This window comes from Bradyrhizobium sp. CFUWI (assembly GCF_056429085.1).
In genome coordinates this window covers 54,721-99,605 of sequence record NZ_JBWJZE010000023.1, presented here as the reverse complement: position 1 = coordinate 99,605, position 44,885 = coordinate 54,721, and the positions used below count along the sequence as shown (strand labels likewise).

The following is a 44,885-nucleotide window of genomic DNA, read 5'->3' as shown; positions in this document are numbered from 1 at the left end:
CCCCTTCCCCGCTCCGGCGCTGCTGAGGATGCGGGACTTGAACCCTTGAACGCGCAAGTCTCGTTCCAAGTCCAACATCAAGCGGTGTCCCGCATCATCGGCATCGAGCAGCAGCCAGGTGCCGTCGTCCGGCCTGACCGTGGCACGCGGGATGTCCCATGACTGCCAGGTTATGTCGAGCAGGCGCGAGTTGCAGGCGACGGCATCGGCATGCTGTTCGGCCGCGCCGCTCCCCATTGCCAATCCATCGACACTGAGCAACACGCGACCGGAGGCGTCGAGCAGATCGATGTCCACCTCGACGTGCAAGGCGTCGATCGCGACCAGGTGGGTGATGCAGTGAGCGGCGTCGGCGTCCGTGCGGTGGAGCCGGAGGCTTCGCACCGAGAGCGGCAGCAGCAAGCGCCCGTTTGTCTCCGAAACGACCCGGGCGAACGCCCCGACGGACTGAAAGCACGCGTCAAGCAGCACGGGATGCACCGTGTAGCCCCGCGCGGTCGTTCGGAACGAGGTCGGGAGCCGAAGATCCGCAAAGAGCGAAGCGCCGTCCGCGGACAACGCCAAGCCCGGGCCCAGTGCGCGAAAGGACGGGCCGTACTGGATGCCCTGCGAGTCGAACCACCGCCACACCTCGTCCGCGGCGACGGGCGTCGCGTGAGCGGCGCGCAGCGCGGCTACGTCGTGCGCGGCCGGCGGCTTTGCAGAGATAGCGCCAGAAAGCCGGGCGCTTGCATGGACCCGCGCTTCGCTCTTCGCCTGACTCTCGAGCCTGAAATTCAGCTCAGCCGGTCGGTCCGGCACTGCCGTGCAGACGATCGGCATCGATGGTTCCAACCGCAACGCGTGGTCGAACGTGATCATCTGCACTTCGACGAGCGATGTACCAGATGTACCAAGGGCCGTGCGCGCGGCGGCGAGCGCCATTTCGCAGAAGCCAGCGCCCGGAAACAGCGGCGTTCCGTTCACCCGGTGATCCGCAAGCCAGGGGTGGGCATCGAGACCAACCTCACAAGCCCAGACGTGGCGTTCCGGCTCTTCGTGCAGGACACGGTGGACGTTCAACAGCGGATGCGTCGACGGCACCTGATGCGGACCTGCGGCCGGCGTCGCCGGCGCAAGGAACAGGGGATAGTGCGTCCAGGCCGGCAACGGGAGGTCAAGCGGCTGGCCATCCGGATAAAGGACATTGAAGTCGATCGCCGCGCCGGCGACATAGATGGCGCCGACCAGGTCCAGAAGCCCGTTGTGCATGGGCTCGCCGCGAGTCATCGACGCAAGCGCGCGGACGGCGAAGTCCGTTGCGGAAGCACTCTCCAACACCGCGTGGGACACGATGGGATGTGGCGAAAGCTCGACGAATACGCGGTGTCCGTCTTCGAGCGCCGCCTGAACAGCCGGACGGAAGCGGACCGCTTGCCGAAGGTTGTCGATCCAGTAAGCGCCATCGCAAACGGGGGATTCGCGCGGATCAAGCAGCACGGTGCTATACATCGGTGTGTGCGGACTGTGCGCAGTCACTCCCACAAGGCGCTCCGACAGCTGCGCTAGGATCGGCTCCACTTGCGACGTGTGCGAGGCCACATCGACCGCGACCTCGCGGGCGGAGCGGCCTTCAGCCTGCCAGGCAGCGACAAGGCGCTGCACGGCCACGGCAGCGCCCCCCACCACCGTCGAGGCCGGAGCCGCCAGTACGGCGATCTCGACGTCGTCAATCCGTCGGCGCGCAAGATCTTCGCGAACCGCCGCCGGCGTCATCCCGACGACCGCCATTGCACCTGATCCAGCGAGCGTTCGGCACAGCATGGCGCGATGACAGATCACCCGCACGCCATCTTCGAGCGAGAGTGCGCCGGCCACGACTGCCGCCGACACTTCGCCCATGGAATGGCCGATCACTGCCGACGGCACCACACCCTTGGCCTTCAAGGACGCCGCCAACGCGACCTGGATCGTAAAAATGGCGGGTTGGATCCGTTCGATGCCGTCGAGTTGCGCCGGTCGACGCAGGGCATCGGTCACAGAGAAACCGCAGAGGGTCTGAATCAGAGGTTCAATGGCGCCAACCATCCCGGCGAAGACCGGATCGATGTCGATCAGCGCCGCGCCCATCGACTCCCACTGCGAGCCCTGTCCGGAGAATACGAAGACGGGACCGCTTCTATCCTGATCGACCCAATCTGCATCGATGGACTGATCGGCCGCGAGCCCGCGCAATTGCGCTGTCAGATCGCCGAGCGTTGTCGCAATGAGCGCGTGCCGGACGGGCCGGTGCCCGCGCCTGCAGGCGAGGGTCCGCGCGACGTCACTGGGGCGATGACGGCCGGCGCTCGCGTCCAGCCAAGCGGCAAGTCGCCCGGCCGAAACGCGAAGCGCCTCCGGCGAGGTCGAAGAAATCGGAAACAACCACGGCTGATCGTGTGTTTCGGCGGCTTGCGGCGAACAAGATGAAGCTGGCGCGTGAGGGGCTTGTTCGAGCACGACGTGGGCATTCGTGCCGGACATTCCGTAGGACGATATGGCCGCACGGCGGAGTCCGTCAGCGCCGGTCGAGGGCCAGGGCGCAGTGTCCGTCGGGACGAAGAGCCGCGTCTCGATCGGCTGGAGATGCGCAGGCAGCTGATGGAAGTGAACGGATCGCGGTACCACGCCATGTGCCAGCGCGAGCGTCGCTTTGATCAGGCCCAGGACGCCCGCCGCCGATTCCGCGTGGCCAAGGTTGCTCTTGAGCGAGCCGAGGGCGCAGGGCGAATGTCGTCCATACCGTGTTGAGAGACTTTGGAACTCCTCGGCATCGCCCACCGGTGTACCGGTGCCGTGCGCCTCGATCATGCCGACGGATGACGGATCAACCTGCGCCTCGGCAAGCGCACGATCGATCACCGCGATCTGGGCCGCGCGGGAAGGCGCCAAAATGTTGTGCGTGCGTCCGTCCTGGTTGACGGCGCTCCCGCGGATGACCGCGAGCACGCGATCGCTATCGCGCAGGGCGTCGCTCAGTAGCTTGAGCATCACCACCCCACAGCCTTCGGCGCGCACGAAGCCATCGGCGCGCTCGTCAAACGCATGACACCGCCCGGTCGGCGACAGCATGCCGAGCCCTGACGCCGAGGCGAATGTCGTGGGCGAGAACATCAACATGGCCCCGCCGGCAAACGCAACGTGGCACTCGCGCGCGAGCAGGCTTCGCCGAGCCGCATGCACGGCGACGAGACTGGACGAGCAGGCCGTGTCCAAGGTGATGGCAGGACCCGTGAGCCCCATCGCATGGGCGACCCGTCCTGACGCCATGCTGAAGGGCGTTCCCGTGAAAGCGTAGGCGAGGCCCATTGCACCTGCGTCGCGCGTGACCTGCATGTAGTCCTGATGCGAGAGGCCGAAGAACACACCGGCATCGGTCCCAAACAGGCGGCGCGGATCGCGACCGGAATGTTCGGCGGCCTCCCAAGTGACCTCGAGCAACAGCCGGTGCTGTGGGTCCATGGCGACGGCCTCGGGTTCGCCGATGCCGAAAAAGCGATGATCAAAGCCCGACGGGTCGTCCAGGAACGCGCCCCAGCGCGAAACCGAGCGGCCCGCCACGCCTGCTACGGGTTCGTAATAATCGTCGGCATTCCAGCGCTGCGGCGGAATCTCCCCAACGAGGTCGGTGCCTGCCAGGAGCGCGCCCCACAAGGCGTCCGGGGAGTCGATATGTCCTGGAAGTCTGCAGCCAATCCCGACAACAGCAATCGCAGTCACAATCAACACTTTCGTTCGGGGAGAAGACTTTTCGATCCAAATCAATACATGCCGGATCACGTTATTGATCCGTCGATCGATCGTCCAGCCCGCAGACTGCTGGCGGTTGCACTGACCGGATCCTGGGTGCGTCATCGTCACGCCGCGAATCGATCAGGCGGTCATCGCCGATGTTTGCGCCCGCGGCTTCGCGGTCGGCGTCGCTCGGCCTCGAGCAACGAGCTTCATGATGAATTCGAACAGCGTTTCGAACTCGTGCGGCTCACAATCGTGTTCAGTGGTTTCGCTCTCGCTATCATGCCCAAGCCCGCACGATCCTCGTTGGTCAGCAGCTTCCTTTTCAGTTGCGCTCCGAAAAGATGGCGCACGGCGTGAACGCCGAGAGCCCTTCCTCCGCAATGTCGGCCGTGAGGATCGGCCTGAACTCCTTGCAGAAACGATCACCCAAGGGCGAATGGCTGCCGAGAGAAAAAAGGTCCGGGAAGAGCAGCTTGTGTCCCGCGGTGACACCCCGGGGCGTTCAGCAGCGCGTAGCCCAGTATGCTTATTTGGCGAGCGCGGGAGGCGTATGCCGCCAATAGCGGACGGCTCGGCGGCGAAGGATGTGGGGAGCCATTTTCGAGCGACACTTGTGCCGCAGGGGTGCGTCGCAGCGCTGTGCAACAGCGCCCCAGTCAGGCCGGTTTCGTGAGCAATTTCAGGGGACGCGGAGCTTCTGGCTGGGGCGGGAGGGATCGAACCTCCGAATGGCGGAATCAAAATCCGCTGCCTTACCGCTTGGCTACGCCCCATCAGGCGACCGAGGAACGACGGAAGAACCGGCCCCCGCAGATTCCCTTCGGTCGCAGCCGGTCTATAGGGAGAGGCGCGGTATTTCAACCGCCTGGAGGGTCAAAATACCACACCGATCTGCCGATCCGCCACACCTCACTCCATTATGGAGAACCCGGAGGATCCGGCGGGCGCCCGCCCGGCCTTCCGGCCATTGAGACCGCCCCCGTTTCGTGAGAATACGGCGCCAATATTTGTCCACGGGAGTGAGCCATGACCTACCGCGCGCCGATCAATGACATGCTGCTGTCCCTCAACCATGGCGCCGGCCTCAAGGCTGCCGTGGAGGCCGGTCATTACGGCGAGTTCGACCTGGACATCGTCGCGGCCGTGCTTGAGGAGGCCGGCAAGTTCGCAACCGACGTGCTGGCGCCGCTCAACAAGGTGGGCGACGAGCACGGCATCAAGCTCGACGGCGGCAAGGTCACGACCGCGCCCGGTTGGCCGGACGCCTACAAGCGCTGGACCGAAGGCGGCTGGAACGCGGTGTCCGGCCCCGAAGATTTCGGCGGCCAGGGCCTGCCGATCGCGATCAACGCCGCCTGCACCGAGATCTGGAGTGCGGCCAACGTCGCCTTTGGCCTCTGCCCGCTGCTCACCGCCTCGGCGATCGAAGCTCTGGACGCGCATGGCAGCGACGAGCTGAAGAAGATCTATCTGGAGAAGCTCGTCTCCGGCGAATGGACCGGCACGATGCAGCTGACCGAGCCGCAGGCCGGCTCCGACGTCGGCGCGCTGCGCACCCGCGCCGAGAAGCAGGCCGACGGCACCTATCGGATCAAGGGGACGAAGATCTTCATCACCTATGGCGAGCACGACATGACCGACAACATCGTGCATTTCGTGCTGGCCCGTCTGCCCGATGCGCCCGCCGGCACCAAGGGCATCTCTCTGTTCCTGGTGCCCAAATTCATGGTCAATGCCGACGGCTCGCTCGGCGCACGCAACGACATCTTTGCCAGCGGCGTCGAGCACAAGCTCGGCATGCATGCCTCCCCCACCTGCACCATGACGATGGGCGATCACGGCGGCGCCATCGGCTTTCTGATCGGCGAAGAGAACCAGGGCATGCGCTGCATGTTCACGATGATGAACCAGGCTCGCCTCGGCGTCGGCCTCGAGGGCGTCGGCGTTGCCGACCGCGCCTATCAGCAGGCCTTGTCGTACGCCCAGGAGCGCAAGCAGGGTCGCGCCGTCGGCAGCAAGACCGACGGCTCGGATGCGATCTTCGTTCATCCCGACGTCAAGCGCATGCTGATGCGGATGCGGGCGCAGACGGCCGCCGCGCGCACCATCTGCTATGCGACAGCGGTCGCGATCGACGTCTCGACACGCGCCAAGGACCCGAAGGTGCGCACTGAAGCCGCCGCGCGCGCGGCGCTGCTGACGCCGATGGCCAAGGCCTATTCCACCGACATCGGCAACGAGGTCGCCTATCTCGGCGTGCAGGTCCATGGCGGCATGGGCTTCATCGAGGAGACCGGCGCGGCGCAGCACTATCGCGACGCCCGCATCACCGCGATCTACGAGGGCACCAACGGTATCCAGGCGATCGACCTCGTCACGCGCAAGCTCGCGGCCAACGGCGGTGCCTCGGTATGGGCGCTGCTCGACGAGCTCTCGGCAACCATCAAGAAGGTCGAGGCCTCCAACGACCCCACCTTCGGCACCACGGGAGCGAAGCTGCGCGAGGCGCTCGAGGCGCTGACGCGCACCAGCAAGTGGCTGCTGGAACGCGTCACGTCCGCACCGAACGAGGCGCTGGCCGGCGCGACGCCCTATCTGCAGCAGTTCGGCGCTACGCTCGGCGGCTGCCTGCTTGCTTCCGAGGCGCTCGCCGCCAAGGCCGACGGCAACACCGACGCCGCGCGCTACGTCTCGCTCGCGCGCTTCTTCGCCGAGAACATCACCGTGCAGGCCGGCGCGCTCGAGCGCACGGTGACGGAGAGCGCGGAATCGGTTGCGGCGGCGGATGCGGTGCTGCTGGGGTAGGTGCTTCATTTGTCCCGGACGCGCCGCAACGCGTAGCGTTGCTGCGCAGAGCCGGGACCCATGGCAGGAAGAGATCGCGGCGACATGGGCCCCGGCTCAAGTTACGAGGCCGCCACCGCCTCTCTTCTCGACGACGTCGAGCCTCGGGAATGGCGGCGAGAAACGTTCGTGAAATCTTCGCGCCGAACGATTAATCTGGTTCCATGCGATACAAATCCATCTTCGCCGCACTCGCCCTCACCTGCGCCCTCCCCGCCTCCGCGCAGACCGCAGCCCCCGTCGAGCTGCGCGTCCTCGCGATCAACGATTTCCACGGCAACCTGCGGCCGCCGCCGGGCGGCATCCGCATCGGAGATCCCGAGGACAAAAGCAAGAAGGTGATGGTGGCGGCCGGCGGCGCCGAATACATGGCGACGCTGGTCAAGCAGCTGCGCGAAGGACACAAGAACACGATCTTCGTCGCCGCCGGCGATCTGATCGGCGCGAGCCCGTTCCTGTCGGCGATGTTTCACGACGAGCCCTCGATCGAATCGCTCTCGATGATGGGGCTGGCGATCAGCTCCGTCGGCAATCACGAATTCGACGAGGGCACGACCGAGCTGCTCAGGATGCAGAACGGCGGCTGCCATCCGGTCGACGGCTGCCAGGGGCCGCATCCCTTCACGGGCGCCAAGTTCCGCTATCTCGCGGCATCCACCATCGAGACCGCGACCGGCAACAGCGTGCTGCCGCCCTACGAGATCAGGGAATTCGACGGCATCCCAATCGCCTTCATCGGGCTGACCTTGAAGGAGACCGCAGGCATCGTCTCGCCATCGGGCATCAAGGGGCTCGAATTCCGCGACGAGGCCGAGACGGTGAACGCGCTGGTGCCGCAGTTGAGGGCGCGCGGCGTCGAGGCGATCGTGGTGCTGATCCACCAGGGTGGCGAGCCCGCCGGCGACTACAACGAATGCCCCGCCATTACGGGGCCGATCGTCGACATCGTGAAGAAGTTCGACCGCGCCGTCGATGTCATCGTCAGCGGCCATACTCACCGCGCCTATGTCTGCAATATCGACGGGCGGCTCGTCACCAGCGGCGACAAGTACGGCACGCTGGTCACCGCGATCGACCTGAAGCTCGACCGCGCGACGCGCGACATCGTCAGCGCCAGGGGCGAGAACGTGCTCGTCGCCAATGCCTCGCTGGCGAAGGACGCGGAGCAGACCGCGCTGATCGAGGCCTACGACAGGCTCTCAGCGCCGATCGCCAACCGGCCGGCCGGATCGGTGACGCAGACGTTGTCGCGCGTGCCGAACGAGGCCGGCGAGAGCGCACTCGGCGACGTCATCGCGGATGCGCAGCTCGCCGCGACCAAAGACGCCAAGGATGGCAGCGCTGTCATTGCGCTCACCAATCCCGGCGGCATCCGCACCGACATCGTGCCGAAGGAGAACGGCGCGATTTCCTTCGGCGATGTCTTCGCCAGCCAGCCGTTCCGCAACCGCCTCGTCACGATCACGCTGACGGGCGGCCAGCTCAAGGACATGCTCGAGCAGCAATGGCTGGACCCGAAGCGGCCGCGGATCCTCCAGGTTTCGAACGGATTCAGCTATGCCTGGGATGCGTCGAAGCCATTCGGCGAGCGCGTAATCCCCGAGACAATGACGCTCAACGACAGGCCGATCGAGCCTGCTAGCGGCTACCGGATCACTCTCAATGACTACCTTGCCGTCGGCGGCGACGGTTTTACCGTCGCCAAGCAGGGCACGTCGCCGCAATATGGCGGTTACGACGCCGACGCGCTGTTCGCGTTCTTCCGGGCGCACGGGCCGATCGGTCCGCTGCCGCCTACCCGCATCCTGCGGGTGAATTGATCCGGGTCAAACGGCTGGGCCCGCTACGCCCCTTTGCCATTGCCGCCTAAGCGCATAGATTGGATTTTGCATTGCGTTTTGGCGCCGGATGCGCCAAGCGACGACGAAAGCCCGTTTCTTGTGAGGCCGACCTGATGAGCACGCTTCTCCTGTCCCACAAGGCCTGCCTCGACCATGTCACGCCTCCGGGACATCCTGAAAGGCCCGATCGCCTGCGTGCCGTGGAGGAAGCGCTGTCGCATGAGCGCTTCCAGTTCCTGGCGCGCGACCAGGCGCCGGAAGGCGATCTCGATCTCGTCACGCTCTGCCACAACGAGCACTATGTCACCGAGCTGCGCCACATCGCGCCGGCCAGCGGGCAGGTCTATATCGATGGCGACACGTCGATGTCGCCGGGCACGTGGGAAGCGGTGATGCGCGGCGTCGGCGGCGCGGTTGCGGCGACCGACGCCGTGATGGCGGGCGAGCATCGCAACGCCTTCGTCGCAGTGCGTCCGCCCGGACATCACGCCGAGATCGGCAAACCGATGGGCTTCTGTTTCTTCGACAACGTTGCGATCGCCGCGCGCCATGCGCAGCGCAAATACGGCATCAAGCGCGCCGCCATCGTCGATTTCGACGTGCATCACGGCAACGGCACGCAGGACATCTTCTGGTCGGACCCGACCGTGATGTACTGCTCGACGCACCAGATGCCGCTGTTTCCGGGCACCGGCGCCAAGAGCGAACGCGGCGACCACGACACCATCGTCAACGCGCCGCTTGCTTCCGAGGACGGCGGGCCGGAATTCCGCTCCGCGTTCGAGAACTTGATCCTGCCGCAGCTCGAGAAATTCAGCCCCGAGTTGCTCGTCATCTCCGCCGGCTTCGATGCGCATTACCGCGATCCGCTGGCCTCGCTGAATTTGCGCGCGGAGGATTATGCCTGGGTGACGCGCAAGCTGATGGATCTCGCCGACAAGACCGCCGGAGGGCGTGTTGTCTCGGTGCTCGAGGGCGGCTATGACCTGCAAGGACTGAAAGAATCTGTTACGGCGCATGTCGGCGCCCTGATGGGCGCTTGAAACACTCGCCACATTAAGCCCGCAAAACCCGCCTTCACTGTGGGCCAAGCGAATCGGGCAATCGGAAACGGATATGGCCGAAAACACCCAAGTCGACGTCTCCAGGCTCACCTTCGAACGCGCGATCGAGGAACTCGAAACGATCGTGAAGCGGCTCGAGGACGGCAAGGTGCCGCTCGAGGAATCCGTGACCATCTACGAGCGCGGCGAGGCGCTGAAGCGCCGCTGCGAGGAACTGCTGCGCCAGGCCGAGGCGCGCGTCGACAAGATCACCACCGATGCCACCGGCCAGGCCACCGGCACGGCGCCGCTCGACGTTCAATAGGCCGAGGCCCCCTATCCATTTCTGACCGCGCTCCGGTGCAACGTCTTCGCTGGGCGCAGCGCCTGCCGGGTCTTCATGATCGCACGGCGGCGTGCCCCCGACGGATCCCGGTTCCATGGCGGTGGGCCGGGATCGTCTGGCTCCGGGACGGTCCCTCGGGGGTGAAAGGGCTCCCAACTGCTCGAAAATGCTGACAAGGACCAGGCAAACCTGGAACCCGACGTCCGGCGCCACGGTTAACCACTCTGGCCCGCCGGTTGCATCTGCATACCCCTAATCGGTCCGCCGGGTTGGCTTTGGCCCCAGCTTTGGTGTAAAGCTGCGCGGAGTGTGGCTTTTTGCAAGCCTTGCGTGGGCACCGATTACCGACGACAAGAGCTTCAAACTGCTAATGAAATTGGCTTGGGACGGACGAAGCCGATCTAAGTGACAGGGATCACAGAGACTGAACCGGAGCGCACTTAAGCTTACCTAAGCTTGAAGACGGGGCTTTGCCCCATGCAGGTGGCTCCGACGGTTAGGACTCGCGCTGCGCCGATATTGTGCAAACCCATCGCGCACCGGAATGACCTTCCGGTGCTGACAAATTGGAAATCGCCGTGAACGCATACAGTAAAACGCCGCTTCTCGACACCATCCGGACGCCGGAAGACCTGCGCAAGCTCAAGGTCGAGCAGGTTCGCCAGGTCGCCGATGAGTTGCGGCAGGAGACCATCGATGCCGTCTCGGTGACCGGCGGTCACTTCGGCGCGGGCCTCGGCGTGGTCGAGCTCACCACCGCGATCCATTACGTCTTCGACACGCCGCGCGACCGGCTGATCTGGGACGTCGGCCACCAGGCCTATCCGCACAAGATTCTCACCGGCCGGCGCGACCGCATCCGCACCCTGCGCACCGGCGGCGGCCTGTCCGGCTTCACCAAGCGCAGCGAGAGCGACTACGATCCGTTCGGCGCCGCGCATTCCTCGACCTCGATCTCCGCCGGCCTCGGCATGGCGGTGGCGCGCGACCTCTCCGGCGGCAAGAACAACGTCATCGCCGTCATCGGTGACGGCGCGATGTCGGCCGGCATGGCCTATGAGGCCATGAACAATGCGGGTGCGATGAACTCGCGCCTGATCGTCATTCTCAACGACAACGACATGTCGATTGCGCCGCCGGTCGGCGCCATGAGCGCCTATCTGTCGCGCCTCTACTCCGGCAAGACCTATCGCACGCTGCGCGATGCGGCCAAGCAGATCAACAAGCGCCTGCCCAAGATCATCGCCAACCGCGCCAACCGCGTCGAGGAATATTCCCGCGGCTTCATGATGGACGGCGGCACGCTGTTCGAGGAGCTCGGCTTCTACTATGTCGGCCCGATCGACGGCCACAATCTCGACCATCTGCTGCCCGTGCTGAAGAACGTCCGCGACATGGAGACCGGCCCGATCCTGGTCCACGTCGTGACGCAGAAGGGCAAGGGCTACGGCCCGGCGGAAGCTTCCGCCGACAAGTACCACGCCGTCGTCAAGTTCGACGTCGCCACCGGCACCCAGGCGAAAGCAAAACCGAACGCGCCGGCCTATCAGAACGTGTTCGGCCAGAGCCTCGTCAAGGAAGCCCAGAAGGACGACAAGATCGTCGCCATCACCGCGGCGATGCCGTCGGGCACCGGCGTCGACATCTTCAACAAGGCCTTCCCGGACCGCACCTTCGACGTCGGCATCGCCGAGCAGCACGCGGTGACGTTTGCCGCGGGCCTCGCCACCGAAGGCTACAAGCCGTTCTGCGCGATCTACTCGACCTTCCTGCAGCGCGGCTACGACCAGATCGTGCACGACGTCGCGATCCAGAGCCTGCCCGTCCGCTTCGCGATCGACCGCGCCGGTCTCGTCGGCGCCGACGGCGCGACGCATGCCGGCTCGTTCGACAACGCCTATCTCGGCTGTTTGCCGAACATGGTGATCATGGCGGCAGCGGACGAAGCCGAGCTCGTGCACATGGTGGCGACCCAGGTGGCGATCAACGACCGTCCGAGCTCGCTGCGCTATCCGCGTGGCGAAGGCCGCGGCATCGAGATGCCCGAGGTCGGCATTCCGCTCGAGATCGGCAAGGGGCGCATGATCCGCCAGGGCAGCAAGATCGCCCTGCTCTCCTTCGGCACGCGCCTCGCCGAATGCGAGAAGGCAGCCGATGAGCTCGCCGCTCACGGCCTGTCCACCACGATCGCGGACGCGCGCTTCATGAAGCCGCTCGACACCGAGCTGGTGCTCAAGCTCGCCCGCGACCATGAGATCCTGATCACGATCGAGGAAGGCTCGGTCGGCGGCTTCGGCTCGCATGTCGCGCAATTCCTGACCGACCAGGGCGTGCTCGACAGCGGCATGGTCAAGTTCCGCTCGATGGTGCTGCCCGACGTGTTCCAGGATCACGACACGCCCGCCGCGATGTACGCCCGCGCCGGCCTCGACGCCAAGGGCATCGTCGCCAAGGTGTTCGAAGCGCTCGGCAAGGACGTCAAGGCCGAGACGGTCAAGCTGGCTTGATAGTGAGTTCACCTCTCCCGCTTGCGGGAGAGGTCGGCGCGAAGCGTCGGGAGAGGGCTCTATCCTCTGGGAGATTGTCCCGGTGCGGAGACAACCCTCTCCCCAGCCCTCCCCCGCAGGCGGGGGAGGGAGCAGACCGCCCACTGTAGCTTGCGCCCCTGCCCAAATTTTTCCGGTTCTGACTCCATGAAGATCTATCTGGCAGGTCCCGACGTGTTCCTGCCGGATGCCATCGAGATCGGCCGTCGCAAGGTCGATGTCTGCGCCGCACACGGCCTGACCGGCCTCTATCCCCTCGACAACGCCATCGACCTCACGGCGCCCGATGCCGCGCGGCAGATCTTCTGCGGCAACGAGGCGATGATGGACGAGGCCGATGCCATCATCGCCAACCTCACCCCGTTCCGCGGCGCCGGCGCCGATCCCGGCACCGTCTACGAGCTCGGCTACATGGCCGGCCGCGGCAAGTTCTGCCTCGCTTATGCCAATGACGGCGCCACCTATGCCGACCGCCTCAGCCGCTTCATGGACGTCACGTCCGAGGACGGGCGGCTGGTCGACGCGCAGGGCCTGACCGTCGAGGATTTCGGCCTCGTCGACAACCTCATGATGATCCATGCGCTGGAGCTGCATGGCTGCCCGCTGGTGACGCCGGCCGTGGCGCCCATCGACGTCTGGCACGATCTGGCCGCGTTCGAGGCTTGCGTCCGGATGGCGGCCGCGCGATTGATCGCTACATAGAGCATGATCCGGAAAAGTGTGCAGCGGTTTTCCGATAAGATCATGCTCGGCAAAACGCCCTCTTGAGAGAATCGATGTCCCCTGCCCGCAAGCGTGCGGATGTATTGCTGGTCGAGCGCGGCCTGTTCGAGAGCCGGGCGCGGGCGCGCGCGGCGATCGAGGCCGGCCTCGTCAGGGCCGACGACAAGCAGGTCGCCAAACCGTCGGAGACCATCGCCGAGGACGCGGTGATCCAGGCCGAGCCCGCGCACCCCTACGTCTCCCGCGGCGGCGTCAAGCTCGCCGGCGCGCTGGAGCGCTATCCAATCGAGATCGAGGACCATGTCTGCCTCGACGTCGGGGCGTCCACCGGCGGTTTCACCGAGGTGCTGCTGGCGAACGGCGCGAGCCTGGTGTTCGCGATCGATGTCGGCACCAGCCAGCTGCATCCCTCGCTGCGCGACCATCCCAAGATCGTCTCGATGGAGGAGACCGACATCCGCAGCTATGAGGGCAAGCGGCTGCCGGCACGGCCCGATGTCGTCGTCATCGACGTCAGCTTCATCTCGCTCAAGACGGTGCTGCCGGTGGCACTGTCCCTCGCCGCCGCGCCGATGAGCCTGCTGGCGCTGATCAAGCCGCAATTCGAGGCTGACAGGAAGCACAACAAGAAGGGCATCGTCCGCGACGCCGCCGTGCACCAGGCCATCTGCGACGACATCGCGGCCTTCGCGGCGTCGCTCGGCTGCACCGATATCGAGGTATTTCCCTCCGCGATTGCGGGCGGTGACGGCAATGCCGAATTCTTCCTGGGCGCGCGCCGTGGTTGAGCGGCTGACCATCGATCATGTCGGCCATCGCGGCGACGGCGTCTGCCTCACCGCGGGCGACGCGGTCTACGTGCCCTATACGCTCGGCGGCGAGACCGTCGAGGTCGATCACGTCGTGGGCCACCATCCCGATCGCCGCAAGCTGCTCGCGGTCGATGTCGCAAGCGCCGAGCGCATCGAACCGTTCTGCCCGCATTTCGGCGTCTGCGGCGGCTGTGCGATCCAGCATTGGGCGGCAGAGCCCTACCACGCCTGGAAGCGCGGCATCGTGGTGGAGACGCTGGCACAGGCCGGTATCGATTGCGAGGTGGCGCCGCTGGTCGACGCCCATGGCGCCGGCCGCCGGCGCATCACGCTGCACGGCCGCTTCGGCACGCATGATGTTCTCAAAGTCGGTTTCTCGGCGACGAGTTCGCACGACGTCATCCCGATCGACCGCTGCCCGATCCTCGATCCCGCGCTCGACGGCGCGCTCGATGCCGCCTGGGCGCTCGCCGAACCGCTGACGTCGAAGATGCCGGTGACCAAGCCACTCGACATCCAGGTCACCGCCACCGCCAACGGCCTCGATGTCGACGTGCGCGGCTCAGGGCCGCTGCCGACGGCGCTGGTCACGGCGCTGTCGCGCGTCGCCGAGCAGCACCGCCTGGCGCGGCTGACGCGGCACGGCGAGCTGGTACTGCAACGCCTGCCGCCGACGGTGAAGATGGGGCGCGCCGAGGTGACGCTGCCGCCGGGCTCGTTCCTGCAGGCGACGGTGGCTGGCGAAGAAACGCTCGCCGCGCTCGTCACCGAGCGCATCGGCAAGGCCAAGAACGTTCTCGACCTCTTCTGCGGCGTCGGCCCGTTCGCGCTACGGCTCGCCGAGAAGGCGCGAATCACCGCTTACGACAGTGACGCCGGCGCCGTCGCAGCACTGGCGAAAGCCGCGCGCACACCAGGCCTGAAGCCGATCAAGTGCGAGCCGCGCGACCTGTTCCGCCGTCCCCTGGTGCCGCCCGAGCTGCGCGACTGCGACGCCGTGGTGTTCGATCCGCCGCGCCAGGGCGCGCAGGCGCAGGCACTGAAGCTCGCTGCAAGCAAGGTGCCCGTCGTGGTCGCCGTGTCCTGCAACGTCGCAACCTTTGCCCGCGACGCACGGCTGCTGATCGACGGCGGTTATCGGCTGGAGTCGGTGGTGCCGGTCGATCAATTCCGCCACACGCCGCATGTGGAGCTGGTGGCGCGCTTCACGCGCTAACCTCGATGCCCGTCTTGATTCCGGTCAATCGTGGCAACGCGTTGGGTGCTAAAAGCGCGTCTGCGCCAGGAGGCGCGACATGGGATGCGGAGCGGACGTTCGTGCTTGACCGACGACAGTTCACCGGGGCCGCGCTGGGCTTTTCCACAGCGGCTGTCGGCGACTTCCCCGCTGCTGCGGCGGCGATGACCTACGATGGGGCGGTAACGACGTCACGGGCTCAGCTGCAGGCCGTGCCGCGGGATCGCGAGCTCGTGCGCTTTGCCACCCTCGCGGCCAACAGCCACAACACCCAGCCGTGGATCTTCTCCGCCCACGGCAACGAAATCGCGATTGCGCCGGATTTTTCGCGCCGCTGTCCGGCCGTGGATCCGGACGATCATCACTTGTTCGTCAGTCTCGGCTGTGCCGCCGAAAACCTCATCCTCGCTGCGTCCGCACTGGGCTGGCGCGCCGACCCGGTCATCGACGGCGAGCGGATCGTGATCGCGCTCGAGCAAGCCCCGCCGGATGCATCAACGTTGGCCGCCGCGATTCCAGTCAGGCAATGCACCCGCGCGGCGTTCGATGGCAGGCCCGCCGCGCCCGAGACCTTGCGCCGGCTCGAGAGCGCCTGTCGCGAACCTGATGTCACGGCCCTCCTGATGACCGAGCGCGCCGCGATCGCCGGGGTCACCGACTACGTGCTCGAAGGCAACTCGGCGCAAATGCGCGACAAGGCCTTCATGCGCGAGCTCGTGAGCTGGATTCGCTTCAACGAGGCGGAGGCGGTCGCGACCTTGGACGGGCTGTTCGCGCCGGCCTCGGGAAACCCCTCGCTGCCGTCGTGGCTGGCGCGGCCGCTGCTCAAGCTCTTCTTTACCGAGAGCGGGGAAAACAAGAAGTACCGTGACCAGCTCGCCAGCTCTGCGGGCGTCGTCGTGCTCGCGGCCGAGCGCAGTGACAAATCGCACTGGATTGCGGTCGGCCGCGCCTGTCAGCGCTTCGGTTTGCAGGCGACCGCGCTGGGGCTCAAATACTCCTTCGTCAATCAGCCGGTCGAGACGGCGGCGCTGAGGCAGCAATTTGCAACCTCGCTCGGACTCGGCGAACGTCGCCCCGACATCGTGATGCGTTTCGGAACCGGCCCGGACCTGCCGAAATCTCTGCGGCGTCCACCGGAGCAGGTGATGCGGCCCTAACGACGTAAACCGCTCAGCGCCGGCGACTCGCCCGGCAACATGTTCGATCTGATATCGCTGTCCATGCGGACCGAATCTCGCTGTATAAATCCAGCCCCGAACGACAGGCTGAGATTGGAGGTCGGCTTGAACTCGACGCCCGCAAATGCGCTGGTGCCGGGCGCCGCACCAGATGTCAGCGGCGCAACCGAGCTGCCGATGCCGTTGCCATATTTCAACGTATCGAAACCGGCAAAGAACGTCACGGGCATGCCGCCCATGGTCTTGGTGTTGTAGCCGAACTGCGTGCTGTCATATGAGAGCGCGCTGAAATTGCCGGCAAGGCCGGTCTGGCTGAGTCCGGTCTGACTGAGGCCGCTCCAATTCAGGTTGCCGCGCTGGCTACCGACGAAGAAGCCGTTCGCGCTGCTACGCCAATCCGGATCGCCGGCATTGAAGCTGGTGGAATTGCCATAAATATCGGAACTCTGGTCGGCGCCACCGCTGAGGCCGAAAGGCCCGCCGGGGACCCAGTATTTCAGCGGCGCGACCTGGGCGTGAACCGGTGCTACCGTCACGCAAAGCATAGCGAGCACAGCTGCAAGAACGGGTGAAGGGGCAAGGCTGGACATTGAGACTACCGTCAAGACTTTTGCAGAATATACTCCCCTGATATCGCCAATGCCAGCCGAGCGGCCGCGCCAACGTCGCAGCCAAGGGCCTCCCCACAGCCGAACCTGATGCCGCACGTTCCCCTGCTCACGCGCCTGACATCCGCTTTCCGCGAGGTTCCGGGCCTCGCCGCCATCGTGCTGGGCGGCTCGCGCGCGCGAGGCAGCGGGCATCTCACCTCCGACTATGATGTCGGGCTCTACTTCGCCGCGGCGCGCACGCTCGACACCGAGCGGCTGCTTGCGGCTGCGAAGGAAATCGCCGACGATCCTGCCGCCGCGACCGTGACGCCGGTCGGTGAATGGGGACCGTGGATCGTCGGCGGCGCCTGGCTGTCGGTGCAAGGCAGCAAGGTCGATCTGCTCTATCGCAACGCCGATGCGGTCGAAGCCGTGATGGGGGCCTGCCATGGCGGACTCGTCACGATGGATTATCAACCCGGCCATCCCCACGGTTTCTGCTCGGCAATCTGGATGGGCGAGATCGCATATTGTCAGCCACTGCACGATCCGCAGGGCATAATCGCGCGGCTGAAATCGATCGCCCTGCCCTATCCTCGCCCCTTGCGCGAAGCCCTGATCCAGCGCTTCCAGTGGGAGATCCTGTTTGGCATCGAGAACGCCGAGTTCGCCATTGCGCGCGGCGACCGAACCCACATCGCGGGATCGCTCTACAGATCGCTCGCCTGCATCGCGCAGGTGCTGTTCGCGCTCAACGAACGCTATCTCATCAACGAAAAGGGCGCCCTGCACGAAGCGGCCCTCTTGCCGCTGACGCTTCCGCATCTTGTGGAACGGATCGACGAGGTCTGGCGGCTGGTCGGCGACGGCGCCCCTGCACCCGCCTGTGAAGTCCTGCGCCAGATCGACCGGCAGTTGAAGGCGCTGACGCAGCCCGGTGCACCGGGGTCGTGAAAGTTATGCGGTCCGGTCCACGGAGGACGATGAATCGGCCGGCGGATATTTCGTCACCGGCACCATGAAGGATTTCGTGCCGACCTGGTAGATGACCTTGCCGTTCTGGCCGTCATCGGTTGCGATTTGAGTCTGCCCGAACATGATCACGTTCTTGTAGACGTAGCCGGTGCCCTTACGGGTGACGCCGTCGGTGGTGACGCTGACCTCGGCTTCCTTGCCGTTGACGGACAGCACCTTGAAGCTCGCGCTTTTGCCGTTGGCGCTGGAATAGCCGCCCCAGCTTCCCATCAGGCGGCTGTCGGAGGCCGGCGGGGCCTGCTTCTCGAGATTCGCGGTCTGCTTGCCGGCGCCCCCGAACGAGAACAGCATCACCATGTTCTTGCCGTCCTTGGTGCCGACCGTAATCCCGCCAAAGGTGATGAGCGTGCCGCTGACCTCGGCAAAGCCGCGCTCGGTGTGGCCGTTATGGGTGTACTCGACCTGCGCCCGGGCGCCGCGGATGTTCACGACCTTGAAGCCGACGGGCTGGTTGTTGCCGACCCAATTGCCCTTCCAGTCCCCGACCAGAGCACTCTGGCGATACAGCCGCTCGTTGGCCGGCGAAATCTGGTTTGTGCTCGATGTGACGATGGCCATTGGATTGCTCGGAGACGGGCCTGACAAACCCGCTTTCGTTCGCTTCGGCAATGTCAGGATGCCGACTGGAAACGAACGGAAACCATGCGATTAGGGCCACGCGCCGGTTAACGAGGCGTTAAGCTCGAGCATCGCCCGGGCGGGCAAAAGGTCTCAGCCGGGGCTTCAGCGGCCCCAGCGGTCCGACCAGATCTTCTCGCCGATCAGGCAATTGACGCGCGGCTCCCTATCGGCGACCGGCATCACGGGACGCTCCGGCGTGCGGCCGGCGACCTCCATCAGCAGCTTGGTGCGGATCGCCTCCTTGAACTTGTCGCGGTCCTTGATCGTGATGACGAAGGAGCCGGGGCCGCCGATGACGCAGTCCTCGTAGTAGAAATCGAGATTGTCGATATCCATGGTCGAATAGGATGGCTCCTTGACCATGATCGGCAGGCCGTTGATGACGATGCCCTTCTCGAGCGCCGCATCGCGCGCCACCGTGACCGGGCCGCCATTGTTGTTGGGGCCGTCGCCGGAAATGTCGATCACGCGGCGCAGGCCGCGATAGGGATCTTCATCGAACAGCGGCATTGCGAAAGCGATCGCGCCCGAGATCGAGGTGCGCGAGGCGCGCCGGATCGGCGTCTTCATGATCTCGGCGGCGACCGCATCCGCCGTCTCGGGACCGTCGACCAGCCGCCAGGGAATGATGATCTTCTGGTCGCTGGAGGCAGCCCACTCGAAATAGGTCACCGCGATCCGGCCGTTCGGGCCGAGCTTCAGGGCCTGGAGAAACTCCTTCGACTGGATCGCCTGCGCATAGCCCTCGCGCTGGATCGCGAGTTCGTCCATGTCCATGGAATAGGACACGTCGACCGCGAGGACCAGCTCGACGTCGACCGTCTGCGCGTCCCTGTCGGCCGCAGGCCGGTGCAGCTGATTTTTAGGCGGCTCAAATTTTGGTCCTGGCGCCGCGATGCCCGCGACGTCCCCTCCGGCAAACATGCCGGCCACCAGCACAGCCCCGATCGAGAACAGCAACCGCATCGCAGCCTCTCCCGTCGTATGACGTGATGGTGACATGCAATCGCCTTGCCGCAAAGCGCGAAGATCGCTTGCGCTTCACATTCGAGTTAGGGATTCGCGGCTCAGGCGTACACGCGCCTTGCGTAATGCTGCCGCCGTGTTGCCGCGCTTGCGCCGCTGGAACACGCTCGTGCGCTCGCGCCATCGGGCTCATGATGCGCGAAGCGGGAGCGACGGGCACGGGGACAGAGCTCCCCGCCCACTTGTCCGAAGCGATTTCCGTGCTAGGTTGGCCGCACAGATGGGGATGGAGTCCCCCGACAACCGCCCGGCGGTCGATCACCGTATGGGCTGATGACTCCTGCTTGAGGAGGGGCAATCTTTGAGCCTCTGCCTTCGGCGGGAGCATGGACAAACCCGCCGGTGGCGGGTTTTTTGTTGTCTGGCGCAAGGCCGGGAGAAGGCGAAGACGTGACGACGACGACACCGAATGCTGTACGTAACGGGCTGCCCAGAGGAATCTGGGTGCTCGGCTTCGTCTCGATGCTGATGGACATCTCCTCCGAGATGATCCACGCGCTGCTACCGATCTATCTGGTCACCGTGCTCGGCGCTTCGACGCTGACCGTCGGCTTCATCGAGGGCATTGCGGAGGCGACGGCCTCGATCACGAAGATCTTTTCCGGCGCGCTGTCGGATTGGCTTGGCCGCCGCAAGCTGCTCGCCGCACTCGGCTATGGCCTCGCCGCCCTGACCAAGCCGCTGTTCCCGCTCGCGCCCAGCGTCGAATGGCTGGTGGCCGCGCGCTTCGTCGATCGCGTCGGCAAGGGCATTCGCGGCGCGCCGCGCGATGCGCTGATCGCCGATATCGCCCCCGTCGGCCTGCGCGGCGCAAGCTTTGGCCTGCGGCAATCACTCGACACTATCGGCGCCTTCGTCGGGCCGCTCGCCGCGATCGGCCTGATGTGGTGGACCGCCGACAATTTCACCGCCGTGTTCTGGGTGGCGGTGCTGCCGGCCTTCCTGTCCTTCGGACTGATCGCGTTCGCGGTGAGCGAGCCGGACCCGGATCCGAGCCGGGAGCCCGCAAAAAATCCGCTCAATCTCGCCGCCATGCGGCGGCTCGGAGCGGTCTATTGGCGTGTCGTGGCCGTCGGAATCGTGTTCACGCTCGCGCGCTTCAGCGAGGCCTTTCTGATCCTGCGCGCGCAGAATATCGGGCTCAATGCGATGTGGGTGCCGGCGGTGCTGGTGCTGATGAACATCGTCTACGCCCTGTCGGCCTATCCGGCCGGCGTGCTCTCGGACCGGATCAACCGGACCGGCCTGCTCGCGCTCGGGCTCGTCTTCCTCGCCGGTGCCGATCTCGCGCTTGCGCTGCTGCCGAACCTTTCGGGCCTCGCACTCGGCGTCGCGCTGTGGGGGTTGCATATGGGACTGACGCAGGGCCTGCTCTCGGCGCTCGTCGCCGACGCCGCGCCGCCGAGCCTGCGCGGCACCGCGTTCGGCTATTTCAACCTGTTCACCGGCCTTGCCTTGCTGGCCGCGAGCGTGATCGCGGGCGCGCTGTGGGACGCCTATGGCCCGGCCGGAACGTTCCTTGCGGGGCTCGGCTTCGCGCTGCTTGCGCTTCTGGGGCTGCTTGCCGTCGGCAATGGCCTCGCGACGGAGGACAAATGATGACGGGGGAGCGTCCATCATGCTGAGCGGGGCAATCGCGATCGTGATCGGTAGCGCCCTGGGCGGCTGTGCGCGCTATTTCGTTTCCGGTGTGATCGCGCGGCGGCTGGGTGAAACGTTTCCGTGGGGCACCCTGACCATCAACGTCACCGGCGCCTTCGTGATCGGCATCTTCGGCGCGCTGGCGACCCATCCCGGCTCGGCCTTCGCCGCGCCCACCCCATGGCTGTTCGCGGTGACCGGCTTTCTCGGCTGCTACACCACGGTGTCCTCGTTCAGCCTGCAAACGCTGACGCTCGCGCGGAGCGGCGAGCCGATGCATGCGCTCGGCAACATCCTGTTCTCGGTCGGGCTTTGCCTTGCCGCCGTCAGTTGCGGCTTCCTCCTTGCGGACGGTCTGGGAGGCTAGCGGATGGAATTTGGAAAGGCATCGGCAGCGCGGCATCTTCACCTCTCCCCGCTTGCGGGGAGAGGTGCAAGAGGAAGCGTGTGATGAACTCGCCCTCCTCCGCCGAGCGCTGGCGCACTGCGATACTCTATGCTTGGGTCGCCGCGGGCAGCGTCGTCGGCGGCCTGACGCGCTATCTGGTCGGGCTGGCGCTCGATACCGGACCTGGCTTTCCCGTCGCGACGCTGTTCATCAACACGATGGGCTCGCTGATCATCGGCTTCTACGCGACGCTGACCGGCCCCGAGGGCCGCATGCTGGCGCGGCCCGAGCACCGGCAGTTCGTCATGACCGGGTTCTGCGGCGGCTACACCACCTTTTCGACCTTCAGCCTGGAGACCTTCCGCCTGTTCCATGACGGCATGAAATACACGGCGCTCGCCTACATCGCCGTATCCGTGATCTGCTGGCTGGTGTCGGTATGGATCGGCCATATGATGGCGAGCCGCTACAACCGCTTGACAAGGAGCTGAGCATGCAAATTCCCAATCAGGCAGTTTCGCTCCGGATCTTCATCGGCGAGAGCGATCATTTCGACGGCAAACCGCTCTATGAAGCCATCGTGATGACGGCGCGCGAGCGGCACCTTGCGGGCGCCACCGTGCTGCGCGGACCGATGGGGTTCGGCAAATCGAGCCGGCTGCACACCTCGAAGATCCTGCGGCTGTCGGAAGACCTGCCGCTGCTGATCGAGATCGTCGACAGCGAGGACAACATCAACGCATTCCTGCCCATCCTGGACGGCATGATGTCGAGCGGGCTGATCACCTTGGAGAAGGTGCAGGTCCTGCAATATGGTGCGAAGGCCGCAGGCTGATCGCCGCGGCTGGGAACCGAGCCCGCCGATTCCAGGAGGCGGAATGAACGAGAAGATCGTCACCAAGCCGAAAACCAGGACCAAGACCAAGGTCGAGCGGCCGAAGCTGCACAAGGTCATCCTGATCAACGACGACTACACGCCGCGCGAATTTGTCACCATGGTGCTGAAGGCCGAATTCCGCATGACGGAGGATCAGGCCTACAAGGTGATGATCACCGCGCACAAGCTCGGCGCCTGCGTGGTCGCCGTGTTCACCAAGGACGTCGCCGAGACCAAGGCGACGCGCGCCACCGACGCCGGCCGCGCCAAGGGCTACCCATTGCTGTTCACGACCGAGCCGGAGGAATAGCGGCTCAATCGACCAGCGCCGGCGTCTCATCCGCCAGCCCATAGACGCGCTGCGCCTTGGAAAATCCCGCGATCGGAAACTCGCCGAGCTCGCGCCAGTCGTGGCGGCAGATATTGGCAAAGCCTTCCGAGGCCACGACGGTCCGTCCCAGGCGGCCCGTGATCTTCTCGAGCCTTGCGGCAAGGTTGACGGCCGGTCCGATGCAGGTGAAGTCGAGGCGGTTGCCGCCGCCGATATTGCCGTAGAGGATGTTGCCGACGTGCAACGCGACGCCGAAGCGGAAGCGCTCGATGGCCTCACCGACCGGAAAGGCCAGCGCCTCGACGCTGGCGCGGGATTCGCGCGCGGCTTCCAGCACGCGCGAACAGACATGCGCGGCATCGCCGACATATTCGTCGATCGGGAATACGGCGAGCAGGCCGTCGCCCATGAACTTCAAGACCTCGCCGCCATGGGCGAGGATCGCGGTGACCTGACAGTCGAAATAATGATTGAGGATCTGGACCACCGTCTCGGGCGGCAGCCGGTCCGACAGCGCGGTGAAGCCGCGCAGGTCCGAGAGCCAGATCGCGGCCTGCATCGTGTCGTTGTGGCCGCGGCGGATCTGGCCGCCGAGGATGCGTGCGCCGGCGCGGTTACCGACATAAGTGTCGAGCAGCATCTCCGCGGTGCGGCGCAGGGTGATGATCTCGCTGACGCGCGCGAGCGGCGCGATGAGGGCCCGGATCGACGCGATGTCGTCGTCGCTGAAGCCGCCGGGACGTCGCGTCACCCAGCTGGTTGCGTGAATGGAGCCATCGAGAAACGGCACCGGCACCGCAATATAGTCGGTCGCGCCTTCAGCGCGCATGTCGTCGAGAAACGGAAAGCGCTTATCGTCGGGATCGTTCGCGCGCCCCCTGACCTCCAGCGCCTGCTCGAACACGACGCGAAGGGGGCTGCGGGCGAATTCGGGCGTGTCCAGAACGTCGAAATCGACGGTGCCGATCTCGACTTCCTCACCCTGCCGCCAGATGAAGTTGCGGCCGAAGACTTCGGGATGCAGCGTGCGGATGAAGATGCCGAACCGCCACACCGGCAGGCCGGCCGCGACCAGGCGTTCGCAGAAGTCGGTGATCATCACGGCCGGCTCAACCGACCAGACGCCGTCGATCAGCCAGTTGCGGACGCGCTGGAGCTCGGAACTGTTCATAGCTCATTTGCGGATGAAGTGGTGGACCCGTCAAGCCGCGCGGTGGGCTAGTACGGCAACATCAACGCCCCACCTGTCCGCGATCACGCAGGAAATGGTCGGCCAGGACGCAGGCCATCATGGCCTCGCCGACAGGCACGGCGCGGATGCCGACGCAGGGGTCGTGGCGGCCTTTCGTGAAGATTTCGGTCTCGGCGCCCTTGCGATCGACAGTCCGGCGGGGCTGCAGGATCGAGGAAGTCGGCTTCACCGCAAAACGCACGACCACCGGCTGCCCGGTGGAGATTCCGCCCAGCACGCCGCCGGCATGGTTGGACAGGAAGCGCGTGCCGTCATTGCCGGTGCGCATTTCGTCGGCGTTCTCCTCCCCGGTCAATTCCGCCGCGCCAAAACCGGCGCCGATCTCGACGCCTTTCACCGCGTTGATGGTCATCATCGCGCCCGCCAGATCGGAATCGAGCTTGGCATAGATCGGCGCGCCGAGTCCGGCCGGCACGCCCTCGGCGACGATTTCGATCACCGCGCCGATCGAGGAGCCGCTCTTGCGGATGCCGTCGAGATAGGTCTCGAAGAACGCGGCCTTGTCCTTGTCCGGACAGAAGAACGGATTGTTTGCGACCTCGTCCCAGTCCCACTTCGCGCGGTCGATCTTGTGCGGGCCGATCTGCACCAGGGCGCCGCGCACCCTGACGTCGGGCAGCACCTTGCGCGCGATGGCGCCGGCGGCAACCCGCGTCGCGGTCTCGCGCGCGGAGGAGCGGCCGCCGCCGCGATAATCGCGCAGGCCGTATTTGGCCTCATAGGTGAAGTCGGCGTGGCCGGGGCGAAATTTGTCCTTGATCTCGGAATAGTCCTTCGAGCGCTGGTCGGTGTTCTCGATCAGGAGCCCGATCGGCGTGCCCGTCGTCACCTGCACACCGGTCTCCGGATGCGCCATCACGCCGGACAGGATCTTCACCTGGTCCGGCTCCTGGCGCTGGGTGGTGAAGCGCGACTGGCCGGGACGGCGGCGGTCGAGGTCGCCCTGGATGTCGGCCTCGGTGAGCGGGATCATGGGCGGACAGCCGTCGACCACACAGCCGATGGCCACCCCATGGCTCTCGCCGAAGGTGGTGACGCGGAACATGTGGCCGAAGGTGTTGAAGGACATCGCTGCTCGGTGGTTCGCAAGTCAGTTCTGACTTGTCGTGGTAACGCGGAGGAACAGCCTGGTCAAACACAGTCGGTCATTCCGGGGCGCTCGGAGAGCGAACCCGGAATCTCGAGATTCTCAGGTGCGCCAGGGCGCACCGGAGTTCGCTGCTTCGCACCGCCCCGGAATGACGGCAGGTGGCCTAACTGAACTTCTCCAGCCGCCCGTCGCGGAACACGTAGACCGCCCCCTGCTCGATATAGAGTTCCGCGGCGCTGGCCGGCGTCTCCAGCCCCAAGCACACCATCAGGGCCCGGCAGGTCCCGCCATGGGCCACCGCGACCGTGTCGGTCCGCAGCTGATCGTACCAGGCGCGCACGCGGACCTGAACATCGGCATAGGTCTCGCCGCCGGCGGGGCCCACCCTCCATTTGTCGGCGAGGCGCCTGGCGTAAATGTCGGGATCAGCCGCTTCGCTCTCGGCCAGCGTCAGCCCTTCCCAGGCGCCGTAGCCGATCTCGCGCAGCCGATCGTCGAGCGCATAGTCGGCGACCGGCAGCTCGAGCTTGAAGCGCGCGAGCTCCATGGTCTGGCGCGCGCGGCCGAGCGGGCTCGACACGTAAGGCAGCGCCGCCTTGTCGCGCCCCTCGCGCTTGAACAGGTCGGCGAGAATGCCGCCGGCCTGGACGGCCTGACTGCGCCCGCGCGCGTTCAGCGGAATGTCCTTGGTGCCCTGAAGCCTGCCGAGCGCGTTCCACTCGGTCTCGCCGTGGCGGAGATAGTAGATCGTGGGCACGGCCATTCCAGCCTGAAGATCAGTCCTTGCCGCCGAACGAAATATCCGGCGCATCGGGCCTCTTCATGCCCAGCACGTGATAGCCGGAATCGACGTGATGCACCTCACCGGTGACGCCGCGCGAGAGGTCGGAGAGCAGATACAACGCGCTGCCGCCGACGTCCTCGGTCGACACGTTGCGCCGCATCGGCGCATTGGTCTCGTTCCACTTCAGGATATAGCGGAAGTCGCCGATGCCGGAGGCGGCGAGCGTCTTGATCGGACCGGCCGAGATCGCGTTGACGCGGATGTTCTTCTCGCCGAGGTCGGCGGCGAGATAGCGCACGCTGGCCTCCAGCGCCGCCTTCGCCACGCCCATCACGTTGTAATGCGGCATCCACTTCTCGGCGCCGTAATAGCTGAGCGTGATCAGCGAGCCGCCATCCGTCATCAGCTTCTCGGCGCGCTGCGCCACGGCCGTAAACGAGTAGCAGGAGATCAGCAGCGACTTCGAGAAATTCTCCGCGGTGGTGTCGACGTAACGGCCTTCGAGCTGCTCGCCATAGGCGATCGCGTGCACCAGGAAGTCGATCTTGCCCCACTTCTCCTTCAGCACCGCGAACGCCGCATCGATGGTTGCGGCATCGGTGACATCGCAATGGCCGAGCACGAGACCGCCGATCTCGGCGGCCAGCGGCTCCACGCGCTTCTTCAGCGCATCGCCCTGATAGGTGAAGGCGAGCTCGGCGCCGGCGGCGTGGCATGCCTTGGCGATGCCCCAGGCGATCGAGCGATTGTTGGCAAGACCGAGGATCACCCCGCGCTTGCCCTGCATCAGACCTGAATTCTGCGCCATGTTTGAACGTCCCGTCGAACTCTTGCTGAGGTCTGGAGGTACACCAGCCCTCCTTTGCGGTACAGCCCTAATACGCCGCGTTAACGCTGTTTAGAGCACCGGAATAGCCGTTCCATTCGGGTGTTATGATCCCTATAGGCGCTTGCGCCTGAGACCAGGACGTCAAGACCGCAATGAGCGCGTTTCGCCAGAGTGTGGAAGCCATGATCCCGGCGTTGCGGCGCTACGCCCGCGCGCTCACGCGCGACGCGGACGTGGCCGACGATCTGGTGCAGGACACGCTGGTGCGGGCCCTGCGCTCGGAGCGATTGTTTCTCGGAGGCGACGTCAGGAGCTGGCTCTACACGATCCTGACCAACCTCAACAAGAACCGGCGGCGCTCGCTGGCAAGGCGGCCGCAATTCATGCAGCTGACTGAGAACAACCCCGATGCCAGCGGCACCGAAGCCGAAGGGCGCGACATCGAGAGGGCGCTGGCGACGCTCGTCGAGGAGCAGCGTTCGGTGCTGCTGCTGGTCATGCTGGAAGGCATGAGCTACCGCGAGGTCGCCGACATCCAGGGCGTGCCGATCGGCACCGTGATGTCGCGCCTCGCCCGTGCCCGTGCCCACGTCAAGGCCTTGCTGGAAGGCGAGCGCCCGACGCTCAGGCGGGTGAAATGATGGCAGGGTCGATGCATCGCGGATCGTCCGCCCGCAGCATGCCGATGCCGCGAGCAAAGTTGAGCTTTGGACGACATTGTGGGCCACAGAGCCAGAGACGATTGAGATGAACGAGCGCAAGATCCCAGTGACCGAGGACGAACTGCACGCCTATGTCGACGGCGAGCTGCCGGCCGAGCGCCGCGCCGACGTCGAGGCCTGGCTGGTCGCCCATCCTGAAGAGGCCGAGCGCGTGCAGTCCTGGCGCGCCATGGCGGAGATGCTGCACGCCCGCTACGATTCCATCGCCCACGAGCCGGTGCCGGCACGGCTGGAGCTCGAGCGGCTGGAGCGCCGCCCGCGGCAATGGCTCTATGGCGCCGCCGCGGCTGTGCTGGTTGCCTTCGTCGCCGGCGGCACGGCCGGCTGGGTCGCGCATGGCGCCGCCAGCGCCCCCTCGACCTTCCAGAGCTTCACCGCGGACGCGCTCGACGCTCACCGCCTCTATGTCGTCGAGGTCCGCCACCCCGTCGAGGTCGGCGGCAATGAGCGCGACCACCTCCAGGCCTGGCTGACCCGGCGCTGCGGCTGGACCGTGTTTGCGCCGAACCTGGAGGCCAGCGGGCTGAAGCTGGTCGGCGGCCGGCTTTTGCCGGGCCCGAACGGCCCGGCGTCGTTCCTGATGTATGAGGGCGTCTCGGGCGAGCGCTACACGATCTACGCCGCCAAGACCGAGAATGGTGCGACGCAAATGCGTTACGCCAGGACCGACAAGGACGGCGCGCTGTTCTGGGCCGAGCGTGGCGTGGGTTACGTCGTCAGCGGCGGCGGCGATCGCGACCGGCTGACCAAGGTGGCGCAGGCGGTCTATGACCAGGCTGAGAAAAACGGCACCTAAACCACCGCTTGAGCACAGTGCCCAGATTCCGTCATTGAAAATTTGGAATCAAGACATCGGCGCGTCTCATTATCGCACCGGATGATCACGCGAAAATGAGCAGCGTTCGATCCGCCGATCGACGCGGGCGGCCTCGATTGGGGTTTTTGGTACCGCGCTGGTCCCCCTCTCGAGGCCGCACCTTTTTATCGGCTGCCCCGCCGGACAGCCGATACGTCGAGTTCATGAAGCGCTACCACGCCTCAGACATATGATGAGCATCATCTCCAGGACGAAGCCCTAGGCCTTTGGAAGAACCCCTTCAGTTCGATCGTCTCTAACCAAGCCCGCTACGTGGATTGTAGGGGTGTTGGTCCCGCCACTTCTCCATCAATGCTTCAAGCTCGGCGTCGTTCCCATCCGGTAGCATAATCCTGACGGTGACGAAGAGATCCCCGGTTCCGCCAGATTTCGGCAGGCCCTTGCCCTTGAGGCGAAAGGTCCGGCCACTGGAGGTGTTTTTCGGGACCGAAAGCTCCACGGCATTGCCGAGAGTAGGCACGCGGACCTTCCCGCCGAGCACCGCCTCGTAGAGCGTGACCGGCAGGTCGATCCTGAGATCGGCACCCTCGACCTTGAAGAAAGGGTGCGGCGCGATGTTGATGGTGATCAGGAGATCCCCGGGCGGATGCCCCTGCGCGCTCTCGCCCTGCCCGCGCAGCCGGATCTGCTGACCCTCGGTGACGCCGGCCGGAATCTTGACGTTGAGCTCCTTGCCTGTCGGCAGCCGGACGCGCTTCTCGCCGCCCTTGACCGACTCTTCCAGCGAGACGGACATGGCAACATTGACGTCGAGATCGAGCCCGATGCCGCCGGTGTCGAATTCGAACTGAGCTCCGCCGCCGGCCCCCGGCCGGGCGCCGCGCATCCCGCCGCCGAACATGCTGTTGAGGATATCCTCGAACGCGCCGCCGCCCGCGCCGGGGCCGCCGCCGGAGCGGAACGTATAGTTTTCGAACCCGCCGGGACCGGCGCGGCCGCGCGGCCCGCCACCGCCCGGAAACCCCTGGAAGCGCGGCTTGCCCTCGGCGTCGATCTCGCCGCGGTCGAACTGCTTGCGCTTGTCCTCGTCGCCGATGATCTCGTTCGCCGAGTTGATCTCGGAGAAGCGCTCGGCGGCTTTCGGGTCGCCCTTGTTGCTGTCGGGATGGTGCTTCTTGGCAAGCTTGCGATAGGCGCTCTTGATGGCGGCAGCGCTGGCGCTCCGCGGCACCCCCAAGACCTCATAGGGGTCGCGCATCCGTCACGTCTCCTTCAAGAATTCGAATTGTTCAAAGGGCTCCCCGCCCCATCTGCGATCCATGTGGGGAGAGAGTGGCATTTTTGCAACTAGGGGCGTTCGCCGATTCCTAGCTCCGCCACGGCTTTAGCGTATGAATCTCCCAACGGCCACGGCTGCTTTGGCAGCCGGCGCCATGGAGCCAGCTTTCGGTCGTCCCGTTGACGTAGCTCGCCAGGAAATCGCGGCATTTGCGGCCGTCCTCGGCGGCATAGGATTGCGCGATCGGCGTCACCGAGCCGCGCGCCCCGGTCTCCGGATTCTCCCAATGCTGGCTGGAATCCTTGTCGCCCTTGCTGAGGACGTCGGTGGCGGCGTTGCGGGTGAAGGCGAGATCGGTCTCGGTTGGCGGCGCGTCCTTCGCCGGTCGCGCGATCGAGCCGGTGAGGTCGCTGTCGTCGGCCTTGGCGTAGGCGCTCTGGTCGTTGCGGGAGAAGCTGCAGCCTCCGGCCCCGAGCCCGATGAGAATGATCGTCATGACGAAGCCGGACGGCCGGATCGCCGATAGGCCAACGCGTCCCCATGCCCTATATAGGGCGGTAGCGGACAACAACGCGTTTTGGGCCGCGGGACGCAACTCGGACTCCAGACATGACCGACACGACCTCGATGAAACACCAGACACCCTTAACATCCGGTGATTTCACCGCCGCCGACGAGCCATTTGCGCTGTTCGAGAGCTGGCTGAACGAGGCGATCAAGAGCGAGCCGAACGACCCGAACGCCATGGCGCTCGCGACCGTCGATCCCGACGGCCTCCCTGACGTGCGCATGGTGCTGATGAAGGGCTTCGATACCGCGGGTTTCGTCTTCTACAGCCACATCGCCAGCCAGAAGGGCCGCGAACTCGCCGCAAATCCTAAGGCAGCATTACTTTTTCACTGGAAGTCGCTGCGCCGTCAGGTCCGCATCCGCGGCAACGTGACGCCGGTGACCGACGCGGAAGCCGACGCCTATTTCGCCACCCGGCCCAAGCAGGCCCAGATCGGCGCCTGGGCGAGCAAGCAGTCCGAGGCGCTGGAGAGCCGCTTCGCCTTCGAACAAGCCATCGCGAAAGTCGCGGCCAGATACGTCATCGGCGAAGTGCCGCGGCCGCCGGGCTGGAGCGGCTGGCGCATCACGCCCTCGCGGATCGAGTTCTGGCACGACCGCCCGTTCCGCTTGCACGACCGCATCGAATTTCGTCGTGACGCGGCTGGCCAGAAGTGGTCCAAGACGCGGATGTATCCTTGACCCTCATCTTGATCCTTGTCTCGAGCTTTGGGCCGACCTGAAAGATGTCCATGCCGCATTCGTCCAATGCGCCGCGCCGCACGCTGCTCCTGACCGGAGCCAGCCGCGGCATCGGCCACGCCACCGTGATCCGCTTCTCCTCGGCGGGCTGGCGCGTCATCACCTGCTCGCGGCATCCTTTCCCCGAGGACTGCCCGTGGGATGCTGGTCCTGAGGACCACATCCAGGTCGACCTCGCCGATCCCAGGGACACGACCCGCGCGATCTCCGACATCCGCAACCGTCTCGAAGGCGGCATGCTGCATGCGCTGGTCAACAACGCCGCGATCTCGCCGAAGGGCCCGGGCGGCTCGAGGCTCGGCTCGGTGGATACCGACCTCGAGACCTGGACGCATGTCTTTCACGTCAACTTCTTCGCGCCGATCATGATCGCGCGCGGGCTGATCGAGGAATTGAAGGCGGCCAAGGGCTCGGTCGTGAACGTCACCTCGATCGCGGGCTCGCGCGTGCATCCGTTCGCGGGGGCCGCCTACGCCACCTCGAAGGCCGCGCTCGCCTCGCTGACGCGCGAGATGGCTTCCGACTTCGGCCGCATCGGCGTGCGCGTCAACGCCATCGCGCCGGGCGAGATCGACACCTCGATCCTGTCGCCGGGCACCGAGAAGATCGTCGAGCAGCAGATCCCGCTGCATCGCCTCGGCACCCCCGACGAGGTCGCCAAGATCATCTACGTGCTGTGCACGGACACCAGCTCCTACGTCAACGGCGCCGAGATCCACATCAACGGCGGCCAGCACGTGTAGGCGTCACTGTCATTGCGAGCGCAGCGAAGCAATCCAGAATCTTTCCGTGGAAAGACTCTGGATTGCTTCGTCGCAAGAGCTCCTCGCAATGACGCAATTGGAACTAGCGTTTCGGGAAGCAAGGCGATCCAGACAACGCCGCCGCAAGACCTGGATCGCCCTCGCCTTCCGTCCCTCAATCGATTCGAATCCGACGTGACCTATCGCGCGGCCGCGGAGCGGCCGAGCTGAATGCGGTCGAGCAATCGTCGTCGTTCTCACCGTCGAGCAGCGGAGCACCACAGTGCCGGCACATGCGCACCGACATCGACGCCTTGCCGCCCGTCATCGCCCGACGATAGTTCGCCAGATCGATGACGTTGCGGGGCGACGTTATGTGTTTTTCAACCATGGCTGGTTCCTCGCGGCTACGCACTACTTATCGCAGACAAGTTTCGCGCAAACGTTCAGCCCACCGCTCAAATTTTACCGGAGGAATTGCGGCACGATGCACCCATCACCGTGACGCCTCAATCCCGATCTATTCTGCGACACGATTCATCGTGTCTGTGCGACCGGCGTAAGATCTCGGTAGCTATTTTCCGAGCGCGCGACGCGATCAGAGCCACTTCTTCCATTTGAAGATCCAGTACGGGACGATCGCGGCGATCAGCATCATCACCAGCGCCATCGGATAGCCGTGCACCCATTCGAGTTCCGGCATGACCTTGAAGTTCATGCCGTAGATGGAGGCGATCAGCGTCGGCGGCATCAGGACGACCGCCATGACCGAGAACAGCTTGATGATGTTGTTCTGCTCGAGATTGACGACGCCGAGCATGGCGTCGAGCACGAAGGTGATCTTGTTGGAGAGATAGGAGGCGTGGTCGGTCAGCGAGGCCACATCGCGCTGCATGGTCTTGAGCTGCTCGCGCATGTCCTTTGACCATTTCACGCCCTCCACGACCGCGGACAGGAACGTGACGACGCGACCGATCGAGACAAGGCTCTCGCGAACCTTCGAGGTCAGGTCGCCCTTGCGGCCGATCGAGATCAGGATCTGGGAATATCTCTTTGCCTGCCCGTGGCGCGTGCTCTCCGGCTCGAAGATGTCGTGGCTGACCTGGTCGATCTCGGCGCCGCAACGCTCCAGGATGTCGGCGCAGCGGTCGATCACGGCGTCCAGCAGCTCCATCAGCACCGTCTCGCCGGTGATGGACGGCGTACAGGAGCGGGCGAGCTTGGCCTCGACGAGGGCGAAGGGCTTGGGGAGATCGTAGCGCACCGTCACCAGGCGGTGGTCGGCGAGGATGAAGGTCACCGCCGTGGTCCTGGGCATGTCGGTATCGGAGTGGCACATCAGCGTCGCGGTCATGTAGCGCCCGCCGTTCTCGATATAGAGGCGGCTCGAGATCTCGATCTCCTGCATGTCTTCCCGGGTCGGGATGGCGATGCCCGCGAGCCGCTCCACCGACTTGTCCTCAGCCGCGCTCGGATTGACGAGATCGATCCAGACCGCGCTTTCGGGCAACGCGGAAAGATCCTCGATCACGACCTTCTTCAGGGCGGACTCCGAGGGAACAAACACCGAAAGCATGCACGACTCCGGAGACCTGCGACAGAATGACAGCCCTTAGCGCGATTCTGGCCAATTCACGATGACAACTGCATTAAGGATGCGTTTGCATTTGGGGGCGCGCCATGGCTCAACTGTGGCACGGAAACGACAGCTTGCCATTTCTCGCCCCAAAACCTGCACGTTGCCGCAAAATTTGCGGCAGAAAAGCCACAGGTGGGCTCTCGCAGCGCGGGAAAAGGGCTTCAGTGCTGGAATTGTGGCAGATTTCAACGATAATGGGATTAACGGAGTCGAGGAACTTGGGCGGTAAGCTCAAGCATTCCGCACGGTATTGTTTTGATTGGAACCAAACCATGTCGTCGCTGAAAGTTATGTTTGGGATTTTGGCCGCTGGCCTGATGCTGTCGGGCTGCATGCAGGCCACTCGCTATGAGGCGACCGACACCAAGGCCTTCAAGCCGAAGGACAAGGAACTCCTCGCCAAGGTCAAATACGAGAACGCCCCGGTCGCGGAGCCGTTCCGCCGGGCCATCGTCGAGTATCACCGCAAGGAATCGCCGGGCTCGATCGTGGTCGATTCCGACAACCATTATCTCTATTACGTGCTGGAGGGCGGCAAGGCGATCCGCTACGGCATCACCGTTGGCGAAGAGGCCATGGCCTGGTCGGGCATCGCCAAGGTAGGCAGCAAGACCGAGTGGCCGGCCTGGCACCCCACCCCCGGCGAAATCTCGCGCCTGGGCGTGCCGACCTATGTCGCCCCTGGCCCGGACAATCCGATGGGCTCCCGCGCGCTGTATCTCTACTCCGGCGGCAAGGACACGCTGTTCCGCATCCACGGCACCAACCAGCCGGAATATATCGGCGCCTCGATCTCGTCAGGCTGCATCCGCTTGACCAACGAGGACGCGATCGATCTCTATGATCGCGTCAAGGTCGGCACCCTCGTCGTGGTGCTTGAGCCGAAGCACGGCGACTCGCCCTACAATTCGCGGCTTGCGCTTGGCGGCACCCAGCCGGGCAGCTACTGATCGCCGCCTGATCTTCCTGACATCCAAAAGCGCCGGCTTCACCGGCGCTTTTTTGTTGCCGGCTTGTGCGGCCGGGACTTGCCGCCCTTGGCCGCCGACTTCTCCGCAGGCGCTGGAGCCTTCTCCACCCCCTCCTCGTCAGCGCCTTCCCGTGCCTCAGGCTTGACCTCAGGCTTGGCCGCGACCTCGCGCGGCGGCGCTTCCTCGGGACGCTCCGCCGGCAGCAGCGGGGCGACCTGTGGCAGCGGATCCCAGACATTCCACTGGCAAATCCGGTAATCGTTGCGCCGCTGCGCCAGGTCGAGATGGATATGGTCCTCATGGTACCAGTCCGAGCCCGGGCCGAGCACGGTGGAAAACCGCGCGCAGACCGAGTGCAGCACGCGTTCGCGCACCTCGCGCGGCATGGTACGGTCGGTGAGGCCGATCGACTGCCCGTTGGCCAGCTTGATGGAGCGCACGTCGATGGCGTTGGCCTTGCCGTGCTCCGAAAGCATCGCGCCGGCGACGCGGTTGCGGCCGCGGCACTCGAAGGAATCGAAATTATCGAGGTCGCTGATGGTCGAGCCGAGGCTGCTGGCCAACGCCACCATGTCCTTGCGCAGCCAATCGGCGATCGCGGACGCCATGGTACAGCGAAGGATCGCCGCCGGCTTGACCGTCACCTTGCGCTTGTCCGGCAGCACGACAGCTTCCAGCCGCACCAGATCTTCGCCGCCGCAGGCGCCGGGGCCGCGGATATCCGGAATGGAGGGCGCGATCGCGATCTCCTCGGTCAGCGCGAGACGGCAGGCCGAGGCCTGCTTCTCGGGCGGCGCCGCGGCCTCTGCGGGCTTGTCGGCTTCCGGCTTCGGCCTGTCCCGGGAAGGTTTGTCCTCGGCCTCCGCCGGCGCCGCTTCTGGCGCTTTGGGAGCCTCCTCAGGGCGCGGTCTCGGCAGCGGAATCCTGGCGGAATGAACCGCCGGGCGCGGCCGGGGTGCGCCGATACCGAAGATATCCAGGGGGGACGTATTCCTTCGCGCCTCTGCCCGCTCGACGAGCACAAGCGATAGCCCGAGCGCAGCGGTAACCATTGCCGCGCCAGCCGACATATAGCCGCGACAAGACCATTTGCGGCGAATGTCCGGCAGGCTAAAAGTCATGGCAATCTTTGGCCCAACGCTGAGAGCGACAACGCGCCCAGCGACTTCTCGGAGGAACGTCGGAATGCTTGGTTTGATGCAAGATTGGCCCCTGCTCTGCCACCGGATCATCGAACACGCCGCCAAAATTCATGGCAAGCAGGAGGTGGTCACACGCTCGGTCGAGGGACCGATCCATCGCACCACTTACGCCGAGATCCACAAGCGCGCGCTCAAGGTCTCGCAGATGCTGGAGCGTGACGGCATCAAGCTCGGAGACCGTGTCGCGACCATCGCCTGGAACACCTGGCGCCATCTCGAGGTGTGGTACGGCATCATGGGGATCGGTGCCATCTGCCATACCGTCAATCCCCGCCTTTTCCCCGAGCAGATCGCCTGGATCATCAACCATGCGGAAGACCGCATCGTGATGACCGACCTCACCTTCATTCCGATCCTGGAGAAGATCGCCGACAAGCTGCCGAGCGTGGAGCGCTACGTCGTGCTCACCGACAAGGCGCACATGCCGCAGACCACGCTGAAGAACGTGATCGCCTACGAGGACTGGATCGCGCAGGCGGACGGCAAATTCAAATGGAAGGACTTTGACGAGAACACGGCAGCCGCGATGTGTTACACCTCCGGCACCACCGGTGATCCCAAGGGTGTGCTGTATTCGCATCGCTCCAACGTGCTGCACGCGCTGATGGCCAACAATGTCGACGCCCTCGGCACGAGTGCGTCCGAGACAATGCTGCCGGTGGTTCCGCTGTTCCATGCCAACAGCTGGGGCATCGCCTTCTCCGCGCCGTCGCAGGGCACCAAGCTGGTCATGCCCGGCGCCAAGCTCGACGGCGCCTCGGTCTATGAGCTGCTCTCGACCGAGAAGGTGACGCACACCGCCGGCGTGCCGACGGTGTGGCTGATGCTGCTCCAGCACATGTCCGCCAATAATCTCGGGCTGCCGGATTTGAAGATGGTGATCTGCGGCGGCTCGGCGATGCCGCGCTCGATGATCAAGGCCTTCCTCGACATGGGCTCGAACGTGCGCCACGCCTGGGGCATGACCGAGATGAGCCCGATCGGCAGCGTCGCGGCGCTGAAGCCGCCGTTCCACAACGCCACCGGCGATGCCAAGCTCGACGTGCTCCAGATGCAGGGCTATGCACCCTTCGGTGTCGAGATGAAGATCACCGACGATGCCGGCAAGGAGCTGCCCTGGGACGGCAAGACCTTCGGCCGGCTGAAGGTCTCCGGGCCTGCCGTGGCCAAGGCCTATTACCGCGTCGACAGCAACATCCTCGACGAGGAAGGCTTCTTCGACACCGGCGACGTCTCGACCATCGACGAGGACGGCTACATGCGGATCACCGACCGCTCCAAGGACGTGATCAAGTCCGGCGGCGAGTGGATCTCCTCGATCGACCTCGAAAACCTCGCGATCGGTCATCCGGCAGTGGCGGAAGCCGCCGTGATCGGCGTATTCCACCCCAAATGGGACGAGCGCCCGCTGCTGATCGTGCAGCTCAAGCAGGGCCAGCAGGCCACCCGCGAGGAGATCCTGAAGTACATGGACGGCAAGATCGCCAAATGGTGGATGCCCGACGACGTCGCCTTCGTCGAAGGTATTCCGCACACGGCCACCGGCAAGATCCTGAAGACGGCGCTGCGCGACCAGTTCAAGGATTATCGCTTCCCGAACGCGGCGGCCTAGGTTGTGCCACCCTCCCCTGGAGGGGGAGGGTCGGCTCACATGGAGCGAAGCGCAATGTGAGACGGGGTGGGGTGATCTCCCCACACGGGCACCGCCTCGTGGAGAGACCGTCACCCCACCCCGCTCGCGCTACGCGCGATCGACCCTCCCCCTCCAGGGGAGGGTGATCGACCCTTGAATTTGCCGCCGCGCCGTGGTCTCAACGGCTCGTCGTCGCGCCAAATCGGCCGGCATCGCCAACCCCGGCAGAGCTCACTCGATGGCCCGCAGGTTTTCCGCTCCCTATCAGTCGGAGCCCGTGTCCAGCCTCGCGAGCTGGGCGCGCAATCTGGCCGTGTTCGCGGTGGTGGCGGTGGTGGTGTCGATCATCATCGTCCGCTTCGACTTCCTGGAGCCGAAGCCGGCGCTCGCGACCTTCCTGGGCGGGCTCGCGATCGCCGGTCTCTCGATCCTGTTCGGGCTCGCCGGCTTTGCCGCGATCTGGCAGAACGGCTCGCGCGGCATGGCGCGCATCCTGCTCGCTTTCCTGATCGACGGGGCGATCCTCGCCTATCCCGCCTATCTCGCCCTGCAATATCGCAAGCTGCCGGCGATCTACGACATCACCACCGACCCGATCGACCCGCCGCGCTTCGACGCGATGGCGCGGCTGCGCACCGGCGAGGGCACCAATCCCGCGGTCTATGCCGGCCTCTATTCGGCGGAGCAGCAGCGCCGCTTCTATCCCGAAATCGTGCCCGTCGAGCTCGAGATTTCCGTCGACCGCGCCTATGCGATCGCGCTCCAGCTCGTGCACAAGCGCAAATGGATCGTCATCGACGAGCGTGCACCGCAGCCGCCGCGCCGCATCGGCCGCATCGAGGCGGTGGCGCGCACGCCGATCATGGGTTTCCGCGAGGACATTTCGATGAGGTTCGTGGCGGACGGCGATGATTCCCGCGTCGATATCCGCTCGGCCTCGCGCAATTTCGACAGCGATCTCGGCAGCAACGCGGCGCGGATCAAGAAATTCATCGACGATCTCAATACCGCCGCCGATGCCGATGCGCTCAAGCCGGTGAAGAAGACGCCGGTGACGCCGCCGAAGGCACCGGCAAAGACGGTGAAGAAATAGCCCCACCGTCATTCCGGGGCGCGCGTTAGCGCGAGCCCAGAATCCATTCATCCACCAATGCTGAGGCCCGATGGATTCCGGGCTCGCCGCTTCGCGGCCCCGGAATGACAGCGAGTCAGGCGTTCGCCATCCGATACATCCCGCCGATCACAGGATCACCATCCGTCGCGACCACGCCGCGGGCGACCAGATCTTCCAGATGCGCCAGCACGGAATAGCCGGCGGCCGTCGTCAGCCTGGGATCGATGCCGATATAGATCGCGCGGACCATGGTCGGGATGTCGGTCTCGCCCTTGGCGAGGCGGTGCAGGATCGAGGCCTCACGCGCCTTGCGGTGCCGGATCAGGAAGCGCACGAAGCGCTGGCCGTCGGGAATCTCCGGGCCGTGGCCGGAGAAATAGAGGTCTTCCTCGCGTGCGGCGAGCCGGTCGAGCGATTCCATGTAGTCGATCATCGAGCCGTCGGGCGGCGCCACGATCGAAGTCGACCAGCCCATCACGTGATCGCCGACGAAGTTGAACTTTCGCTCCGGCCAGGCGAATGCCAGATGATTGGCGGTGTGCCCCGGCGTCGCCACGGCCTCGAGCCGCCAGCCGTCACCTTCGACGACATCGCCATGTGCGAGGTTGACGTCCGGCGCGAAATCGCGATCGACGCCGGATTCCGGATTGTGCTTCTCGCTCTCGAAACGGGGGCGCGAGGCCCGGTGCGGGCCTTCGGCATAAATCGGCGCTCCCGTCGCCTGCTTGATCCGCGCGGTGTTGGGCGAATGGTCGCGATGGGTGTGGGTGACGAAGATATGGCTCACCGTCTCGCCGCGCACGGCATCGAGCAGCGCAGCCGCATGCGCTTCATCGTCCGGACCTGGATCGATGATCGCGACATTGCCTCGGCCCACGATGTAGCTGACCGTGCCGGTGAAGGTGAACGGGCTCGGATTGTTGCAGAGCACGCGGCGCACGCCGGGTCGGACTTCCTCGACGATGCCGGGCTTCAGTGGAAAATTGCGGTTGAACGGGACGTCGTCGTTGTCGGACATGGGACTTCCTATACGGACGACCCCACTCTTCGTCATACCCCGCGAAAGCGGGGTATCCAGTACGCCGCGGCGCCTGAGGCGAAGGCGAGGTCTCTGGGATACTGGATCGTCCGCCTACGCGGACGATGACAGCGGAGCACGGCATGGAAGCCAATAACAATCAGAAAAACGCCTGAATGCCCGTGATGGCGCGGCCCAGGATCAGGGCGTGGACGTCGTGGGTGCCCTCGTAGGTGTTGACCGTCTCGAGGTTCTGGACGTGGCGCATGACGTGGTATTCGATCGAGATGCCGTTGCCGCCGTGCATGTCGCGGGCGGTGCGGGCGATGTCGAGGGCCTTGCCGCAATTGTTGCGCTTCATGATCGAGATCATCTCGGGCGCGAACTTGCCCTCGTCCATCAGGCGGCCGACGCGAAGCGAGCCCTGAAGACCCAGCGCGATCTCGGTCTCCATGTCCGCGAGCTTCTTCTGCACGAGCTGGGTTGCGGCGAGCGGCTTGCCGAACTGCTTGCGGTCGAGCGTGTACTGACGGGCGCGATGCATGCAGTCCTCGGCCGCGCCGAGCGCACCCCAGGAAATGCCGTAGCGGGCGCGGTTGAGGCAGCCGAACGGACCCTTCAGGCCCGAGACGTTGGGCAGCAGCGCGTCTTCCGGAACCACGACGCCGTCCATCACGACCTCGCCGGTGATGGAGGCGCGAAGCGAGAGCTTGCCGCCGATCTTCGGTGCGGAGAGGCCCTTCATGCCCTTCTCCAGCACGAAGCCGCGGATCTGGTTGTCGTGCGCAGCCGACTTGGCCCAGACCACGAACACGTCCGCGATCGGCGCGTTCGAGATCCACATCTTGCTGCCGGTGAGGCGATAGCCGTCCGAAACCTTTTCCGCGCGGGTCTTCATGCCGGCGGGATCGGAGCCGGCGTCAGGCTCCGTCAGACCGAAGCAGCCGACCCACTCGCCGCTGGCGAGCTTCGGCAGGTACTTCTTGCGCTGGTTCTCGTCGCCATAGGCGTAGATCGGGTACATCACCAGTGAGGACTGCACCGAGTTCATCGAGCGGTAGCCGGAATCGACCCGCTCGATCTCGCGCGCGACGAGGCCGTAAGCCACGTAGCTCGCGTTGGCGCAGCCATATTCCTCAGGCAGCGTGATGCCGATCAGGCCGAGCTCGCCCATCTCGTTGAAGATCTCGCGGTCGGTCTTCTCTTCGAGATAGGCCTTGGCGACGCGCGGCAGCAGCTTGTCCTGGGCGTAGGCGCGGGCGGTGTCGCGCACCATGCGCTCGTCTTCGGTGAGTTGCTCGTCGAGCAGGAACGGATCGTCCCACTGGAAAGAAGCCGCAGCCGGCTTGTCCTTGGCCTGAGGGCGCACGCTCATAAAACGTCCTTTCGCGTCTGGTTCCGTCAACAATTGCCCGACAAACTAAAGCGCCGCGGCAACAAGTGCAATTGCGTCCTGGTTTCGGTCACTCCGGTTCGCGCCACGGCCTGAACCTGGAAACGTTGTGGTCAGCTTTCGAGTTGCTCGTTGGCGACGATCTCGATGCCGAAGCCCGACAGGCCCTTGTAGTCGTGCACCGAGGAGGTGAGATGCCGGATCGAGGTGACGCCGAGGTCACGCAGGATCTGGGCGCCGACGCCGACCTCGCGCCACTGGCGGTTGCGGTCGGCCTCCGTCGAGGACTCGTCCGGCAGGGGCGCCACGGGGACACCGGCGGCTCCATCGCGCAAATAAACCAGCACGCCACGGCCGGATTTCTTGAAATGCTCGAGCACGACCGCCATGCGCTTGTGACCGGTGAAGGTGTCCTTGACGATGTTCGGCTTGTGGAAGCGCGTCAGCACGTTCTTGCCGTCGCCGACGCCGTTATAGACGAAGGCGACGTGAGCGATGGAATCGAACGGCGAGCGGTAGGCATAGCCCTGCAAGGGACCGATCGGGCTCTCGGTGACGAAGGTCGAGACCCGCTCGATCAGTTTTTCGCGCGCCTGGCGGTAAGCGATCATATCCGCGATGGTGACGTGCTTGAGCTTGTGCTGGGCGGCGAAGCGGGCGACCTGCTCGCCCTTCATCACGCTGCCGTCGTCGTTCATGAGCTCGCTGATGACGCCGACCGGCGGAAGGCCCGAGAGCTTGCAGAGGTCCACGGCAGCCTCGGTATGGCCGGAGCGCAGCAGCACGCCGCCGTCCTTGGCGATCAGCGGGAAGATGTGACCGGGCCGGGCGAAATCGTTGGCGCCGACATTGGGATTGGCCAGCGCGCGGCAGCAGGAGGCGCGTTCCTCGGCGGAGATGCCGGTGCCGCCATCGGGCTTGTAGTCGATCGACACCGTGAAGGCGGTGGTGTGCGCGGAATCGTTATGGGCCACCATCGGATCGAGCCGCAGGCGGCGCGCGTCATCGCCGGTCACGGGCGCGCAGACGATGCCGGAGGTGTGGCGGATGATGAACGCCATCTTCTCGGCGGTGCAGAGCGAGGCGGCGACGATCAGATCGCCCTCGCCCTCACGGTCCTCGTCGTCGGTGACGACGACGAGCTCCCCCCGGGCAAAGGCCTGCAAGACTTCCTGAATGCTATCGGGCATTTCCCAATCTCTATCGGTTATGCCGGGAGGCTTAGCCGGACTTGGGCCGGGGCGCTAGTGTCCTGGACGCAACCGCATATTCCGGGCGGCGGGCCCATCGAAGGCCGGCTTGCACCGAAGATACCAGGATATAGGCGCAGACAGCCGGAGAGGAAGGCGGCCGGATGCCGTCAAGGCAGCACCTCGCGCCGTTCGCCGAGCCGCTGATCGAGCTCGGCGCGCTTGTCGGCGAGCAGGCCGGCCTGGGCGGCTTCGATCACGGTAAACAGCTCGTGCGCATCGCTGAGCCGGGTCACGGTGACGTAGCTGGCGCCGGCCTCGTAGAGCGCCCCGACGTCGGCCAGGAGGTCGGCGGTGGCGACGATCAGGGCGGTCGGATTGAGCGCGCGCACGTGGCGGACCAGCTTCTCGTTGGTGGCGCCCTTCAGCAGCGAATCCGGCACGCTGAGGATGATCATCTCGGACTTGCCGATGCCGGCATGGAGCAGCGTATCGACATTGCTGATATCGCCGTAGATCACGTGCAGGCCGCGCGAAAGCAGGGTCTGGTACACATTGGGGTTGAAGTCGACCACCGTGATCTGCTCCAGCAGCACCGGCGCCTGCCGCTCGATCTCGGCCAGCAGCGCGCTCGCGGCACGGAAAAAGCCGAGGATGACGACGCGGCGGGCCTCGCCATGGCCGCCCTCGTGCCCGTCCTCGGCATGGCCGCTGCCGTGATCGAGGTCGCGCAGGCCGATCCGCTTCAGGGGGCCGATCGCCCAGCGGGTGATCTCGTCGCTGCGGCTCATCGCGAAGGTCGAGAGCACCGCCAGCACTACGAAGGCGAAGGAGGCGGCGTTCGCCGTCTCGGCGGCGATGTGGTGATCGGCGACGCCGGTCTGGATCACCACCAGCGAGAACTCGGAGATCTGCGCGAGGTTGAGGGCCGGCAACAGGCTAGCGCGCAGGCCCTGCTTCATCAGGTAGAGCGGCGTGAAGGTGGTGAGGAGGCGGCTCACCACCGTGAACGCCGCGATCATCACGGCAAGTCCGATCACCGAGAGGCCGGGCACGGGAATGGTCATCCCGAGCGCGACGAAAAACAGGGTGATGAAGAAGTCGCGCAGCGTGGTGACCTTGGCGGTGACGTCGAGCGCGTAGGGGAAGGTCGAGAGCGAGACGCCGGCGATCAGGGCGCCCATCTCGCGCGACAGCGACAACCGTTCGGCGGTCTCGGCGACCAGAAAGCACCAGGCCAGCGCGCCGAGCAGGATCAGCTCGGGGCGCCGGGCGATCTGATGGAACAGCCGCGGCAGCACGTAGCGGCTGACCAGCAGCGCGGCGGCAACCAGCACCGCGACGCGGCCGATCGAGAGCAGGATGACGCTGACCTGCAGATTGGCCAGGCTCGGCTGCACTGCCAGGAAGAGAATCGCGAAGATGTCCTGGAGCACCAGGACGCCGAGGGTGATGCGGCCCGGCAGCGTATCGAGCTCGCGTTTCTCGTAGAGCACCTTGACGATGATGACGGTGCTCGACAATGCGCAGGCGACGCAGAGATAGACCGCATCGAAATGCCCGCCGCCGAGCGCCAGGCCGATGCCGACGAAGAAGAGGAGCCCGAGCAGGCAGCCGCCGAGCAGCTGGCTGCCTGCCGCGAACAGGATCACCCGCCCTGCCCGCACGATCTTCTTCAGGTCGATCTCCAGGCCGATCATGAAAAGCATGAAGATCAGGCCAAGCTCGGAGATGACGCTGATCGATTCCTGCGAGTGGACCCAGCCGGCGCCGAATGGACCTATGCAGAAGCCGGCGATAAGGTAGGCCAGGATCAGCGGCTGCCGGGAGAAATGGGCGAGCAGGCCCAGCATCCAGGCAAAGAGGATAGAGAGAGTGATGTCGCGAATGAGCTCGTGCATACCAAATTGGTCCGTTTTGCCGCACCCTAGAGACGGGTTGCGGCGCGGCAAGCGAGCAATTCGTCACATGCAAAAAGGGCTGCTCGCAGCAATGCTGCTATGTCCCCTCGCCTTTGCCGTGCCCGCCGCCGCGCAATCCAAGGTCAATATCGAACAGAACTTTGCCGATTCCCTCACCGCTATGCCGAAGGAAGAACTCGCCGTCTCCGGCGGGTTCTACGTGCCCGCTTACTCCAGCGTGGCGATGAGCCAGGGCAAGCTGCGCGTCGACTTCTCGGTGACCTTGAGTGTTCACAACGCCTCCGAGACGCAAGCACTGGTGATCAAACGCATCGCCTATTTCGACACCGCAGGCAAGCAGGTCGAGAGTTATCTGAAGGCGCCAGTGGCCTTGAGGCCGCTGGCCACCGTCTCGGTCTTCGTTCCGACCGACGATTTGCGCGGCGGGACCGGGGCCAATTTCCTGGTCGACTGGGCCGCCACGGGCGAGATCGCCGAGCCCGTGGTCGAGGCCCTCATGGTTGGCGGCATCGCCAATGCGCATTACGCTTTCATCAGCCAGGGCCGTCCAACCAGGACCGCCGGCAAGAAGTAAGGCGGCCGGTGCAACGCCGGCCGGCTCAACAAGAACAGAAACGAGGAACGCCCCCATGACGTCCAGCTTCGATTTCGCGCCCCTGTTTCCGGCAGGGCTGCCGGCCCCTTCCGCGCGCTGGACGGGCCTTGCCAAATACAGCTTTGTCGGCGGCAATAACGATTCCGAGCAGGTGCCGCTCGACGAGCTGATCGAAGCAACCAACACGGTGCTGCGCCGCGAGGGCCGCTCGCTCGCCACCTACGGGCTGGCACACGGCCCGCAGGGTTACCTGCCGCTGCGCGAATTCCTGGTGACGAAGCTCAAGCGCGATGCCGGCATCACCTGCACCGTCGACGATCTCCTGATCGTCTCCGGCTCGCTGCAGGCGCTCGATCTCGTCAACGCGACGCTGCTGACCCGCGGCGATACCGTGATCTTCGAGCAGGACAGCTATCAGGGCTCGCTGACCCGCCTGGCGCGGCTCGGCGTCAACGTGGTCGGCGTCCCCCTCGACAAGGACGGCATGCGCATGGACCTGTTGGCCGCGACGCTGGCCGACCTGAAGAGCCGCGGCATCCGGCC

General features: G+C 65.3%; 41 protein-coding genes, 1 tRNA gene and 1 riboswitch (1 of these 43 running past the window's edge). Of the genes, 24 read left to right on the top strand and 18 right to left on the bottom strand.

Going from position 1 to position 44,885, the window contains the following annotated elements:
• Both AC066S_RS33115 and AC066S_RS33110 read right to left on the bottom strand, forming a co-directional pair.
• On the bottom strand, positions 1–3,873 hold a 3,873-nt coding region (locus AC066S_RS33115), incomplete at its 3' end, for a beta-ketoacyl synthase N-terminal-like domain-containing protein (protein ID WP_478271608.1).
• 581 nt (positions 3,874–4,454) lie between these two features.
• Positions 4,455–4,529, bottom strand: a tRNA-Gln gene (locus AC066S_RS33110).
• 253 nt (positions 4,530–4,782) lie between these two features.
• Here AC066S_RS33110 and AC066S_RS33105 point away from each other — a divergent pair.
• The 9 genes from AC066S_RS33105 to AC066S_RS33065 all read left to right on the top strand — a co-directional run bounded on the left by AC066S_RS33105 (position 4,783) and on the right by AC066S_RS33065 (position 16,308).
• Positions 4,783–6,561, top strand: coding sequence for an acyl-CoA dehydrogenase family protein (locus AC066S_RS33105; RefSeq protein WP_135167860.1), 1,779 nt, complete (start codon positions 4,783–4,785; stop codon positions 6,559–6,561).
• Positions 6,562–6,764: 203 nt separating this feature from the next.
• Entirely contained in the window at positions 6,765–8,420 is a 1,656-nt protein-coding gene (locus tag AC066S_RS33100; protein WP_478271605.1) for a bifunctional metallophosphatase/5'-nucleotidase, read from the top strand.
• A 134-nt stretch (positions 8,421–8,554) separates the two neighbouring features.
• Positions 8,555–9,484 (top strand): histone deacetylase family protein, encoded by a 930-nt coding sequence (locus AC066S_RS33095; protein WP_126256654.1) that lies wholly within the window; start codon positions 8,555–8,557, stop codon positions 9,482–9,484.
• 73 nt (positions 9,485–9,557) lie between these two features.
• Positions 9,558–9,809 carry an exodeoxyribonuclease VII small subunit gene (locus AC066S_RS33090; RefSeq protein WP_126256655.1) on the top strand — a complete coding sequence of 84 codons (252 nt, stop codon included), beginning with the start codon at positions 9,558–9,560 and terminating at the stop codon, positions 9,807–9,809.
• Between the two features lie 599 nt (positions 9,810–10,408).
• Positions 10,409–12,337 (top strand): 1-deoxy-D-xylulose-5-phosphate synthase, encoded by a 1,929-nt coding sequence (gene dxs, locus AC066S_RS33085; protein WP_126256656.1) that lies wholly within the window; start codon positions 10,409–10,411, stop codon positions 12,335–12,337.
• Positions 12,338–12,523: 186 nt separating this feature from the next.
• Entirely contained in the window at positions 12,524–13,078 is a 555-nt protein-coding gene (locus AC066S_RS33080) for a nucleoside 2-deoxyribosyltransferase (RefSeq protein WP_126256657.1), read from the top strand.
• Positions 13,079–13,152: 74 nt separating this feature from the next.
• Positions 13,153–13,887, top strand: coding sequence for a TlyA family RNA methyltransferase (locus tag AC066S_RS33075; protein WP_126256658.1), 735 nt, complete (start codon positions 13,153–13,155; stop codon positions 13,885–13,887).
• A complete protein-coding gene (locus AC066S_RS33070; protein WP_478271607.1) occupies positions 13,880–15,127 on the top strand; it encodes a class I SAM-dependent RNA methyltransferase in 1,248 nt (415 codons plus the stop codon). The genes AC066S_RS33075 and AC066S_RS33070 overlap by 8 nt, the downstream gene beginning before the upstream one ends.
• 5 nt (positions 15,128–15,132) lie before the next feature.
• On the top strand, positions 15,133–16,308 hold the full coding sequence (locus tag AC066S_RS33065; RefSeq protein WP_478271604.1) for an Acg family FMN-binding oxidoreductase: 1,176 nt from the start codon (positions 15,133–15,135) through the stop codon (positions 16,306–16,308).
• Here AC066S_RS33065 and AC066S_RS33060 read toward each other — a convergent pair.
• A complete protein-coding gene (locus AC066S_RS33060) occupies positions 16,305–16,919 on the bottom strand; it encodes a hypothetical protein (RefSeq protein ID WP_478271603.1) in 615 nt (204 codons plus the stop codon). The genes AC066S_RS33065 and AC066S_RS33060 overlap by 4 nt on opposite strands.
• Before the next feature lie 108 nt (positions 16,920–17,027).
• Between AC066S_RS33060 and AC066S_RS33055 the strand changes: the two genes are divergently transcribed.
• On the top strand, positions 17,028–17,873 hold the full coding sequence (locus tag AC066S_RS33055) for a nucleotidyltransferase domain-containing protein (protein ID WP_478271602.1): 846 nt from the start codon (positions 17,028–17,030) through the stop codon (positions 17,871–17,873).
• A gap of 3 nt (positions 17,874–17,876) precedes the next feature.
• Here the strand turns inward: AC066S_RS33055 and AC066S_RS33050 are convergent, their stop codons facing one another.
• Entirely contained in the window at positions 17,877–18,512 is a 636-nt protein-coding gene (locus AC066S_RS33050; protein ID WP_478271601.1) for a hypothetical protein, read from the bottom strand.
• Positions 18,513–18,677: 165 nt separating this feature from the next.
• Positions 18,678–19,541 (bottom strand): DUF1194 domain-containing protein, encoded by an 864-nt coding sequence (locus tag AC066S_RS33045; protein ID WP_478271600.1) that lies wholly within the window; start codon positions 19,539–19,541, stop codon positions 18,678–18,680.
• 273 nt (positions 19,542–19,814) lie between these two features.
• A riboswitch (Fluoride riboswitch) is annotated at positions 19,815–19,891 on the top strand.
• A 100-nt stretch (positions 19,892–19,991) separates the two neighbouring features.
• Between AC066S_RS33045 and AC066S_RS33040 the strand changes: the two genes are divergently transcribed.
• The 5 genes from AC066S_RS33040 (at position 19,992) to clpS (ending at position 22,817) form a co-directional block, all read left to right on the top strand.
• Entirely contained in the window at positions 19,992–21,200 is a 1,209-nt protein-coding gene (locus AC066S_RS33040; RefSeq protein WP_126256663.1) for an MFS transporter, read from the top strand.
• Positions 21,201–21,219: 19 nt separating this feature from the next.
• A complete protein-coding gene (gene crcB / locus AC066S_RS33035) occupies positions 21,220–21,609 on the top strand; it encodes a fluoride efflux transporter CrcB (protein ID WP_478271599.1) in 390 nt (129 codons plus the stop codon).
• A gap of 83 nt (positions 21,610–21,692) precedes the next feature.
• Positions 21,693–22,121 (top strand): fluoride efflux transporter CrcB, encoded by a 429-nt coding sequence (gene crcB / locus AC066S_RS33030; protein ID WP_126256665.1) that lies wholly within the window; start codon positions 21,693–21,695, stop codon positions 22,119–22,121.
• A gap of 2 nt (positions 22,122–22,123) precedes the next feature.
• Positions 22,124–22,465, top strand: coding sequence for a DUF190 domain-containing protein (locus tag AC066S_RS33025; protein WP_028144192.1), 342 nt, complete (start codon positions 22,124–22,126; stop codon positions 22,463–22,465).
• Between the two features lie 43 nt (positions 22,466–22,508).
• On the top strand, positions 22,509–22,817 hold the full coding sequence (clpS, locus tag AC066S_RS33020; protein ID WP_478271598.1) for an ATP-dependent Clp protease adapter ClpS: 309 nt from the start codon (positions 22,509–22,511) through the stop codon (positions 22,815–22,817).
• A 4-nt stretch (positions 22,818–22,821) separates the two neighbouring features.
• On the opposite strand, the gene AC066S_RS33015 is transcribed toward clpS, so the two are convergent.
• From AC066S_RS33015 to fabI, 4 genes are all read right to left on the bottom strand, one after another.
• Positions 22,822–24,009, bottom strand: coding sequence for an adenylate/guanylate cyclase domain-containing protein (locus tag AC066S_RS33015; protein ID WP_135167850.1), 1,188 nt, complete (start codon positions 24,007–24,009; stop codon positions 22,822–22,824).
• 61 nt (positions 24,010–24,070) lie between these two features.
• A complete protein-coding gene (gene aroC, locus AC066S_RS33010) occupies positions 24,071–25,159 on the bottom strand; it encodes a chorismate synthase (RefSeq protein WP_126256669.1) in 1,089 nt (362 codons plus the stop codon).
• Between the two features lie 184 nt (positions 25,160–25,343).
• A complete protein-coding gene (locus tag AC066S_RS33005) occupies positions 25,344–25,943 on the bottom strand; it encodes a histidine phosphatase family protein (RefSeq protein WP_126256670.1) in 600 nt (199 codons plus the stop codon).
• A 13-nt stretch (positions 25,944–25,956) separates the two neighbouring features.
• On the bottom strand, positions 25,957–26,772 hold the full coding sequence (gene fabI, locus AC066S_RS33000; RefSeq protein ID WP_126256671.1) for an enoyl-ACP reductase FabI: 816 nt from the start codon (positions 26,770–26,772) through the stop codon (positions 25,957–25,959).
• A gap of 173 nt (positions 26,773–26,945) precedes the next feature.
• On the opposite strand from fabI, the gene AC066S_RS32995 reads away from it, so the two are divergent.
• Positions 26,946–27,434 (top strand): sigma-70 family RNA polymerase sigma factor, encoded by a 489-nt coding sequence (locus tag AC066S_RS32995; protein ID WP_478271597.1) that lies wholly within the window; start codon positions 26,946–26,948, stop codon positions 27,432–27,434.
• Between the two features lie 106 nt (positions 27,435–27,540).
• The gene (locus AC066S_RS32990) at positions 27,541–28,311 is read left to right on the top strand and encodes an anti-sigma factor family protein (RefSeq protein ID WP_126256673.1); all 771 of its coding nucleotides are present in this window, start codon (positions 27,541–27,543) and stop codon (positions 28,309–28,311) included.
• 316 nt (positions 28,312–28,627) lie between these two features.
• Here AC066S_RS32990 and AC066S_RS32985 read toward each other — a convergent pair whose 3' ends face one another.
• A complete protein-coding gene (locus AC066S_RS32985) occupies positions 28,628–29,590 on the bottom strand; it encodes a DnaJ C-terminal domain-containing protein (RefSeq protein ID WP_126256674.1) in 963 nt (320 codons plus the stop codon).
• A gap of 109 nt (positions 29,591–29,699) precedes the next feature.
• Positions 29,700–30,107, bottom strand: a complete 408-nt coding sequence (locus AC066S_RS32980) for an RT0821/Lpp0805 family surface protein (protein ID WP_478271596.1) — start codon at positions 30,105–30,107, stop codon at positions 29,700–29,702.
• A 113-nt stretch (positions 30,108–30,220) separates the two neighbouring features.
• Between AC066S_RS32980 and pdxH the strand changes: the two genes are divergently transcribed.
• The gene (pdxH, locus tag AC066S_RS32975) at positions 30,221–30,862 is read left to right on the top strand and encodes a pyridoxamine 5'-phosphate oxidase (RefSeq protein WP_126256676.1); all 642 of its coding nucleotides are present in this window, start codon (positions 30,221–30,223) and stop codon (positions 30,860–30,862) included.
• A gap of 50 nt (positions 30,863–30,912) precedes the next feature.
• Positions 30,913–31,665, top strand: a complete 753-nt coding sequence (locus AC066S_RS32970) for an SDR family NAD(P)-dependent oxidoreductase (protein ID WP_126256677.1) — start codon at positions 30,913–30,915, stop codon at positions 31,663–31,665.
• A gap of 175 nt (positions 31,666–31,840) precedes the next feature.
• Here the strand turns inward: AC066S_RS32970 and AC066S_RS32965 are convergent, their stop codons facing one another.
• Both AC066S_RS32965 and AC066S_RS32960 read right to left on the bottom strand, forming a co-directional pair.
• Positions 31,841–32,056 (bottom strand): hypothetical protein, encoded by a 216-nt coding sequence (locus AC066S_RS32965; RefSeq protein ID WP_126256678.1) that lies wholly within the window; start codon positions 32,054–32,056, stop codon positions 31,841–31,843.
• A 207-nt stretch (positions 32,057–32,263) separates the two neighbouring features.
• Positions 32,264–33,241 (bottom strand): magnesium transporter CorA family protein, encoded by a 978-nt coding sequence (locus tag AC066S_RS32960; protein ID WP_126256679.1) that lies wholly within the window; start codon positions 33,239–33,241, stop codon positions 32,264–32,266.
• 335 nt (positions 33,242–33,576) lie between these two features.
• Between AC066S_RS32960 and AC066S_RS32955 the strand changes: the two genes are divergently transcribed.
• Positions 33,577–34,254 (top strand): L,D-transpeptidase, encoded by a 678-nt coding sequence (locus AC066S_RS32955; RefSeq protein ID WP_126256680.1) that lies wholly within the window; start codon positions 33,577–33,579, stop codon positions 34,252–34,254.
• Positions 34,255–34,292: 38 nt separating this feature from the next.
• On the opposite strand, the gene AC066S_RS32950 is transcribed toward AC066S_RS32955, so the two are convergent.
• Positions 34,293–35,396, bottom strand: coding sequence for an extensin family protein (locus AC066S_RS32950; protein ID WP_478271595.1), 1,104 nt, complete (start codon positions 35,394–35,396; stop codon positions 34,293–34,295).
• 64 nt (positions 35,397–35,460) lie between these two features.
• On the opposite strand from AC066S_RS32950, the gene AC066S_RS32945 reads away from it, so the two are divergent.
• Positions 35,461–37,089 (top strand): fatty-acid--CoA ligase, encoded by a 1,629-nt coding sequence (locus AC066S_RS32945; protein WP_478271594.1) that lies wholly within the window; start codon positions 35,461–35,463, stop codon positions 37,087–37,089.
• 259 nt (positions 37,090–37,348) lie between these two features.
• Positions 37,349–38,203 carry a DUF1499 domain-containing protein gene (locus AC066S_RS32940; protein WP_478271593.1) on the top strand — a complete coding sequence of 285 codons (855 nt, stop codon included), beginning with the start codon at positions 37,349–37,351 and terminating at the stop codon, positions 38,201–38,203.
• 115 nt (positions 38,204–38,318) lie between these two features.
• Here AC066S_RS32940 and AC066S_RS32935 read toward each other — a convergent pair whose 3' ends face one another.
• The 4 genes from AC066S_RS32935 to AC066S_RS32920 all read right to left on the bottom strand — a co-directional run bounded on the left by AC066S_RS32935 (position 38,319) and on the right by AC066S_RS32920 (position 43,726).
• Complete coding sequence (locus AC066S_RS32935) at positions 38,319–39,242, bottom strand: MBL fold metallo-hydrolase (protein ID WP_478271592.1); 924 nt, start codon at positions 39,240–39,242, stop codon at positions 38,319–38,321.
• A gap of 160 nt (positions 39,243–39,402) precedes the next feature.
• A complete protein-coding gene (locus AC066S_RS32930; protein WP_126256685.1) occupies positions 39,403–40,617 on the bottom strand; it encodes an acyl-CoA dehydrogenase in 1,215 nt (404 codons plus the stop codon).
• A gap of 131 nt (positions 40,618–40,748) precedes the next feature.
• Positions 40,749–41,825 (bottom strand): 3,4-dihydroxy-2-butanone-4-phosphate synthase, encoded by a 1,077-nt coding sequence (gene ribB, locus AC066S_RS32925; RefSeq protein WP_126256686.1) that lies wholly within the window; start codon positions 41,823–41,825, stop codon positions 40,749–40,751.
• Positions 41,826–41,995: 170 nt separating this feature from the next.
• The gene (locus AC066S_RS32920) at positions 41,996–43,726 is read right to left on the bottom strand and encodes a cation:proton antiporter (protein ID WP_126256687.1); all 1,731 of its coding nucleotides are present in this window, start codon (positions 43,724–43,726) and stop codon (positions 41,996–41,998) included.
• A 67-nt stretch (positions 43,727–43,793) separates the two neighbouring features.
• Between AC066S_RS32920 and AC066S_RS32915 the strand changes: the two genes are divergently transcribed.
• Together AC066S_RS32915 and AC066S_RS32910 are read left to right on the top strand one after the other, a co-directional pair.
• On the top strand, positions 43,794–44,321 hold the full coding sequence (locus AC066S_RS32915; protein ID WP_478271591.1) for a DUF3124 domain-containing protein: 528 nt from the start codon (positions 43,794–43,796) through the stop codon (positions 44,319–44,321).
• Between the two features lie 55 nt (positions 44,322–44,376).
• Positions 44,377–44,885, top strand: partial view of an aminotransferase-like domain-containing protein gene (locus tag AC066S_RS32910; RefSeq protein WP_478271590.1) — the 5' portion only. Its footprint extends 724 nt past the window's final position; the window shows 509 of its 1,233 coding nt (coding positions 1–509); it begins with the start codon at positions 44,377–44,379; its stop codon lies beyond the right edge, outside the window.

What these genes read in the sequence shown, in the direction of transcription:
- AC066S_RS32955 (WP_126256680.1), top strand. Translation starts at nt 33,577, where the DNA reads ATGTCGTCGCTGAAAGTTATGTTTGGGATTTTGGCCGCTGGCCTGATG.
- AC066S_RS32970 (WP_126256677.1), top strand. Translation starts at nt 30,913, where the DNA reads ATGCCGCATTCGTCCAATGCGCCGCGCCGCACGCTGCTCCTGACCGGA.
- AC066S_RS32945 (WP_478271594.1), top strand. Translation starts at nt 35,461, where the DNA reads ATGCTTGGTTTGATGCAAGATTGGCCCCTGCTCTGCCACCGGATCATC.
- AC066S_RS32995 (WP_478271597.1), top strand. Translation starts at nt 26,946, where the DNA reads ATGAGCGCGTTTCGCCAGAGTGTGGAAGCCATGATCCCGGCGTTGCGG.
- AC066S_RS33015 (WP_135167850.1), bottom strand. Translation starts at nt 24,009, where the DNA reads ATGAACAGTTCCGAGCTCCAGCGCGTCCGCAACTGGCTGATCGACGGC.
- AC066S_RS33090 (WP_126256655.1), top strand. Translation starts at nt 9,558, where the DNA reads ATGGCCGAAAACACCCAAGTCGACGTCTCCAGGCTCACCTTCGAACGC.
- AC066S_RS32940 (WP_478271593.1), top strand. Translation starts at nt 37,349, where the DNA reads ATGGCCCGCAGGTTTTCCGCTCCCTATCAGTCGGAGCCCGTGTCCAGC.
- AC066S_RS32980 (WP_478271596.1), bottom strand. Translation starts at nt 30,107, where the DNA reads ATGACGATCATTCTCATCGGGCTCGGGGCCGGAGGCTGCAGCTTCTCC.
- crcB (WP_478271599.1), top strand. Translation starts at nt 21,220, where the DNA reads ATGCTGAGCGGGGCAATCGCGATCGTGATCGGTAGCGCCCTGGGCGGC.
- AC066S_RS33055 (WP_478271602.1), top strand. Translation starts at nt 17,028, where the DNA reads ATGCCGCACGTTCCCCTGCTCACGCGCCTGACATCCGCTTTCCGCGAG.
- AC066S_RS33045 (WP_478271600.1), bottom strand. Translation starts at nt 19,541, where the DNA reads ATGCGGTTGCTGTTCTCGATCGGGGCTGTGCTGGTGGCCGGCATGTTT.
- AC066S_RS32920 (WP_126256687.1), bottom strand. Translation starts at nt 43,726, where the DNA reads ATGCACGAGCTCATTCGCGACATCACTCTCTCTATCCTCTTTGCCTGG.
- AC066S_RS33095 (WP_126256654.1), top strand. Translation starts at nt 8,555, where the DNA reads ATGAGCACGCTTCTCCTGTCCCACAAGGCCTGCCTCGACCATGTCACG.
- AC066S_RS33005 (WP_126256670.1), bottom strand. Translation starts at nt 25,943, where the DNA reads ATGGCCGTGCCCACGATCTACTATCTCCGCCACGGCGAGACCGAGTGG.
- AC066S_RS33100 (WP_478271605.1), top strand. Translation starts at nt 6,765, where the DNA reads ATGCGATACAAATCCATCTTCGCCGCACTCGCCCTCACCTGCGCCCTC.
- AC066S_RS32960 (WP_126256679.1), bottom strand. Translation starts at nt 33,241, where the DNA reads ATGCTTTCGGTGTTTGTTCCCTCGGAGTCCGCCCTGAAGAAGGTCGTG.
- clpS (WP_478271598.1), top strand. Translation starts at nt 22,509, where the DNA reads ATGAACGAGAAGATCGTCACCAAGCCGAAAACCAGGACCAAGACCAAG.
- AC066S_RS32915 (WP_478271591.1), top strand. Translation starts at nt 43,794, where the DNA reads ATGCAAAAAGGGCTGCTCGCAGCAATGCTGCTATGTCCCCTCGCCTTT.
- AC066S_RS33075 (WP_126256658.1), top strand. Translation starts at nt 13,153, where the DNA reads ATGTCCCCTGCCCGCAAGCGTGCGGATGTATTGCTGGTCGAGCGCGGC.
- AC066S_RS32950 (WP_478271595.1), bottom strand. Translation starts at nt 35,396, where the DNA reads ATGACTTTTAGCCTGCCGGACATTCGCCGCAAATGGTCTTGTCGCGGC.
- AC066S_RS33060 (WP_478271603.1), bottom strand. Translation starts at nt 16,919, where the DNA reads ATGTCCAGCCTTGCCCCTTCACCCGTTCTTGCAGCTGTGCTCGCTATG.
- AC066S_RS32930 (WP_126256685.1), bottom strand. Translation starts at nt 40,617, where the DNA reads ATGAGCGTGCGCCCTCAGGCCAAGGACAAGCCGGCTGCGGCTTCTTTC.
- fabI (WP_126256671.1), bottom strand. Translation starts at nt 26,772, where the DNA reads ATGGCGCAGAATTCAGGTCTGATGCAGGGCAAGCGCGGGGTGATCCTC.
- AC066S_RS32965 (WP_126256678.1), bottom strand. Translation starts at nt 32,056, where the DNA reads ATGGTTGAAAAACACATAACGTCGCCCCGCAACGTCATCGATCTGGCG.
- AC066S_RS33025 (WP_028144192.1), top strand. Translation starts at nt 22,124, where the DNA reads ATGCAAATTCCCAATCAGGCAGTTTCGCTCCGGATCTTCATCGGCGAG.
- AC066S_RS33065 (WP_478271604.1), top strand. Translation starts at nt 15,133, where the DNA reads ATGCCCGTCTTGATTCCGGTCAATCGTGGCAACGCGTTGGGTGCTAAA.
- AC066S_RS33050 (WP_478271601.1), bottom strand. Translation starts at nt 18,512, where the DNA reads ATGGCCATCGTCACATCGAGCACAAACCAGATTTCGCCGGCCAACGAG.
- AC066S_RS32935 (WP_478271592.1), bottom strand. Translation starts at nt 39,242, where the DNA reads ATGTCCGACAACGACGACGTCCCGTTCAACCGCAATTTTCCACTGAAG.
- AC066S_RS33080 (WP_126256657.1), top strand. Translation starts at nt 12,524, where the DNA reads ATGAAGATCTATCTGGCAGGTCCCGACGTGTTCCTGCCGGATGCCATC.
- pdxH (WP_126256676.1), top strand. Translation starts at nt 30,221, where the DNA reads ATGACCGACACGACCTCGATGAAACACCAGACACCCTTAACATCCGGT.
- crcB (WP_126256665.1), top strand. Translation starts at nt 21,693, where the DNA reads ATGAACTCGCCCTCCTCCGCCGAGCGCTGGCGCACTGCGATACTCTAT.
- AC066S_RS33105 (WP_135167860.1), top strand. Translation starts at nt 4,783, where the DNA reads ATGACCTACCGCGCGCCGATCAATGACATGCTGCTGTCCCTCAACCAT.
- AC066S_RS32985 (WP_126256674.1), bottom strand. Translation starts at nt 29,590, where the DNA reads ATGCGCGACCCCTATGAGGTCTTGGGGGTGCCGCGGAGCGCCAGCGCT.
- AC066S_RS32990 (WP_126256673.1), top strand. Translation starts at nt 27,541, where the DNA reads ATGAACGAGCGCAAGATCCCAGTGACCGAGGACGAACTGCACGCCTAT.
- ribB (WP_126256686.1), bottom strand. Translation starts at nt 41,825, where the DNA reads ATGCCCGATAGCATTCAGGAAGTCTTGCAGGCCTTTGCCCGGGGGGAG.
- aroC (WP_126256669.1), bottom strand. Translation starts at nt 25,159, where the DNA reads ATGTCCTTCAACACCTTCGGCCACATGTTCCGCGTCACCACCTTCGGC.